Source organism: Halorubrum sp. SD690R (assembly GCF_005435035.1).
GTDB lineage: Archaea > Halobacteriota > Halobacteria > Halobacteriales > Haloferacaceae > Halorubrum > Halorubrum ezzemoulense.
Window position 1 is genome coordinate 1 of the sequence record NZ_SGTV01000018.1, and the last position, 54732, is coordinate 54732.

General features: G+C 70.1%; 58 protein-coding genes, 1 tRNA gene and 1 pseudogene (1 of these 60 only partly in view). 27 read left to right on the forward strand and 33 right to left on the reverse strand.

Annotated elements, in window-relative coordinates; genetic code table 11:
• Positions 1 to 150 precede the first annotated feature (150 nt).
• The 12 genes from mtnP to EXE41_RS11870 form a co-directional block, all read right to left on the reverse strand.
• On the reverse strand, positions 151 to 1029 hold the full coding sequence (gene mtnP, locus EXE41_RS11820; protein ID WP_049931495.1) for an S-methyl-5'-thioadenosine phosphorylase: 879 nt from the start codon (positions 1027 to 1029) through the stop codon (positions 151 to 153).
• 100 nt (positions 1030 to 1129) lie between these two features.
• The gene (locus tag EXE41_RS11825; protein WP_049931496.1) at positions 1130 to 2128 is read right to left on the reverse strand and encodes a YeiH family protein; all 999 of its coding nucleotides are present in this window, start codon (positions 2126 to 2128) and stop codon (positions 1130 to 1132) included.
• Entirely contained in the window at positions 2125 to 2277 is a 153-nt protein-coding gene (locus EXE41_RS19310) for a hypothetical protein (RefSeq protein ID WP_167373068.1), read from the reverse strand. The genes EXE41_RS11825 and EXE41_RS19310 overlap by 4 nt, the downstream gene beginning before the upstream one ends.
• A gap of 128 nt (positions 2278 to 2405) precedes the next feature.
• Positions 2406 to 3074 carry an HD family hydrolase gene (locus EXE41_RS11830; protein WP_137691118.1) on the reverse strand — a complete coding sequence of 223 codons (669 nt, stop codon included), beginning with the start codon at positions 3072 to 3074 and terminating at the stop codon, positions 2406 to 2408.
• Between the two features lie 12 nt (positions 3075 to 3086).
• The gene (locus EXE41_RS11835) at positions 3087 to 3782 is read right to left on the reverse strand and encodes a phosphoribosyltransferase (RefSeq protein ID WP_049931497.1); all 696 of its coding nucleotides are present in this window, start codon (positions 3780 to 3782) and stop codon (positions 3087 to 3089) included.
• 66 nt (positions 3783 to 3848) lie between these two features.
• Positions 3849 to 4814, reverse strand: coding sequence for a bifunctional 2-dehydro-3-deoxygluconokinase/2-dehydro-3-deoxygalactonokinase (gene kdgK1 / locus EXE41_RS11840; protein ID WP_199240879.1), 966 nt, complete (start codon positions 4812 to 4814; stop codon positions 3849 to 3851).
• A gap of 97 nt (positions 4815 to 4911) precedes the next feature.
• On the reverse strand, positions 4912 to 5556 hold the full coding sequence (locus EXE41_RS11845) for a hypothetical protein (protein WP_049931498.1): 645 nt from the start codon (positions 5554 to 5556) through the stop codon (positions 4912 to 4914).
• Positions 5496 to 6926, reverse strand: a complete 1431-nt coding sequence (locus tag EXE41_RS11850) for a DUF58 domain-containing protein (RefSeq protein ID WP_137691120.1) — start codon at positions 6924 to 6926, stop codon at positions 5496 to 5498. Before EXE41_RS11850 ends, EXE41_RS11845 begins: the two co-directional genes overlap by 61 nt.
• Positions 6923 to 7474: a hypothetical protein gene (locus tag EXE41_RS11855; protein WP_086216739.1), complete on the reverse strand. Its 552-nt coding sequence runs from the start codon at positions 7472 to 7474 to the stop codon at positions 6923 to 6925. Before EXE41_RS11855 ends, EXE41_RS11850 begins: the two co-directional genes overlap by 4 nt.
• Positions 7475 to 7532: 58 nt before the next feature.
• Positions 7533 to 8474, reverse strand: a complete 942-nt coding sequence (locus tag EXE41_RS11860) for a DUF4129 domain-containing protein (RefSeq protein WP_086216740.1) — start codon at positions 8472 to 8474, stop codon at positions 7533 to 7535.
• Positions 8475 to 8559: 85 nt separating this feature from the next.
• The gene (locus EXE41_RS11865) at positions 8560 to 9609 is read right to left on the reverse strand and encodes an MBL fold metallo-hydrolase (protein ID WP_137691121.1); all 1050 of its coding nucleotides are present in this window, start codon (positions 9607 to 9609) and stop codon (positions 8560 to 8562) included.
• 64 nt (positions 9610 to 9673) lie between these two features.
• Complete coding sequence (locus tag EXE41_RS11870) at positions 9674 to 10234, reverse strand: HAMP domain-containing sensor histidine kinase (protein ID WP_241987240.1); 561 nt, start codon at positions 10232 to 10234, stop codon at positions 9674 to 9676.
• Between the two features lie 95 nt (positions 10235 to 10329).
• On the opposite strand from EXE41_RS11870, the gene EXE41_RS11875 reads away from it, so the two are divergent.
• Together EXE41_RS11875 and purL are read left to right on the forward strand one after the other, a co-directional pair.
• Positions 10330 to 10707 (forward strand): hypothetical protein, encoded by a 378-nt coding sequence (locus tag EXE41_RS11875; RefSeq protein ID WP_049931502.1) that lies wholly within the window; start codon positions 10330 to 10332, stop codon positions 10705 to 10707.
• Between the two features lie 455 nt (positions 10708 to 11162).
• Entirely contained in the window at positions 11163 to 13451 is a 2289-nt protein-coding gene (gene purL / locus EXE41_RS11880) for a phosphoribosylformylglycinamidine synthase subunit PurL (protein WP_137691123.1), read from the forward strand.
• 11 nt (positions 13452 to 13462) lie between these two features.
• Here the strand turns inward: purL and EXE41_RS11885 are convergent, their stop codons facing one another.
• Positions 13463 to 14746 (reverse strand): RNA-guided endonuclease TnpB family protein, encoded by a 1284-nt coding sequence (locus tag EXE41_RS11885; RefSeq protein ID WP_137691124.1) that lies wholly within the window; start codon positions 14744 to 14746, stop codon positions 13463 to 13465.
• A gap of 325 nt (positions 14747 to 15071) precedes the next feature.
• Here EXE41_RS11885 and EXE41_RS11890 point away from each other — a divergent pair, with 325 nt between their 5' ends.
• The gene (locus EXE41_RS11890; RefSeq protein WP_137691125.1) at positions 15072 to 16259 is read left to right on the forward strand and encodes an ABC transporter ATP-binding protein; all 1188 of its coding nucleotides are present in this window, start codon (positions 15072 to 15074) and stop codon (positions 16257 to 16259) included.
• 55 nt (positions 16260 to 16314) lie between these two features.
• Here EXE41_RS11890 and EXE41_RS19315 read toward each other — a convergent pair whose 3' ends face one another.
• The 3 genes from EXE41_RS19315 to EXE41_RS11900 form a co-directional block, all read right to left on the reverse strand.
• On the reverse strand, positions 16315 to 16464 hold the full coding sequence (locus tag EXE41_RS19315; protein WP_167373067.1) for a hypothetical protein: 150 nt from the start codon (positions 16462 to 16464) through the stop codon (positions 16315 to 16317).
• 85 nt (positions 16465 to 16549) lie between these two features.
• Positions 16550 to 18745: an LUD domain-containing protein gene (locus EXE41_RS11895; protein WP_137691126.1), complete on the reverse strand. Its 2196-nt coding sequence runs from the start codon at positions 18743 to 18745 to the stop codon at positions 16550 to 16552.
• Entirely contained in the window at positions 18746 to 19252 is a 507-nt protein-coding gene (locus EXE41_RS11900) for a lactate utilization protein C (RefSeq protein WP_094553580.1), read from the reverse strand. It abuts the gene before it with no gap.
• A 185-nt stretch (positions 19253 to 19437) separates the two neighbouring features.
• On the opposite strand from EXE41_RS11900, the gene EXE41_RS11905 reads away from it, so the two are divergent.
• Positions 19438 to 21150: an L-lactate permease gene (locus tag EXE41_RS11905; RefSeq protein ID WP_137691127.1), complete on the forward strand. Its 1713-nt coding sequence runs from the start codon at positions 19438 to 19440 to the stop codon at positions 21148 to 21150.
• Between the two features lie 146 nt (positions 21151 to 21296).
• On the forward strand, positions 21297 to 21497 hold the full coding sequence (locus EXE41_RS11910) for a hypothetical protein (protein WP_137691128.1): 201 nt from the start codon (positions 21297 to 21299) through the stop codon (positions 21495 to 21497).
• Positions 21498 to 21657: 160 nt separating this feature from the next.
• Here the strand turns inward: EXE41_RS11910 and EXE41_RS11915 are convergent, their stop codons facing one another.
• Together EXE41_RS11915 and EXE41_RS11920 are read right to left on the reverse strand one after the other, a co-directional pair.
• Positions 21658 to 22176: a DUF3368 domain-containing protein gene (locus EXE41_RS11915; protein ID WP_137691129.1), complete on the reverse strand. Its 519-nt coding sequence runs from the start codon at positions 22174 to 22176 to the stop codon at positions 21658 to 21660.
• A complete protein-coding gene (locus EXE41_RS11920) occupies positions 22173 to 22463 on the reverse strand; it encodes a UPF0175 family protein (RefSeq protein WP_137691130.1) in 291 nt (96 codons plus the stop codon). The genes EXE41_RS11915 and EXE41_RS11920 overlap by 4 nt, the downstream gene beginning before the upstream one ends.
• A 145-nt stretch (positions 22464 to 22608) precedes the next feature.
• Between EXE41_RS11920 and EXE41_RS11925 the strand changes: the two genes are divergently transcribed.
• Positions 22609 to 22845: a ribbon-helix-helix domain-containing protein gene (locus EXE41_RS11925; RefSeq protein ID WP_241987241.1), complete on the forward strand. Its 237-nt coding sequence runs from the start codon at positions 22609 to 22611 to the stop codon at positions 22843 to 22845.
• Positions 22846 to 23426: 581 nt separating this feature from the next.
• Here EXE41_RS11925 and EXE41_RS11930 read toward each other — a convergent pair.
• The 3 genes from EXE41_RS11930 to EXE41_RS11940 form a co-directional block, all read right to left on the reverse strand.
• Complete coding sequence (locus EXE41_RS11930) at positions 23427 to 24080, reverse strand: hypothetical protein (protein ID WP_137691131.1); 654 nt, start codon at positions 24078 to 24080, stop codon at positions 23427 to 23429.
• 360 nt (positions 24081 to 24440) lie between these two features.
• On the reverse strand, positions 24441 to 25259 hold the full coding sequence (locus EXE41_RS11935) for a hypothetical protein (RefSeq protein ID WP_137691132.1): 819 nt from the start codon (positions 25257 to 25259) through the stop codon (positions 24441 to 24443).
• A 102-nt stretch (positions 25260 to 25361) separates the two neighbouring features.
• Positions 25362 to 25943: a hypothetical protein gene (locus EXE41_RS11940; protein WP_137691133.1), complete on the reverse strand. Its 582-nt coding sequence runs from the start codon at positions 25941 to 25943 to the stop codon at positions 25362 to 25364.
• 456 nt (positions 25944 to 26399) lie between these two features.
• On the opposite strand from EXE41_RS11940, the gene EXE41_RS19320 reads away from it, so the two are divergent.
• The 6 genes from EXE41_RS19320 (at position 26400) to EXE41_RS11970 (ending at position 33754) form a co-directional block, all read left to right on the forward strand.
• On the forward strand, positions 26400 to 27140 hold the full coding sequence (locus EXE41_RS19320) for a hypothetical protein (protein WP_199240880.1): 741 nt from the start codon (positions 26400 to 26402) through the stop codon (positions 27138 to 27140).
• Between the two features lie 225 nt (positions 27141 to 27365).
• A complete protein-coding gene (locus EXE41_RS11950) occupies positions 27366 to 28442 on the forward strand; it encodes a LamG-like jellyroll fold domain-containing protein (RefSeq protein WP_158294415.1) in 1077 nt (358 codons plus the stop codon).
• A 133-nt stretch (positions 28443 to 28575) separates the two neighbouring features.
• Positions 28576 to 30162 (forward strand): CARDB domain-containing protein, encoded by a 1587-nt coding sequence (locus EXE41_RS11955; protein ID WP_137691135.1) that lies wholly within the window; start codon positions 28576 to 28578, stop codon positions 30160 to 30162.
• A gap of 64 nt (positions 30163 to 30226) precedes the next feature.
• A complete protein-coding gene (locus EXE41_RS11960) occupies positions 30227 to 31147 on the forward strand; it encodes a hypothetical protein (protein ID WP_241987242.1) in 921 nt (306 codons plus the stop codon).
• A gap of 156 nt (positions 31148 to 31303) precedes the next feature.
• Complete coding sequence (locus EXE41_RS11965; RefSeq protein WP_049932334.1) at positions 31304 to 32467, forward strand: signal peptidase I; 1164 nt, start codon at positions 31304 to 31306, stop codon at positions 32465 to 32467.
• A 3-nt stretch (positions 32468 to 32470) separates the two neighbouring features.
• Complete coding sequence (locus EXE41_RS11970; RefSeq protein ID WP_137691136.1) at positions 32471 to 33754, forward strand: DUF5305 domain-containing protein; 1284 nt, start codon at positions 32471 to 32473, stop codon at positions 33752 to 33754.
• Between the two features lie 93 nt (positions 33755 to 33847).
• Here EXE41_RS11970 and EXE41_RS11975 read toward each other — a convergent pair whose 3' ends face one another.
• Entirely contained in the window at positions 33848 to 34744 is an 897-nt protein-coding gene (locus EXE41_RS11975) for an NAD(P)-dependent oxidoreductase (protein WP_137691137.1), read from the reverse strand.
• A 75-nt stretch (positions 34745 to 34819) separates the two neighbouring features.
• On the reverse strand, positions 34820 to 35014 hold the full coding sequence (locus EXE41_RS11980; RefSeq protein WP_007344879.1) for a heavy-metal-associated domain-containing protein: 195 nt from the start codon (positions 35012 to 35014) through the stop codon (positions 34820 to 34822).
• 156 nt (positions 35015 to 35170) lie between these two features.
• On the opposite strand from EXE41_RS11980, the gene EXE41_RS11985 reads away from it, so the two are divergent.
• Positions 35171 to 35761, forward strand: a complete 591-nt coding sequence (locus EXE41_RS11985; protein ID WP_137691138.1) for an AsnC family transcriptional regulator — start codon at positions 35171 to 35173, stop codon at positions 35759 to 35761.
• A gap of 64 nt (positions 35762 to 35825) precedes the next feature.
• A tRNA-Gln gene (locus tag EXE41_RS11990) sits at positions 35826 to 35976 on the forward strand.
• A 150-nt stretch (positions 35977 to 36126) separates the two neighbouring features.
• Here the strand turns inward: EXE41_RS11990 and EXE41_RS11995 are convergent.
• A complete protein-coding gene (locus EXE41_RS11995) occupies positions 36127 to 36552 on the reverse strand; it encodes a low molecular weight phosphatase family protein (protein WP_094521395.1) in 426 nt (141 codons plus the stop codon).
• Between the two features lie 148 nt (positions 36553 to 36700).
• Here EXE41_RS11995 and EXE41_RS12000 point away from each other — a divergent pair, with 148 nt between their 5' ends.
• Complete coding sequence (locus EXE41_RS12000; RefSeq protein ID WP_137691139.1) at positions 36701 to 37189, forward strand: hypothetical protein; 489 nt, start codon at positions 36701 to 36703, stop codon at positions 37187 to 37189.
• 52 nt (positions 37190 to 37241) lie between these two features.
• Here EXE41_RS12000 and EXE41_RS12005 read toward each other — a convergent pair whose 3' ends face one another.
• The gene (locus EXE41_RS12005) at positions 37242 to 37700 is read right to left on the reverse strand and encodes a hypothetical protein (RefSeq protein WP_049932345.1); all 459 of its coding nucleotides are present in this window, start codon (positions 37698 to 37700) and stop codon (positions 37242 to 37244) included.
• Between the two features lie 98 nt (positions 37701 to 37798).
• On the opposite strand from EXE41_RS12005, the gene EXE41_RS12010 reads away from it, so the two are divergent.
• From EXE41_RS12010 to EXE41_RS12030, 5 genes are read left to right on the forward strand one after another with little or no spacing between them, the layout of a single operon-like run.
• The gene (locus EXE41_RS12010) at positions 37799 to 38353 is read left to right on the forward strand and encodes a helix-hairpin-helix domain-containing protein (RefSeq protein ID WP_137691140.1); all 555 of its coding nucleotides are present in this window, start codon (positions 37799 to 37801) and stop codon (positions 38351 to 38353) included.
• 59 nt (positions 38354 to 38412) lie between these two features.
• Positions 38413 to 40074 (forward strand): anthranilate synthase component I family protein, encoded by a 1662-nt coding sequence (locus EXE41_RS12015; RefSeq protein ID WP_137691141.1) that lies wholly within the window; start codon positions 38413 to 38415, stop codon positions 40072 to 40074.
• Positions 40071 to 40742 carry an aminodeoxychorismate/anthranilate synthase component II gene (locus EXE41_RS12020; RefSeq protein WP_241987243.1) on the forward strand — a complete coding sequence of 224 codons (672 nt, stop codon included), beginning with the start codon at positions 40071 to 40073 and terminating at the stop codon, positions 40740 to 40742. The genes EXE41_RS12015 and EXE41_RS12020 overlap by 4 nt, the downstream gene beginning before the upstream one ends.
• Positions 40735 to 41673 carry an aminotransferase class IV gene (locus EXE41_RS12025; RefSeq protein ID WP_137691142.1) on the forward strand — a complete coding sequence of 313 codons (939 nt, stop codon included), beginning with the start codon at positions 40735 to 40737 and terminating at the stop codon, positions 41671 to 41673. The genes EXE41_RS12020 and EXE41_RS12025 overlap by 8 nt, the downstream gene beginning before the upstream one ends.
• Positions 41674 to 41729: 56 nt before the next feature.
• The gene (locus EXE41_RS12030; RefSeq protein WP_049932353.1) at positions 41730 to 42200 is read left to right on the forward strand and encodes a Rieske 2Fe-2S domain-containing protein; all 471 of its coding nucleotides are present in this window, start codon (positions 41730 to 41732) and stop codon (positions 42198 to 42200) included.
• Between the two features lie 38 nt (positions 42201 to 42238).
• Here the strand turns inward: EXE41_RS12030 and EXE41_RS12035 are convergent, their stop codons facing one another.
• The gene (locus tag EXE41_RS12035) at positions 42239 to 42682 is read right to left on the reverse strand and encodes a DUF5788 family protein (protein ID WP_049932494.1); all 444 of its coding nucleotides are present in this window, start codon (positions 42680 to 42682) and stop codon (positions 42239 to 42241) included.
• Positions 42683 to 42799: 117 nt separating this feature from the next.
• Between EXE41_RS12035 and EXE41_RS12040 the strand changes: the two genes are divergently transcribed.
• On the forward strand, positions 42800 to 43594 hold the full coding sequence (locus tag EXE41_RS12040; RefSeq protein WP_137691143.1) for a YkgJ family cysteine cluster protein: 795 nt from the start codon (positions 42800 to 42802) through the stop codon (positions 43592 to 43594).
• A gap of 54 nt (positions 43595 to 43648) precedes the next feature.
• On the opposite strand, the gene EXE41_RS12045 is transcribed toward EXE41_RS12040, so the two are convergent.
• From EXE41_RS12045 to EXE41_RS19910, 4 genes and pseudogenes are all read right to left on the reverse strand, one after another.
• Positions 43649 to 44554, reverse strand: a complete 906-nt coding sequence (locus tag EXE41_RS12045; protein ID WP_137691144.1) for a dihydrodipicolinate synthase family protein — start codon at positions 44552 to 44554, stop codon at positions 43649 to 43651.
• Positions 44555 to 44639: 85 nt separating this feature from the next.
• A complete protein-coding gene (locus EXE41_RS12050) occupies positions 44640 to 45743 on the reverse strand; it encodes a polymer-forming cytoskeletal protein (protein ID WP_137691145.1) in 1104 nt (367 codons plus the stop codon).
• 38 nt (positions 45744 to 45781) lie between these two features.
• Positions 45782 to 46660 carry a cytochrome P450 gene (locus tag EXE41_RS19905; protein ID WP_256370420.1) on the reverse strand — a complete coding sequence of 293 codons (879 nt, stop codon included), beginning with the start codon at positions 46658 to 46660 and terminating at the stop codon, positions 45782 to 45784.
• Positions 46661 to 46776: 116 nt separating this feature from the next.
• Positions 46777 to 47511 (reverse strand): annotated as a pseudogene (locus tag EXE41_RS19910) (cytochrome P450); the annotation flags it as partial.
• On the opposite strand from EXE41_RS19910, the gene EXE41_RS12060 reads away from it, so the two are divergent.
• Both EXE41_RS12060 and EXE41_RS12065 read left to right on the forward strand, forming a co-directional pair.
• Positions 47510 to 48166 carry a helix-turn-helix domain-containing protein gene (locus EXE41_RS12060; protein ID WP_137691146.1) on the forward strand — a complete coding sequence of 219 codons (657 nt, stop codon included), beginning with the start codon at positions 47510 to 47512 and terminating at the stop codon, positions 48164 to 48166. The pseudogene EXE41_RS19910 and the gene EXE41_RS12060 overlap by 2 nt on opposite strands.
• Before the next feature lie 115 nt (positions 48167 to 48281).
• Positions 48282 to 48692, forward strand: a complete 411-nt coding sequence (locus EXE41_RS12065; RefSeq protein WP_049932362.1) for a TRAM domain-containing protein — start codon at positions 48282 to 48284, stop codon at positions 48690 to 48692.
• Between the two features lie 85 nt (positions 48693 to 48777).
• Here the strand turns inward: EXE41_RS12065 and EXE41_RS12070 are convergent, their stop codons facing one another.
• Positions 48778 to 49497, reverse strand: a complete 720-nt coding sequence (locus tag EXE41_RS12070; RefSeq protein WP_049932363.1) for a class I SAM-dependent methyltransferase — start codon at positions 49495 to 49497, stop codon at positions 48778 to 48780.
• A 133-nt stretch (positions 49498 to 49630) separates the two neighbouring features.
• Entirely contained in the window at positions 49631 to 50023 is a 393-nt protein-coding gene (locus EXE41_RS12075; RefSeq protein ID WP_049932365.1) for a PPOX class F420-dependent oxidoreductase, read from the reverse strand.
• 151 nt (positions 50024 to 50174) lie between these two features.
• On the opposite strand from EXE41_RS12075, the gene EXE41_RS12080 reads away from it, so the two are divergent.
• The 4 genes from EXE41_RS12080 to EXE41_RS12095 all read left to right on the forward strand — a co-directional run bounded on the left by EXE41_RS12080 (position 50175) and on the right by EXE41_RS12095 (position 52787).
• Positions 50175 to 50447 (forward strand): helix-turn-helix domain-containing protein, encoded by a 273-nt coding sequence (locus EXE41_RS12080; RefSeq protein WP_008004753.1) that lies wholly within the window; start codon positions 50175 to 50177, stop codon positions 50445 to 50447.
• A 103-nt stretch (positions 50448 to 50550) separates the two neighbouring features.
• Positions 50551 to 51639, forward strand: coding sequence for a glycosyltransferase (locus EXE41_RS12085; protein WP_137691147.1), 1089 nt, complete (start codon positions 50551 to 50553; stop codon positions 51637 to 51639).
• 46 nt (positions 51640 to 51685) lie between these two features.
• Positions 51686 to 52504: an imidazole glycerol phosphate synthase subunit HisF gene (gene hisF / locus EXE41_RS12090; protein WP_086216534.1), complete on the forward strand. Its 819-nt coding sequence runs from the start codon at positions 51686 to 51688 to the stop codon at positions 52502 to 52504.
• Between the two features lie 94 nt (positions 52505 to 52598).
• Entirely contained in the window at positions 52599 to 52787 is a 189-nt protein-coding gene (locus EXE41_RS12095; protein WP_049932369.1) for a hypothetical protein, read from the forward strand.
• Between the two features lie 298 nt (positions 52788 to 53085).
• On the opposite strand, the gene EXE41_RS12100 is transcribed toward EXE41_RS12095, so the two are convergent.
• Positions 53086 to 54732 carry the 3' portion of a glucan 1,4-alpha-glucosidase gene (locus EXE41_RS12100; RefSeq protein WP_137691148.1) on the reverse strand. The gene runs 522 nt beyond the window's last position, so the window shows 1647 of its 2169 coding nt (coding positions 523-2169); its start codon lies beyond the right edge, outside the window; its stop codon occupies positions 53086 to 53088.

The following is a 54732-nucleotide window of genomic DNA, read 5'->3' on the forward strand; positions in this document are numbered from 1 at the left end:
CCTCACACCGCCCCCGCACCTCACACCTCCCCAGCCTCGTCGGTCGCCCTCCGCGCTGCTCCGGGCGACCGACTCCCTCGCGCGTGCTCCTCGTGGCCGCCGCTTCGCTCCGGCCGCTCACAGGCACGCGCCACCGCACGGCGCGTCTATTTACAAGTAGTCGCCGAGCAGGGGCTCAACGCGCTCCTTCGTCTCCTCGGGGATCGCCTCCGTCGGCGTGTTGACGGTGCCTTCGAGCGACGTGTGCGCGTCACACTCCAAGTCCTCTGGCAGGGTCCGCACGGCCTCCTCGACGGCGGCCTTGATCGCCGCCTGGTTCTGCTCGGCGTTCTCGAGCACCTCTTCGAGCGTCACCTCGCTGTCCGCCTTCCACACGTCGTAGTCGGTGACGCCGGCGATCGTCGCGTACGCGATCTCGGCCTCGCGGGCCAGCTTCGCCTCCGGGATCGCGGTCATGCCGACGAGATCCCAGCCTTGGCTCTTGTAGAACTCCGACTCCGCGCGCGTCGAGTACTGCGGCCCCTCGATACAGACGTAGGTGCCGCCCTTCACGACGTCCGTGCCGTCGTCCTCCTCGCCGCCAACGGCGGACTCGGCCGCCTCGGTGAGGTGGTCGACGAGCTCGGGGCTGTACGGGTCCGCGAACGGCTGGTGGACGACGACCCCGTCGCCGTAGAAGGAGAGGTCGCGGTGTTTCGTCCGGTCGTAGATCTGGTCGGGAACGACGAGCGTGCCGGGCGCTAACTCCTCCTTCAGGCTCCCCACCGCGTTCGACGCGAACACGTGGGTGACCCCCGCCTGCTTCAGGGCGTACATGTTGGCGCGGTACGGGAGGTCGGTCGGCGAGACGCCGTGGTTCGAGCCGTGGCGCGGGAGGAAGGCTACCTCGCGGCCCGTGTCGCCGAACTCGCCGATCGTCACCGCGTCGCTCGGCTCGCCGTACGGCGTGTCGAACGCGACCTCTCGCACGTCGTTGAGGGGGAGCGCCTCGTAGATGCCGCTGCCGCCGATGAATCCGATGGTTCCCATACCCCGAGTGCGCCCGCTCGCTACTTATAAGGAGTGAACGCGGTCGGCGGCCGCGGTCGACGGCCCGGCGCGTCGTCGACGGCTCCGCGGAGAACCCGTCTCACAGCAGCCAGCGCACCGCCGCGAGCGCCACCGCGCTCACGGCGAGGAGGTGGACGAGCACCGCGCCCACGGGCGCGGCGCCCACCGCACGCATGTCGTCGACCCGGATCGAGAGCCCGAGGCCGACGAACGCCAGCGCGAACAGCGCGTCCGACACGCGCCCGATCGACGCCAGCGCGGCCGGCGAGAGCAGCCCGCTGTTGGCGACCGCCGCCACGGCGAGGAAGCCGAGCAGGAACTTCGGGAACTCCGCCCACAGCCGCCGGACGCCGGGGTCGGCGGCCGACCGCGCCGCGTACGCCAGCGAGTACGCGACCGCGACGCCGCCAAGGAGCGAGTTGCGCGCCAGTTTCGTCACGGTCGCCCACTGCCCCGCCTCGGGCGAGTAGGCGAACCCGGCGGCCGCGACGGGGCCGGTCGAGAACATGCTCACGCCCGCCCAGACGCCGAACTGTCGACCGGTGAGGCCGAGCCACTCGCCCGCGAGCGGGAACGCGACGAGCGTCGCGGCGTCGAACAGCAGGATCGTCGCGGCCGCGAAGGTGATCGCGGTCCCGCGCGCGTCTAGCACCCGGCCGATTGCGACGACCGCGGAGACCCCGCAGATGCTCGCGCCGGCCGCCAACAGGGAGGACGTGGGCGACCCGATCCGGAAGAGCCCGCGCGCGACGACCTCCGCGAACAGGAGCCCGCCGGCGACGACCGCCACCACGAGCCCGAGGACGGTCGGTCCCGCGGCGAGGAACTCCTCGACCGCCACCGCCGCGCCGAGCAGCACGATGCCGGTCTCTAAGAACAGCTTGTCGGCGCTCACGCCCGGCTCCGCGATCTCGGGGATCCCGACGGTGTTGCCGAGCCCGACGCCGATCCCGACGGCGACGACGAGCGGCTGGAGGCCGGGGACCGCGTCCGCGACGAGCGTCGCGGCGACCGCGCCGCCCGCGAGCAGCGCGAGGCCGGGCAGGTACGCGCGGACCGCCTCGCCGATCCCCGTCACAGCGCCTGCCCGACGAGGTGCGCGGCGACGATCCCGAGCCCCAGCGCGAGCGCCTGCCAGCCGCGGTCGAGCGCGGTCCAGCGGTCGACGAGGCCGGCTCCGGTCGCCGGGCCGTCTGACGCGACCCCGTCGTCGCGGTTCGATGCCATGGCCCGAATCGGTCCGGCCGACACTTACTGGTGTCGCTCGCGCCGGTGACGGTCGAGCGCCGTCCCGTCGATGGCCTCGCAACCGCTGAACGGTCGGGGTCGCGGGCGCTACCGGACTGCGAGAGCGCTTACCGGTCGCGCGCCGCCCGGTACCGCTCGCGGATCGACGCGAACAGCTCCTCCCCGGCGTCGGTCCGGAGCCGCGGCTCGCTCGTCGCGAAGAACTCGTCGAGGTCGTCGTACTCGCGGAACGCATCGGGATCGCCGAGTTCCGGGTCGTACCGGTCGCCGCGCTCGTAACGCAGGGCTTGGAGGCAGGTGTCGAGCAGGTCGCACTCCTTGACGAGGACCGCCTCCGGCGAATTGCGGGCCTCGTACGCCTCCCACGCGTCTCGCACGCGCTCCGGGAGCGGGCCGGCGAGGTCGCGCATGGCCTCTCGCTCGGCGGCGACCTTCGCCTCGCGATCGACCGCGTCCCCGGCCGCGTCGTCGTCGGCCGTCACGTCGGCCGCCCGCGTCGCCACGTCGCCCGTCTCCGCCTCGGCGACGTCGTGGACGACCGCCAGCCGGAGGGCGCGGTCGCGGTCGACGCCCGGGAGGTCCTCGCGGAACCGGTCCCCGAGCGTCAACACGAGGTACGCGACGCCCCACGAGTGGGCGGCGACGGACTCGGGCTCGTCGACCCCGCGGAGCTGCCACCCCGTGCGCCGCTCGTCTTTGAGCGCGTAGGCGTCGAGGAGGGCGTCGAGCGCCGCGTCGTCTGCGGGGTCAGCGTCGGCGTCGTCTCCGGGGGCCATCGCTCGGTCCGGCTACTCGGCGAGCGCCCACGTCTCGTCGCCGACGGGCTCGGCCACGTCCCGCCGGACCATCTCGTCGATGACCTCGTCGAGGCGGCCGGGCTGGGCGACCTCCATCTCGATCCGGCCGATGCCGTGGTACTCCTCTAAGTAGTGCCGGAGGTCCTCCCGCGAGAACGTCGAGTCGTCGGCGCGCTCCATGGCGCCCTCCGTGAGGTCGATCATGTCTTCGAGGAAGTTCCACGGGTAGACGACCCACGTCCACTGTTCGAGCCGTTCGCCCACGAAGTCGGGCTGGAACTCGGAGGTGCCCAAGAGCTGGAGGGTCGCGGTGCGGACCTCGCCCGCGCCGCGGTCCTCGACGTACTCCTCGGCGCGGCTGATCGAGCCGCCGGTGTCGGCGATGTCGTCGATGATGAGGACGTTCTTGTCCTCCACGCTCCCCTCGGGCATCGGGTAGCGGATCTGCGGTTCGTCGCTCTTCTCGGCCGCCCCCACGTAGTGTTCCATCTTGAGGCTGGTGAGGTCGTTGAGCCCGAGGAAGTCGCAGATACACCGCCCCGCGAACCAGCCGCCGCGGGCGAGGGCGACGACCACGTCCGGCTCGAAGTCGGCCCGCTTCACCGCGTCGGAGACGTTGCGGCAGAGCCCGTAGATGTACTCCCAGTTGGTGAGCGTGCAGTCGAAGTCGTCCGGGAGGTCGCTCATACGGGCGTATCTGCCACCCGCGCGCTGATAAGGGTTTAGCTCCGGCGCTCGCCCCGCGCCGGTCGACTACCGATCGATGCCGCCGCCGCCGGCCACCACGCCCTCGACCTCCCCGGGCGTGACGACGGCGACGTCGCCCGCGACGGTGCGTTTCAGCGCCGCGACCGCGGCCGCCCACTCCAGCGCGGCCGGGAGGTCGCCGCCGTCGATCCGCTTCGCGAGGTAGCCCGCGACGAACGCGTCTCCGGTGCCGATCGCGTCGATCGTCTCCGCGTCGAAGACGCCCTGCTCGTACACCTCGCCGTCGCGCAGCGCGACCGCGCCCTCCGTCCCGCGGGTGACGACGACCGTCTCGACGCCGAACTCCGCGGCCAGTCCGTGCGCGACCGCGACCGCGTCGCCCTCGCGGTCCAGCACCTCGCGGGCGTCCCGCCGCGGGACGAACAGCGTGTCGACGTGCTCGAACAGGCTCTCGTAGGCCGCTCGCGCGGTCTCCGGGTCCCAGAGCTTCTCCCGGTAGTTCAGGTCGAACGAGCGAGTGAGCCCCGCGTCGCCCGCCTCGCGCAGCAGCGCGGCCGCCGTCTCCGCGGCGCGGTCGGACAGCGCGGGCGTGATCCCGGAGGTGTGGAACCGGCTCGCGTCCGCGAACGACGCCGTCGACAGGTCCCCGGGCGTCACCGTCGTGATCGCGGCGTCCCCGCGGTCGTACACGACGTTCGACCCCCGCGGCGCGTCGCCGCGTTCGAGGTAATACGTCCCGACGCGGCCCTCAGCCGGGTCGGTCCACGCCACCTCGGGCGTCACTCCGTGGCTCCGCAGCTCGTTCGTCACTCGGCGCCCCGGCGGGGAGTCCGGCAGCTTCGAGAGCCAGACGGCGTCGACGCCGAGCCGCGACGCGCCGACCGCCACGTTGCTCTCGGCGCCGCCTGCCTGAACGTCGAGCGAGTCCGTCGTCTCCAGCCGCTCGCCGCGCGGGGGCGACAGGCGGAGCATCGTCTCGCCGAACGTCACGAGGTCGGTCACGCCGACCACCCTTCGGTTCGCATACTCGGCCGTCGCCGGGCCAGCACAAAAGCGTCCGCGATCGCCGCGCAGCGCGCGCGGCCCGGTAAACCTGGCGCTCGCACTGTCACCGCAGCGCGGATATCAGCGCGATACCGCCCGCCAAGAGGAGCGCGAGCGCGGCCACGGGCTGGCCGCCGCCGACCGCGAGCGAGACGCCGTACACGAGGCCGGCCGCGAGCGCGCCGACGAGCAGGCTCGCCCCCGCGTGGACCGCGACGTTCCGCCGGACCCGAGCGCCCCGTCCGACCTGCTCCCCGAGGCCGACCCCGTGGTCGGCGACGTCCCACGCGACCGCCAGCCCGACGGCGGCGACGAGCAGGGCTTCGGGCGGGGCGCCGCGGTACCCTGCGAGCGCGATCCCCGCCACGCCCGCGGTCGCGCCCCACGTCAGGACTCGCGCCGACCCCCGGAGCGAGCCGCCGAGGAACGCGAGCGCGCCGACCCCGACCAGCGCGCCGCCCGTCGGACTCGCTATCAGCGCGGCGGTCGCCGCGACGCCCGCGGCGGCGAGGCTCGCGACGACCGCGACCGTCGGGGGCCGGGCGTCCGCCTCGTGGAAGTCGGCTGGCGCTTCGGACGCCGACTCGTCGCCCCCCGTCGCAATCGCGGATCCGTCGCCAGTCGTTCCGGGCGCCGAGCCGTCGCCGCTCATCGCGACCACCGCCTCGTCGCGGCCGCGACCGCGGCCGGGAAGGAGTCGTCGCCCCACTCCAGCGCGCGGATCCCGCCCGCCCGGAGCGCCCGGAGCCGCTGGCGGCGCTCGAAGGCGGTCAACCGTTCGCCCGCCGTCTCGGCCGTCGTCGGGTCCGGCGAGAGGACCGTCACGAGGTGACCGTGCGCGTCGACGCGCCGCGCGATCGCCGTCGCGCTTTCGTCGACGAGGGGGGTGAAGAAGAGCACCTGCGCGTCGGCCGGGAGCCGCCGCCGGAACCGCCGGAGCCACAGCGACCGGTAGAACCGGTCGTCGCTCGGCGTCGGCGCCAGCGCGGGGTCGGTCGCGAGCGTCTCGCGCCCGCGGGCCGCGTGGACGGTCCCGCTGCCGGGCGGCAGCCAGCAGTCGATCGGCGACAGCGCCGCGATCCCGACCCGGTCGCCCCCGTCGAGGAGCGCGGAGAACGCCTGTCCCGCGGCCGCGACGCTCGCCTCCACCGCCGTCTCGGCGTCCGGGTCGGCGGCGACGTACGCGGACTCGCGGGCGTCGACGACCAGCACGACCGTCGCGGAGCGCTCCTCGCGTAGTTCGACGGTGGACAGCTCCCCCGTCCGCGCCCGCCGGTTCCAGTCGATCCGCTTGAGCGGGTCGCCGCGGCGGTACTCCCGGGTGGCGTGGAACTCGACGCCGGCGCCGCCCACGTCGGTCGGCACCCGACCGTGGTGGACGGTCGTCAGCCCGCGCAGCGGGAGGTCGCCGCCGGCGGACAGCTCCGGCGTACAGGCGATCGCGGTCGGCGCGTCGAGCGCGGTCGTGCGCTCGCGGGCGCCGGCCGCGTCGCGGGTGATCGCCGTCAGCGGCTCCCACTCGTGGTCGCCCCGGGTCGCGCGCACCGTGTACTCGAACGTCACCGCCGTCCCGGGTCGCAGCGCCGTCGCGACCCGAGCGGGGCCGTCGACGACCGCCAACCCCGGCGGGACCCCGTCGACGAGCCGGAGGTCCGGCAGGGCCTCCTCGCCGACGTTCTCCGCCCGGACGGTCACGCTGACCTCGTCGCCCGGCTCCGGGGCCTCGTCGCTCACCGTCCGCGTCACCGCGAGCGCCGGCGCCGACGCGTCGCCCGCCCGCGCGTACACCGCGTACCCGGCGCCCACCGCGCCGGCGAGCACGAGCGACGACTGCCGGACGAGCACGCCGAGGCCGACCAGCGCCAGCGCCGCCCCCGCCATCCCCAGCCAGCGCTCCGTCTCGATCGCTCGGCGGTGTTCCCGGTCGCTCGGAGCGCCGGCGGATTCAGTCTCGGTCGCGTCGGCCGATTCAGTCTCGGTCGCGTCGCGGTCGCGTCCGACCGCGTCGCCGTCTCGTCCGGTCGCCTCACCGTCGGTCGATGCTGGCTCGGACGCGGCGGCGCTTGAGGGGTCGCTCACGCCGCACCCCCCTCTATCCGCTCGATCTCGCCGATCGCGGCGCGGAGCCCGTACCAGTAGTTCGACCGTCCCCGGACCCCGGCGGAGAGCCGGACCCGGACGGGATAGGCGGTCCGGGTGTCGAAGAACGCGGCGGCGGCCGCGTCGTCCGTCCACGTCCCGTCGTCGACGGCCGTCGCCGCCGCCTCCCGCGAGCAGTTGCGGTCGCGGGCGACGGCGTCCACGGCGACCTCCCGGACCCGGTCGCGGAGGGCGCGACGGTTCCGGTAACCCCCCGGCGCCGGACTGGCCACGCGGGCGATCCGCTCGTCGAGGTCGGCACCGGGCACCGCGGCGGGCGCGCGCCGCTCCGGCTCTCCGGTGTCTGTCGGCATCCGCCGGCGGTCCCGACGCGCGTTCGCGTATCGAATCCCCTGAACCACGCCGAGGACGCCGATCAGTGTGACGACCGCCGACGTGGGGGAGAGGACCGACGCCACGCCGCGGTCGAGCGCCGCGAGGATGCCGACGGCGACCGCCAGCACTCCCGCGACGGCGAGCGGCCGCACTACCGATCACCACCGTCGGTTCCCACCGTCTCGCCCGCGCTCTCCGTCAGAGCGCGCGTCACGAGTCGCCTCCGTGCCGCTCCTCGATCCGACGCAGCGCCTCGACGGCGCGGCGCTCCCGGTCGTCGGTCGCGTCCTCGCCGCCGTATCGGACCCGCTCGAACACCTCGGTGAGCGCGGTCACCGGCTCCTCGGCGACGCCCGCGTCGACCGCGGCGGCCGCGAACTCCGCGGGCGTCGAGGAGTCCGGCCGGTCGACGTCGAGGACGTCGGTCATGTCGCGCCACGCGCGGTACACCTCGTTGTCCGCGTCCGAGGACTCGATCCGGTCCGCGACCTCGCCGGCCGTCCGCCCAACCGCGGCGAGGTCCGGCGGCTCCTCGACCGGTTCGTCGGTCCGGTCGCCGCCGCCGTCCGCCTCGTCGTCGCCGCCGGCGAGGAGCAGCGCGGCGACGCTCGCGATCACCGCGGCGACGACGACGACCGCGAACAGGATCTGCGGCGCCGACGCCGCGCCCTCGCCGCTGCCGAGCCCGCCGCCGGCCGCGCCGGTCGACAGTAACTCCGTCCCGTTGCTGCCCATCCCGAGCGAGGTGGAGACGTTCTCCGCGACCGACCGGCACGTCGACAGCACCCAGAACAGGACCGCGATCGGGGCGCCCATCACGCCGGCGACGGCGACGCTCGCGAACGGCGACCCGGTGTCGCGATAGGTGACCCCCGCGAGCAGCGTCAGGCCGACGAGCAGCGCGATCACGGCGGGCGGCTCCCTGAGGAACGGCAGACAGAGCCCCGGCGCGGAGAAGTCGCCCGCCTCCCCCGACGACGTGAGGACGCCGGGGTCGCCCGTGTCAGATCCGACGCTCGGGGCGTCTCCGCCGCTCCCGCCGAACCCGCCGCCGCCGGTGTCGACGGCGGTGTCCAGCGTCGCGGCCGCGACGCCGAGCGCGACGAGGGCGAGGAGGGCGACCGCGACCGCGACGAGGGCGTCCCGCTTCACGTCCCCGACTACGCCGGCCGCCGGGAATAGCTTTCGGCGGCGGTCGGTTTCGGGGTCGCGCCGGAACGCCCCCGGTTCTCTCCGCCTACGCGTCGTCGCTCCCGTCGACGACGTCGTCGAGCGGCGTCGTCGGGAACAGGGCGCTGACGTCGGGGTCGGGGTCGACGAGTCGGTAGGCGGTCCCGTCGGGCTCGACGACGCCGGCGTCGGCGAGGTGGTCGAGGTGCGAGAACGCCTCGCCGGGACCGTGGAGGACGTGGATGTCCTCCAGCGAGCCGAACAGCGCGGCCGACACCTCCCACGCGGTCGCCGGCCCCGAGTTGTCGAGGACCCCGATCACCCGGCGGGTCCGGTGCCGATGGTGGTCGAGGATCGTCGCCGCGCGGCGGCTCGGCTCGTCGATCCGCTGACGGTGCCCCGGATGCGCGGCGTCGAAGTCGCGGTCGACGATCCGCGCGAGGCTCTCGGCGTAGGCCGCGAGCGCACCCTCGACGCGGATGTCGGCGCCGCCGACGTTGGGGGTGTACTTCGGGAGCAGCGCGTCGCCCGTGAACGCCTCCTCGGTCGCGTCTTCGCCAGCGATGGGGTCGTGGTCCGACACAGCCCGCGGGTCGAACGCGAACCCGGAGAGTCCCGCGGTGTGGCCGGGAAGGTGGAGGGCTTCGAGTTCGACGCCGCCGGCCTCGATCGCGTCGCCGTCCGCGAAGGTCGTCACGTCGGCCGGTCGCCCCGAGAGGTCCACGCTGACGGCGTCGAAGAACTCGATCAGCCGCTCCTGGTCGGCGGCGGGCATCCCCCACCGCTCGAACGTCTCGCGCTGGAGGTCGCGGTCGGCGAACAGCGGCGTCTCCGTCCCGTCGACGAGGCCGGCGTCGGCCTCGTGGACGTACACGTCGGCGCCGCCCTCGGCCTGGACCTCGCCGGCGAGTCCCGCGTGGTCCGGGTGCCAGTGGGTGAGGACGACCGCGTCCACGTCGCCGAACGCGTGCCCGTACTCGGCGAGGCCGTCGGCCAACTCCTCGCGGACCTCGGGGAGCGCGACCCCGGTGTCGACGAGCGCCGTCGTCTCCCCGTCCAGTAGGTACACGTCGTTTTCGCCCTCGAAGACGGTGTTGCCGAGCTGAATCCGTTTCACACAGCCACGTCGGCTGCCGGGCATTTCACCGTTTCCACCGCCGGCTCCCGCCCCGGCGGCGCCGTCACTCGATACCGACGCCGGTGAACTCGGAGCGCGCCCCGCCGTCCGGACCGTCGGTGACGCGTACTGCCCAGCCGTGCGCCTCGCCGACCCGCTCGACGATGGCGAGGCCGAAGCCGGTCCCGTCCGGGTCGGTCGTGTGGCCGGCCTCGAGGACCTCGCCGCGCTCGTCCTCGGGGAGTCCGGGGCCGGCGTCCGCGACGTAGAACCCGCCGTCGAGGTCGCCGACGGTGACCGTCACGTCCGCGCCGCCGTGCGAGACGGCGTTCCGCAGGGGGTTCTCCAGCACCTGTTTGAGCCGACTACGGTCCGCGCGGACCGTCGCCGTCGCCTCCGCGCGCACTGTCGCGTCCGCGGTCTCGACGCTCCGCCAGCACTCCTCCGCAATCGCTCCGAGGTCGACCGGTTCGAGCGACTCCAGTACCGTCTCGCACCGTCTCAGGTCCCGCGCTCGACGGTCCGGGTCTCGGTCGCCCGTCGCGTTCGATCCCCCGTTCCGGGCGGCCGATAATGAACCGTCGCTCGGCGTCGGCGAGTCGAGAGACGAGCGTCGGCCGGTCAAGCGACGGGCGTCGGCGGGCCGGTCGCTCGGGGCTAGCGGTACCGGTCGCCGGAGCGATCCGTTGAGGCTTTGCTTCTGCCGCTCTTTCCGATCCCATGGAGTATCAACCGGGCGTGTGTAACATCGGACCGACACAGCAGCGACGGCGGCTCCTCCTCGGCGTCGGGTCGCTCGCGCTCGCGGCCGCGTTCGTCGCGGCGGCCGTCTCGTTCGCGTGGCCGCGCTGGTCGCTCATCCTCTCCGTCTTCCCGCTGTACGGCGCCGCGATGGGTGCGTTACAGTACCGCGAGCGGTTCTGTATCGGCTTCGCCGGTATCGGCGTCTTCGACGTGGGCGGGGGGACGAGCGAGATCGAAAACGAGGAGGCGCTCGCCGCCGACCGCAGGAAGGCGGTCAAGCTCAACGCGAAGGCGATGGCGCTCGGCGCGGCCGGGACGGTCGTCGTCTTCGCCGCAGTGACCGTTCTGGCATAAATCTCGCTCGGCGTTCCGGCCGTTTAGTTATAACCAGACCACTCTGGCTAAATCGCTGTCGGCAGACCGACGACGAACACTGCTGACGATCCGGCCGGTCATTCGTGACTGATTGCCGGCGGATCGGTCGTGGGAACCTCCTCGAAAGCCCCACCCGCTCGGCTATAGATCGTTGCGGCCGTGAGAGCCTCCTCCAAAGCTCAGCCTCCCGGCTGCCCCTTTGAGTCCCACTCCGCACAGCTCCGCACCTCACACCTCCCCAGCCTCGTCGGTGGTCCTCCGCTTCGCTTCGGCCCACCGACTCCCTCGCGCGTGCTGGCTTCGCGGCCGCCGGTGGCGGCCGCTCGCAGGCACGCGCCTCCGAGACCGCTAACTGTGCGGGATCCCGCTCGGGGTATCACCACGAACGTGCGTATAGAAAAGCATTAGAACCGGCTCGATGACCACGTAAGTGAATGAGTCTGTCCGATGCGGACCACGAGCTCGTGACCGCGGAGCTCGGCCGCGAGCCGACGGCGGCGGAGGCCGCGCTGTTCGAGAACCTCTGGAGCGAGCACTGCGCGTACCGCTCCTCGCGGCCCCTCCTGTCGGCGTTCGACAGCGAGGGCGACCAGGTCGTGGTCGGCCCGGGCGACGACGCCGCGGTCCTCGCGCTGCCCGAGCCGGACGCGGCCGACGACCCCGCGGCCGAGCGCGACGCCGACGACTACGGTGACACGTACGTCACCTTCGGCGTCGAGAGCCACAACCACCCCTCCTTCGTCGACCCGTTCGACGGCGCCGCGACGGGCGTCGGCGGCATCGTCCGCGACACGATGAGCATGGGCGCGTACCCGATCGGCCTCCTCGACTCGCTGTACTTCGGCGGCTTCGACCGCGAGCGCTCTCGGTACCTCTTCGAGGGCGTCGTCGAGGGCATCTCCCACTACGGCAACTGTATCGGCGTCCCGACGGTCGGCGGCAGCGTCGCCTTCCACGGCGGCTACGAGGGGAACCCCCTCGTCAACGTCGCCTGCGTCGGCCTCACGAACGAGGACCGACTCGTCACGGCGACCGCACAGGAGCCCGGGAACAAGTTGGTCCTCGTCGGGAACGGCACCGGCCGCGACGGGCTCGGCGGCGCGTCCTTCGCGAGCGAGGACCTCGCCGAGGACGCCGAGACCGAGGACCGCCCCGCGGTCCAGGTGGGCGACCCCTACGCCGAGAAGCGCCTGATCGAGTGTAACGAGGCGCTGATCGACGAGGACCTCGTCCGCTCGGCCCGCGACCTCGGCGCGGCCGGCCTCGGCGGCGCCTCCTCTGAACTCGTCGCGAAGGGCGGCCTCGGCGCGCGGATCGACCTCGACGCGGTCCACCAGCGCGAGCCGAACATGAACGCCACCGAGATCCTGCTCGCCGAGAGCCAGGAGCGGATGTGCTACGAGGTCGCCCCGGACGACGTCGAGCGCGTCGCCGACCTCGCCGAGCGGTTCGACCTCGGCTGCTCGGTCATCGGCGAGGTGACCGACGGCAACTACGTCTGCGAGTTCGCCGGCGGCGCGGACGGCGAGGGCGGCGCGGACGCCGACGGCGCGACCGACCGGGACCCCGAGACCGTCGTCGACGCGCCCGCCGAGTTCCTCGCGGACGGCGCGCCGATGAACGACCTCGAAAGCGAGCCGCCGAGCGAGCCCGACCGGGACTTGCCCGCCGACGAGCCCTCGCTCGACGAGGCGGTCGCGGCCGTCCTCTCGGCCCCGTCCACCGCGAGCAAGCGCTGGGTGTACCGCCAGTACGACCACGAGGTCGGGACGCGCACGGCCGTGAAGCCCGGCGACGACGCCGCGCTGCTCGCGGTCCGCGAGACGGAGTCGACCGACGAAGCGAGCGAAACGGCCGCCTCCGCCGACGGCGTCGGCCTCGCGCTCGCCTCTGGCGCGAACCCGAAGTGGACCGCGGTCGCGCCGTACGAGGGCGCCCGAGCCGTCGCCCTCGAGAACGCGACGAACCTCGCCGCGACCGGCGCGGTCCCGCTCGCCGCGGTCGACTGCCTCAACGGCGGCAACCCCGAGAAACCCGACGTGTACGGCGCGTTCGAGGAGATCGTCGACGGCCTCGCGGACGCCTGCGCCGCGCTCGACGCGCCCGTCGTCGGCGGCAACGTCTCCCTGTACAACGACAGCGTCGAGGGGCCGATCCCCCCGACGCCGACGCTCGCGGTGCTGGGCACGCGGCGCGGCTACGACGCCCCGCCCGCCGCGCTCGACGCCGACCGCGCGGCCGACTCCGTGCTTCTGCTGGTCGGGTCCGGCGGCGACGCGCTCGGCGGCTCCGAGTACCTCGCGCACGCCGGCGGCGGCGACCGGTTCCCGACCCTACCCGACGAGTCCGGGGCGGCCGACGACCTCGGGGGCCTCGTCGCGTCGCTCGCGGCCGCCGCCCGCCACGAGTCGACGCTCGCGGCCCACGACGTGAGCGAGGGCGGGCTCGCGGTCGCGCTCGCCGAGCTCGTGACCGACGACGCGGGCGTCGACGCGACCCTCCCGGACCGCGTCGCGGCCTTCGACGAGACGCCCGGACGCCTGCTGGTCCAGACGACCGAACCAGAGGCGGTCGCGGCCGCGGTCGGCGACTTTCCCGTCTTCCGGCTCGGCGACGTGACGACCGACGGGGCCCTCTCGCTCGCGGTCGGCGACGAGTCGGTCGCGCTCTCGGTCGACGCGGTCCGCGACCACCGCGACGTGATCGAGCGCGAACTGGCGTAAACTACCCCGCCCTACTTGCTCACGGCTTCGCCGTTCGCTTCGTTGACGGCGGGGCTTTCGCGTGGACTCCCGTTCTGGCCATCGCTGGCAGGCTCGTAATCACCGTTCACGTTCAACGTCCCGCGATTCAAGCGCACGTTTACGGGTGCGCCTCCACCCGACGACGTTTGCGTCGAGCGGAGATGCTTCAGACCGATGTTCTTCGCCGCGTTGTAGTCCGCGTGCGGTGAGTATCCGCACTTCAGGCACTCGAATACGTCCTGTCCGTCCGAGGTCGGGCGGTTGTTCTCGTGAGTGAACCCGCACTTGGAACACCGCTGGGAGGTGTAGGCGGGACTCACCTGTTCAACCGAGATGCCGACGACTTCGGATTTATACTCGACGTACTCGAACAGGCGTCGGAACGCCCACGCGTGGAACTTCTTGGCGTTCGGCATCCGCTCACGAATTCCCGTCAGGTTCTCGAACGCGATCACGTCGCAGTCGTGTTCGACGGCTTCTGCGACGAGTTCTTTCGAGACGGTGTGGAAGAAGTGGTCGTAGCGTCCCGTCTCCGTGCGTCCGACCGATTGGATGGTCTCGTGAGCGGCCCGCGTCCCGCGCTGGTGGAGCGACCCGCGTCGCTTCTCGAACTCGCGGCGCCAATGGTTCAACTCCGACCCGTTCCAGAACGTGCCTGTTGACGTGACGGCGACGTTTTCGATGCCGAGGTCAACGCCGAGGACTGTGCTGTGCTCGTCGTTGCCGTCGTCGACAGTCTCGAACTCCACATCCGCCTTTGTGCGGACGTGAAGGTAGAACTCACCGGCTCGGTAGTGAAGTTCCGCGCCCGTCACCTCGTAGTCGTCGTTGAACAGATACTCCGAGTGGGGCGTCTCGCGGCTCTCGTCGGGAAGGACGTACTCGGCCGTGATGCGGCCTTCGACGGTCGAGAGCGTCGCGTGGTCGTCGTTGAACGTGGCACACCGCTTATCGTAGACGAGTGTGGGAGCGGAAAAAGACGGTTTCCCTGCGTAGTCGCCTTGTTTCCAGCGGGCGACGACGCTTTGGACGGCGTCGGCGGCCTTGTTGCGAGCGTTCTGAACGAGATTCGCTTGTAACCGTGTCTCTGCCCGCACGTCGTCGTAGGTTTCACGTTGAAGTTGGGCTTTGCTCGTCGTTTTATACTCGCCTTGCCAGGCGTGGTCGACGACGTAGTTGGCAGCCCACAGGAACTCGGAGATAGTTTCATGGAGGTGGTCGGCGTCGCTGTCGGCCACATTGAGTTTGACCGGGACGGTGCGACGGACCTCCATCCGTACTTCAGATGTATACTTTTGTTTTTATATTAGTGACGGTTCGGGGAGGAGCCGGCCGACAATCGAACGTGGCTGGTGTAGTGCCGGGTCGGTTTCCTCTCCGACCTACTCGCTCGCTTCGCTCGCTCCGTGAGCTCGGAGGCTCTACCTTGTATTATGCTGAGCCGGCGCGACGCGGTGGATGAGCGGCGAGCCCCGCGCTCCGTACCCTCGCGATCACCGATTTCGACGCCCCGAGAGCGAGCGATACGCTTTTAGGTGCTCCTAAAGTATGTGGCGGCAACCGCGGGACGCCGGCCATTCCGGTGCCCGCCCCTCATCGATGGCATCCACGGAACCAGTCGGCACGACGCGCTCGACCGAGTCGGACGACGCGACGGCCGATCGATCGGACGACTCCGCGACCGACCACCGGGCGAGCGCCGCCGACGACGACGGGGCGACCGCCGCCGCGGACCCCGTCCTGTCACTGTCCGAGGTCACGAAGGCGTTCGGCCCCGAGACCGCTGTCGACGACGTCTCGCTCGACGTGCGGTCCGGGGAACTGCTGACGTTCCTCGGCCCCTCCGGGTGCGGCAAGACGACGACGCTGCGCACCATCGCCGGCCTCGAAGAGCCCACTGAGGGGCAAATCACCCTCGGCGACGAGGTCGTCGCCGGCGACGGGTCGTTCGTCCCGCCGGAGCGGCGCGACGTGGGCATCGTCTTCCAGAACTTCGCGCTGTTCCCCCACCTCACCGTCCGCGAGAACATTGCGTTCGGGCTGACCGACGCCGACGCCGCCGAGAGCGAGGCGCGCGTCGACGAGCTGCTCGAACTGGTCGAGATGACCGACCACGGCGAGAAGACGCCCGACCAGCTCTCCGGCGGGCAGAAGCAGCGCGTCGCGCTCGCGCGTTCGCTCGCCCCCGAGCCCGAGGTACTCCTCCTCGACGAGCCCTTCTCGAACCTCGACGTGCGCCTCCGCGTCGAGATGCGCGAGGAGGTCCGCCGCATCCTGAAGGAGGCGGGCGTCACCGCCGTCTCGGTCACGCACGACCAGGAGGAAGCGCTCTCCATCTCCGACCGCGTCGCGGTGATGAGCGACGGCCGGATCGAGCAGGTCGGCCGCCCCGAGTCCGTCTTCGAGCGCCCCGAGTCGAAGTTCGTCGCCTCCTTCCTCGGGCGGGCGTCGTTCCTCGAAGGAGAGCTCCGCGACGGGAAGGTCGACACCGGCATCGGCCGGTTTGACGCCGTGACGCTGGAGGGATACGACACCGTCTACGACGGCGCGCCGGTCGACGTGCTCGTGCGCCCGGACGACCTCCGCGCGACCCCCGCGACCTCCGAACTCGCCGACGGCGTCGTCACCTCGCGGCAGTACGTCGGGCCCTCCTTCGTCTACCGGGTCGAACTCGACTCCGGCGAGGCGGTCCACTGCCTCCACAACCACGTCGAGGAGTTCGACCTCGACGAGCCCGTCTCCCTCGAACTCACCGCGGACCACCCGCTCGCCTGGTACCCGCGCTAGGCGAGTCGCTGCCGGCGGCCGAACGACTACGGAAAAACGCGACGAGCGACGGCGTTCAGAAGGTCGCGAGGAACGGGACGGCGTACGCGATCAGCAGGCCGACCAGCGTGACGGCCGCGCCGACGCCGACCTCGCGGCTCCCGAATTCCTGCATCGGTGCGGTCACGCGCTTGTCCGGGTCGGGCTCGTGCGAGTGGTCGTCCATAGTCCCGGATCCGACCGGGGAACATATAAGCCCACCTGAACTCGACGGCCCCGACTCGCGGAGCGACGCGCCCGGAGCGGGCGCGTCAGCGACGGTCACGCCGCGCGTCGAGGAGCCGGACCGGATGCGCGGGCCGCCGCGTGAGCAGGGCGTCGAGCTGTTCGAGACAGGACGTGCCGCTGGCGACTACCGTCCGGTCCGCGGTCTCGTCGGTCGTGAACTGGTCCGCGAGCGTCTCGCCGACGTCGACGCTGAGGTCGTAGTACTCGGACTTGTAGCCGAAACTGCCGGCCATTCCGCAACACTCCACGTCGGAGGTCACCACGTCGAACCCCGCGTCGTCGAGGACCGCCGTCGTGTACGGCTCCAGGTCCAGCGTGCGCTGCTGGCAGTGGCTGTGGTAGGCGATCCGTTCGCCGTCGCCGTCGGGGAGCGCGCCGAGGTCGGCGCCGTTCTCCAGCAGGCCGTACACGTACTCCATCACCTCGTAGCTGCGCTCCTTCAGCGCCTCGTGTTCCTCCGTCGGGAGGAGCCGACCGTACTCGCGGTGGAACATCGCGAGGTCGGAGGGCTCGATGACGACGACGTCCCGGCCCGCCGCGACGGCCGGCGCGAGCGCCTCGTACACGGCCTCGGCGTTCGACCGTGCGGTCGCGACCATCCCCTGCGAGAGCGGCGCGCGTCCGCTCTCGCCGGCCGCCGGCACGTCGACGTGGACGCCGAGCGACTCGAGGACCCGGACGGCCGCCTTCCCCCGCTCGGTGCGCACGTAGTTGGTGTACGCGTCGGGGTACAGCGTCACGCGCTCGCGCGCGGCGTCGGGGTCGACCCGCGAGCCCCGGTCCGCGAACCAGTCGACGAGCGACTCGCGCTCGAACCGCGGGAGCTCGCGGCGGCTGTCGACGCCGAGCGTCCGTTCCAGCACCGATCGGGCGGGCCCGGCCTCCGCGACCCAGTTCGACAGCGGCGCGAACGCCGACCCGAGCTTCGCCAGCGTGTCGAAGTTCCCGAACAGGCGCTTCTGGAGGTCGATCCCGCCCGGATCCGCGTCCGGCGTGAGCCCCTCGACGAGGAAGTCGAGGTCGCCGTCCGTCCCGCGGTTGATGCGGTCGCGGACGACGGTGTTGATCCACGGGATGTCGATCTTCACCGGACACTGGTTCACGCACCGGCTACACCCCGTACAGAGGTCGTTGAACTCGGCGGCGCTCTCCTCGCCGTGGACGCCCGCCTCCCAGCCGGTCGCGATTCCGCCGGAGTACGTCTCGCCGCCGAAGGCGTGGCCGCCCACGTGCTGGAAGTTCGCACAGGAGTTCGCGCACGCCGAACACCGGATGCAGTACAGCGTCTCCCGGAGCTGGTCGTCGTCGCGCATCTCCATCCGGCCGTTGTCGATTAACACGAGATGGAAGTCGCGCTCGTCGCCGGAGCCGAGCGCCTCGTCGCCGAACGTCGGGGAGTCGGTCGGCGGGGTGAGAAGCGAGACGTAGGAGGTGATGTCCTGGCCGGTCCCCGACCGACCGATGAGCTCCACGAACGGCTGGAGGTCCTCGACGCTGGGGATCACCTTCTCGACGCCCGCGACCGCGACGTGGGTGTCGGTCGCCTGAACGCACTTCCGGGCGTTGCCCTCGCTCGTCACCAGCGCGAGCGTCCCGGTGTCGGCGGTGACGAAGTTCGCGCCCGTCATCCCGACGTCGGCGTCGCGGATCTTCTCGCCGAGGTGTTCGCGGGCGAACCGGGTCAGCTCCTCGGCGGTCTCCGGGGGGTCCTCGGGCTCGAACACCTCGTCGAACAGCGCGGCGATTTCCTCCCGCGACTTGTGGATGGCCGGGGCGACGATGTGCGACGGGGCCTCGTCGGCGATCTGGAGGACGAACTCGGCGAGGTCGGTCTCCCACACGTCGGCGCCGTCCGCCTCGAGGGCCTCGTTCACCTCGACCTCCTCGCTGGTCATCGACTTCGACTTCACGGCTGTGCGGCCGTCGACGACCTCCGTGATGTAGCGGTTCGCGTCCGCGGCGTCGTCGGCGAGGTACACCGTGCCGCCGTTGGCCTCGACGGCCTCGGTCACCTCGTCGATGAGCTCCGGCAGCCGCTCGATCGCGTCCTCTTTGATCGCCCGCGCCTCGTCTTTCAGCCGCTCGTAGTCGTCGAGGTCGCCGGTCGACTCGTAGCGTCCCTCGTTGAACACGCGCGTGTTCTGCTGGACGCTGTCGCCCTCGGTGTCGAGGATGTGGCGGATGTGTTCGGCCTTCCGCCGTCGGTTCTCGGCGCTCATCTACCTGTCCTCCACCAGCACGACGGTCACGTCCATCGGCCCGTGCGCCCCCTTCACGAGCGCGCCCATGTCCGCGGTGGCGCTCGGTCCGGTCGCGATGATCGACTGCCCCGCGCCGTCGCGGACGTCCGCGCCGAGGCGGTCGAACGCGGCGTCCATGTCCGGCAGGACGTCGTCCGCGGCGACGACCGCGACGTGCTCGTCTGCGTACAGGCTCACCGGCTCCTCGCCGGCGGCCCCGCCCTGAATCACCACGGAGCCGTAGTCGGCGATGCCGTATCCGGCGGCGGTGACGCCCGTCGCCGCGGCTTCGAGCTCGGCGACGGTCGGGTCGGTGTTCACCGCGTCCGGGAGCGAGACCCCGTCGAACGGAAGCGGCGCGCCGACCGCCGGGTCGTCGAGCAGCGGCGCCAGCGCCGACTCGAACCCGTCGGCGGTCGTCCGGACGCACTCGACGCCGACCTCGTCGAGCGACGACTCGAAGGTCGCGATTGACTCGACTGACATACGCCGTGGTTGCTGTAACAGCCTAATGGGTGTTTCCCTATACGCAGTTTCCTAACGGGATACATAACGTATCTTTCTCATCGGACGCCCGGCCAGTACCCAACTCCTCGCCAGTAATATCGTCAAAAAAGAAAGTTACATATGGATCGTTGTGAGACGCCCAAACACGGTCGAAAGACATACTCATGACAAACGTACTCTCACTGGCGTTCGTCGGCGTCATTCCGATCGGCGTCGCGTTCGTCCTGCTCGCCGGACTCAGGTGGTCCGCCGCCCGCGCGATGGGGGTCGGGTGGCTGCTCGCCGGGGGGATCGGACTCACCTACTGGGGCATGGAGATCGACTGGCTGGCCGCGTCGGCCGTCTACGGTGCGTTCCAGGCGGTCGACATCATCCTGATCGTCTTCGGCGCCATCCTCCTGATGAACTACCTCGAGGGGAGCGGCGCCATCGCCACTATCAGGTGGTACTTCGGACAGATCGAAGAGGACAGACGCATCCAAGTCCTGCTCATCGGGCTCGGCTTCATGACGATCATCGAGGGCGCCGCCGGGTTCGGGACGCCCGGGGCGCTCGCCGCGCCGCTCTTTATCGGCCTCGGCTTCCCGCCGCTGGCCGCCGCGGTGTTCGGGCTGTTCTTCAACGCGCCGAACCCGCCGTTCGGCGCCGCCGGGACCCCCGTCATCGGCGGCACCGGCGCCGTCATCGACCCGGCGCTCTCCGGCTCGGTGGGGGTCTCCGAGTTCCTCTCGATGGTCTCCGCGTGGTCCGGCATCGTCACGGGCGTGACGTACGTGTTCTGGGGGCTGCTCGGCGTGTTCTTCCTGACGTACTGGTTCGGCGACGCCGACGGCGGCCGGAGCGTCGGCGGCGCCGTCCGCGACACGCTCCCCATCGCTCCGTTCGCGCTCCTCCTCGGCGTCGTCACCGGCGGGACGCAGCTGGTGGTCGCGTGGTTCGTCGGGCCCGCGCTCCCCGACATCGCGGCCGGGTTCGTCGTCCTCGGCGTGGGGCTCCTGCTCGCGAACAACAATATCCTCATCCCCGACCGCGAGTGGGACTTCCCGACCGACTCGCAGTGGAGCGACACCTGGCTCGGCGGCCTCGAACTCGACGAGATCTCCCGCGACCAGCCACAAAAAGAGATGTCGGTGCTGCTGGCGTGGACGCCGTACCTCCTCGTCGCGCTCGCGCTGCTCGCCACGCGGTGGCCCGACCTCACGGTCGCCGGCACCGCCGTGCTCCCGTGGATCCAGAGCTTCACCGTCGGCATCGACTCGATCCTCGGCACCGAGCTCGGGTACACGCTCCAGTACCTCTACCTCCCGGGCACGATGCCGTTCATCCCGATCGCCGTCCTCACGGGCCTCATCCACAAGATGGACGTCGACGAGATGGGCGCGGCGTGGCGGCGCTCTGCGGAGCAGGTCGCGCCCGCCGCGCTCACGCTGATCATCGCGGTGTCGATGACGCAGGTGATGATCCAGTCGCAGACGAACACCGCGGGCCTCCTCGGCATGATGGAGGCGCTCAGCCGCGCGCTCGCGATCGGCGCGGGCGGCCTGCTCCCGATGATCTCGCCGTGGATCGGCGCCATCGGCTCGTTCATGACCGGGAGCAACACCTCCTCGAACATCCTGTTCAGCGTGCTCCAGTACAACGCCGCCGAGACGGTCGAACTCTCCCGGACGATCGCCGTCAGCCTCCAGAACGTCGGCGGCGGCCTCGGCAACATGGTCTCGGTGCTGAACGTCGCCGCCATCTGCGGCGTCGTCGGCATCACCGGCCGCGAGGGCGACCTGCTCCGGAAGGCGATCGTCCCGATGGCGCTGTTCGCGCTGTTCGCCGGGCTGTTCGGAATGCTCCTGAGCTACGTCCTCGTGCCCGGGCTGTTCTGATCCTCCCGGAAACGCTTTCCCGCGACCGCCTCGAAAGATAGGTCGAACGACTCGACGTCGAAAACCGCTATGAGCGACTCACGAACGCCTGAGGAGGCTCGGCCGGAAGCGATGACGGCCCCCAGCGACCGCCCCGCTACGAGCAGGTGATCCGGTGGGCCGAGTACACCAAGGCACAGCCGCCGGAGGTGTGGGGGCCACAACAGAACGCGGTCGTGAACGGCCAGATCGAGAGCGCGCAGGCGGTCGACGTGAGCGCTGAGGAGAAACAGGCGATTCGGGAGTTCGCGGACGAGACGTTGCGGGCCGAAGGTGAGACCGACGAGAAAAATAACGGCGAGAAGTAGATCGACGCCCGAGCTCAGCCGTAGAGTCTCTCGTCGATGTCTGCCTCGTCGGTCGCGACCCCGGAACTGACTCGGCCGCGCCGCATTCGTTCCTTTTCTTCCTCTGATAACGGGAGCGGCGATGCCATACCGAGGACTCTCTCACGAGCTGTACTGGTCGTTACTCGAACGACTCCAGCTTCCCGACGACCCTCGTGTACACGTCCGGCGCGACGTACCAGCCGTGGTCGATCATCGCGTCGATTGCGTCACGCCCCCCCGCTTTCGACAGCTGCCCGCCTTTCACGGCCGCGAGGACGAGATACGCGGTCCCGCGCGTCTCGACGCCCTCCACTTCGGCCGCGGAGCGCCCGGCGGACTCGTCCATCACGGCCACCGCGTCGCGTGCGTCCGCGCAGGTGAGGACCGCCACGTCCGCGTCGCTCAGTCCGGGATGGCGACCCAATCGAGTCGCGACCGGCGAGTCGTCGGTGTCGACGGCGACGACATCGACGAGGCCGTCTTCTACGGTGCGCTCGATCCGACGCGCGTCGTCGTAGCCCGCTTCGATCCCCTCGGTTACGGCCTCGCGGTACACCCGTTCGGGGACGAGTCGGGGTTCCGAGAGGGTCTCCACGACCCCGAGTCGCTCGGCTTTCGCGAGAGAGGTCAGTGGGGTCGCGTCGAAGACCCAGCTCACAGGTCGTCGAGGTCGGCTTCGAGGTGGTCGTCCGAAACCCACGCGCGGTCGGACTCCTCGACCAGTCGCGCGAACTCCCAGACCGACAGGCCCGCGGGGTCCGCGGCCCTCGTGAGCGAGACCTCGCCGTCCGCGAATCGGTCGACTGCGCGTTCTCGGCGCCACTCGTCGAGCCCCTCAGCGAGGAGTTTCCTGACCGCCGTGCTCTGGTCGAGCCGTTCCGATTCGAGGTATTCCTCGAGTTCAGCTTCGAGGTCCTCGGGGACACGGGTGGAGATGGTGGGCACAGCGTTTGCTATGTGTGCAATGTATTCTTAGGTTTCGGCGGGACTCGTTCGTGCGTTTGTCGAAGTGTAGATTGGCTGTCCCGGCATCGAGGACGGCGGTCTCCACTATAGAGTATTTATATGACCGCGGAAGCAACACACGCGTATGTCTGAAACGAGTACGAACGATCCCGACGTCGATGACCCCGAGACGACGACGATCAACGTGCGCGTCACCGAGCGCCAACTGGCGGAGATCGACGCGGCCTGGAAGGAAGGGGGGTACACGTCTCGGAGCGATTTCCTCCGGCACGCGATCCGGGACGCGACGGAGCACCCCGGGCGCGTCACGCGATATGCTGGCGAGTATCGCCGCCGAGGAGTACGCGATGCGCAAGGATGATACTGAAGCCGTCTCTCGCGATGAGGTCGTGGAGTGATCAACGACGAGGAGGGCGACTGGACGCAGGAATTCCGGGCCTCTGATAGTGATTAGTTCTGCTATGTTGAATAGCGAGCGTTGAGCAACGGTTCATTGGCTCCAATTCTGAGACCATGTGACTCATCAGCTCACGGACTGATTCACATCTACCACGTCCACTCAATCACCGCTATTCAACACAGCAATTAGTTCAATTCTTTACCGGTTTGCTGATCCGTATCCTTGGTGAGAGGTGCCGAACCAACGCTTCTCGGCACCGTCTATGAAACTATTTGCACTAATCACTATCAATCAACATAGACCTGCGTGTTCGACTGGCCAGCACTTTTTGACTTCGATATCACAGACGTGAGCGAGATCCTAACCCACTACCAAGACTGCTGTAACCATCATAACAAGTCGCGCGTTTCTCCAAGCACCCCGATTCTAAATCTAGAATACTGATATAAAGTAAATAGTTGAAAATTATTTCTTTTAATTATAGAAATAAATCGCCCTATCTAATATAAGCTAAATAAAGATTTAACCAAAATACTGAAAAATTAATGCGGCGTCGCGCTAATTGTCAGGCTCCCTGAAATATCTTCGGAAGTATCCGAATTCGAGAAATCGGTATTCACGGCCACTGCCATATTAATGGCTTCACCGGGGCTTAGTCCACTATACTGATCAAGGAAGTCACTTTGCTCGTAAACCCCTGACTGACCACTGACTGCCTCAGGGCTCCCATCAAAGACACGTAGTGGTGAGTAATGGGTGTTTTTGAAATTGTAGAAGGCCAACGCAGACCCGTTTGAATTCAAGCTGGCGGAATTATCTAGTTCGTACGTGAACGTGATATCATAGGTCTCCGCCGGCGCCTGGTTGACTATTTTGAAAGCCGGAGTTCCCGTATATCCCCAGTCCTTTGCTAGGTCTGGCCCCTGAACATTGATATCACCGAGTTCGATCTTAGCCCCGACGCTGACACCATCTCCAGTACCTCTAGCGAAATCAATCCCTAGCTCACCACTAGATTGTTTAATGAAATCTCCGGAACTCACATCTTTTAGTCCAATTGCACCTTGATCGTCGGCGACAACATTAACATCGACATTTCGATTGCTTTGAGTGATACTCATTGCCCCGGTACCCATCGCAGCCGCCGAACCGGCGGCGAGCGATCCCATTCCGACTAGGAATTTGCGTCGTTCCATGGTTGGTCTACCTCTGTTGTCCGCACACGACCCGCGTCCGAGGACACGAGACATCCCGTGTCACCCCGGGTCGCTCTACTTCACCCATGGGACGTATCCCATATTGTTATGAGTTGGCAGAAAATTCGTTGGATGGGACTGAAATGCTTCTGGGCGAATCTGTAGCAGTTCTGGGTCGATATGAAGCCGATCGTAGCCGTGCTGAAAACCTTCAGGTGATCCCTTCCAACCCACTTCCCGGTGACTTTCGCTCTGTTCACCGACCGTCAATTCGACTAGAGACAGAAATGGATCTGTTTGCTTCTACCGTGCTGTCGTACGCCTACCATCAGTGAGAATGATATCGAACCGAGCTACCGATCAGTCCGACTCACAGCTCGGCGGGTTCTCACGCTTCTCTCCCTGCCCTCCGTTGTTGTGCTGATCGAGGCCGCAGTCCTCCGCGCTCCACTGTGGATGAACGTACACGGTGTCGTCGAGTTTGACACCTACGATCGTATTGCCACTCGCACCGCTCAACTGGCCGCGGATTTTGTGCTTCGTTTCGATTTTCTCATCTTCACGGGTCATGACTTCGTCGCTACCGCTATTTCCGGGACTGATCAGATAGATGTCTACCGTTTCCGTCCTGTCTTCTCCGAGAATCTCGGCGTTTCCGCCTCCGGAGAAGTTTACCCCGTTGGAACTACCGCTGACCGCTTCGTTCCCCTCGTCTGTTTCGTCCTCGCGTTCGATCGTAAACCGCCGCGTCTCCGTATCACCAAACAACTGTGCCGTGACACCGCTCCCCTCTACCGTGACCGTTACTTCGATCCCGACTGGCTCGTCAGAGTCGATTCCTGAAACCGGCGCTTTGATGGTCTGCTTTTTGCCGCTTCCGAAATCACCGGAGTCGTACTCGACCTCACCCAGAATATCGTCCCCTTCACCCACTTCGACCTCGGCGATCGAAAGGTCGTGGTTAAACCGGTTCGTCACCGTCACTAGGGTTATGGAGTCCCCCTCACTCACTGTCGAGCCGTCGTTTGGAGTTTTGTATCCAACGAACGCTCGACTGTCTTTCACCACGTCCACTGACACTCCCCGCTCCGCCTCCATACTGCTGAACGCCCCGGTGCCGACGCTCATCGCGCCGGAGCTTGCGCCGCCGAGCAGGAGGATGAGGTTCCGTCGTTTCATTTGCGATGAGTTCGCACAGTTAGTTCACCCGGTACAACGCGTCCCGACCCTAAGGTTATGCGGCACCGGAAACCCGGTAATCGCTCCCTGAACACCGCTGCCTTACGTGAGCTCCGGGGGTTCGTCGGGTTCGCCGACTTTCATCTCCGCGGTGTAGTACTTGTGCGTGATCGCGGAGAACGCGAACGCGACGACGATGGCGACCGTCCACGCCATCTCGGGCAGGAGGGTGAACGGCCACGCGCCGAGCCACACCGCGCCGGCGAGCGCGGCGGCGACGCCCGAGAGCCCGAGATAGTAGTCGCTCCACGGGATCTCCTTCCCCTCGACCACGTCCATGTACAGGTCGACGTTCTGAAGCGCGGGCGTCGGCTCGACGATCCCCCGGTCCTTGTTGAACTCGACGACGCCCGCGTCGTCCATCTTCGGCAGGTGGGACTGCTGGAGGGCGGTGTACACGCGCTTGCGCTCGTCGCCCGTGATCTCCGCCATGTCGGTCCCGTTCTCCCACGCCGCGATCTGCTCGGCCATGTCGCCGATCTCGAGTTTCTCCGCCTCCTCCCGCTTCAGCAGATGGACCGCGAACCGTCGGCGCTGGTTCGCCAACACGTCGAACAGGTCGTCTTCTGACACCTCAGTCGTCGGTTCTGCCCCCCGACCGTCCGGCCGCTGTACCGACGCCATTTCTGTCTGACATATATGAACACGCCAACATAAATCCCGTGGTTATGATAATCTGCTAAACTTTCTCGCCGTTCACTCGCGGGTCAACACGAACGCGTAAGTCGGCTTTTGACGGTCTAAGAAGGAGATACGTGGCGTCATACGGATTCTATTCGCGGGCACTCTCGGCGATATTATCAGGCTTCAGTAACTACCACCCTCGTTACACGGGCGGCGATCGCCGCTTCAGGGCGGGCTTGAACGGGGTCTCAGGACCGGCCTGAACCGATCGAACCGGGGTTCAGGTGGGGTCGGAACGGAACGGGCGGGGCTTCAGTCCCGCCCGGAAGTGTTTCTGGAAATTCATAACGATATGGGATAGGCCCCATGGGTGTAGTAGAGCGACCCCGGGTGACGCGGGATGTCTCGCGTCGGCGGCCCGCGGGTCGTGTGCGGACACAACGAGGTTACACAACTATGGCAAACCGACGCAAGTTCCTCGCCGGACTGGGCGCATTGGCTTCAGGTAGCGCGGCTGCGGTTGGTACTGGGGCGTTCACGACCGTTAGTGCGGACCGGAGCGTCACTGTGTCCGTCGCGGACGATAGTGGTGCGCTGCTTAAGATGGATGCGACCAGCAGCAACGAGAACTCCGCGTACGCGGATGAGAGCGGAAACGAGATTGCGATTGATGTCGCCGGTGCGAGTGGTAGCACCGGAAGCGGTGTGAACGACAACGCTACGACGGAGATTTTCGACATCTTCGACATCGCGAACCAGGGCACGCAGAACGCTATCGTCTACGCCGACCCCGCTAGTCTCGGTGCAGATGCGTTCGACACCAGCGATGACGGAGTCTATATTGACCCGCAGGTCAGCAACATGCCTAATGGGAACCTTCCCAACGATCCGACTACTTCCATCGGCTTCCGGCCAGACGGAACTCCTTTCACCAGCCTGACTAATATCGGCGGGACGATCCTCAAAAAGGGAGAAACATTCAAAACGGCCACCTTAGACACCGACGGTAGCACAATTAATGGAGGGAGTTCGACCGGCCCCAACCCGCCGAAGGTCTACCTGCTTAGACCGGGCGAGTCGTTCGAGTTTGGACTGAACATCCAAACCAGCGATGCGGCGACCGGTGACTTCAGCTACAACGTCGACATCGTGGCGGACGCCGAGTTTGCGGAGGAAGCGGGACTCGATAACGTATAACGGACACCAATAGCGGATCACGACCCACGCCGGTACTCCGGCGGTTCGACTCCGCCGGTGGGTTTCCTGGAGCAAACTGATATGAAACGACGACGACTCATCCTCGGTCTCGGCGGTCTCGCCAGCCTCGGCGGCAGCTTGGTCGGCACCGGCGCGTTCACGAGCGTCTCAGCGGAGCGGGATATCGCGGTTGAGACCGCGGACGACGCGAACGCGTTTCTCGCGATGGTGCCGATCGATTCGCCGAACGGCGACGCTTTCGCGACGACACAGGATGGACTCATTCTCTTGGAGTTCACGAACACCGACGCCGGCGGGAGCGGGCTCGGAACCGACTCAGTCTACGACTTCGATGACGTGTTCCGAGTCACCAACCAGGGGACTCAGCCCGTCTACGTCTGGGCAGTCTTCGCCGACGCCTCCGGAGATTTCAACGTCGGAACCTCCGACACCGACGTGTGGTTCTACGCTCACGGTGATAGCGACAACAAACTCCGCGACAGCGCCGACGACGTGCTGTATCTCACGCCCGGGGCGGACGCCGACATCGGAGTCCACGTTGATACGGACGATCTGAACGAGGGTCAGGATCTGACCGCGACGATCAACGCCGACGCGAGCAAGCCCGCCGACGGTGGCACTGTGGTGGGCCGGGAGGGGACTTCGATCCCCGGCCCGACGGACGGACTTACCGGATACTGGCCGCTGAACACGGTGGGAGATGGTACTGCCGAAGACGCGGTAGGCGGTGCTGACGCGTCGGTTCCCTCTGAGATCTCAAGTACGGCAGGAAAGACGGGGGAAGCCGCCGAATTCCCGGAAGCGGACGTGGCAATTCAGCCGAACCCGAACGCTGAGGCGACTATGTCGTTCTCAGTAGCAGTCTGGTTGAACGCCGCAGGGTTCGACCAAACCTCGTACCCGCTTGCCGTCTCGAAATGGCAGCGGGCACAGAACCGTGACTACCTGATCGGCTACAACGGTCCAGAGGACCAGCTATACGCCCAATTCAACCGAGAGCCGGACGGAAACAAGACGACGCTGTTCGGTCCGACGCCAGAAGTCGATGTGTGGTACCACTGTGTGTTGACATACGATCGCAACGGGGTCGGCCGGTTCTATGTAGACGGAACTGAGGTCGACTCCGCTCGCGGAGCATTTAATTCGACGAGTTCACAGTTCGTAATTGGGACGAAAGATGGCGGCGGTAACTCGTGGCACGGTCGGATCGACGATGTGCGTATTTATTCCCGGGCACTTGATCCAGGAGAAGTGACAGCACTGTACGACTCAACCCGGTGACTACTCATGCTGGCGTACAGCGATTCGATTTGAACGCTTACTTTGATTGCTCCTTCCGAACAAGCACTATCTTCAGCGGATCAAGCACAACAATACAAAGACCCCGTAGCTACAATCGGCACACAATACACTAATGCCGACTGCCTGCCGGACCGCAATACTGATCCTGCTAGCCGTTTCGGCAGCTACTGCGTTAGCCTTCGCCACGGGTGCGGCGGTGGTCGACGGCCCGGCCGACACCGTCGCCGACGGCGATCTCGCGATCCAGCCGGCCGACGGCCCGAACGGGCGGTACGCGTATTTAAATAATGACGACGAGATCGCGATCGACGTGTCGGCGTCGAACCCGAACATCCGAGATCCCTCCTTCGAGGGCGTGAACGTCGGCGCGACCGGACGGATCGACGACGTGTTCGAGATCACGTACACGGCCGACGAGTACGCGCGCGTCTGGATCGGCGACGGAAGCGAGAACGTCACCTTCGTGGTCGACGGCGACTCGGTCGAGGGCGAGGCGAACAACGTCACGCTCGCGCCGAACGAGACCGTCACGGTCGGGCTCGCGCTCGACACGCGCGGGACGGCCGTCGGGGCGCAGCTGGGCGCCGACGAGTTCTCGATCGAGGCGGAGATCGCGGAGCCCGAGGAAGTGGACGCGACCGCGACGGGCGCGTCGACTCAGGGGACCGCCGACGGGGGCCCGACAAAGACGGTCGCCTCGCCGAGCGCGGACCGCCGCGAGTTCGTCGCGAGCGGCGTCGAGTCCGGTGCGGAGGTCCGGTTCCGGGCCGACGGGATGCCAATCGACCGCGACAACGTCACGCTGGAGGGGATCGACCTGGCGGGCGTCCGGAACGAGCGCGTCGAGCTGAACGCAGCGGGGAGCCCGGTCCCCTTCGCGAACGGGAGCGCGCTGACCGCGCCCACGCGTCCCCGTCCGGTCGGGTACCTCTCGCTCGCGCACGAGTTCGCGCCCGACGCGGTCGACGCGATGACGATCCGGCTCAGCGCGGACCGGGACTACCTCAACGCGACCGGGACCGACCCCGGGGACGTGGAGCTCTACCGGCAGACGGACGCGGGCGACTGGGAGGCGGTGTCGGTCGAGGTCGTCGACGAGGCGGTCGTCGATATCCTGGGGCTCCCCGAGGACCGGGTCCACTTCCGCGCGACGACGACCGAGTTCTCGACGTTTGCGGTCGCGGCGCGCGAGCCCCGGTTCGACGTGACTGCGGCGACCGTCTCGCCCGAGGCGATCGACCCCGGCGAGAACGTCACCGTCCGGGCGACCGTCCGAAACGGGGGCGGCGCGGCGGGCGAGCGCGCGGTGACGCTGACCGCCGACGGTAACTCGGTCGCGAGCGAGACGGTCGCGCTCGCGCCCAACGAGACGGCGACGCTCTCGTTCGACGAGACGGTCTCGGCCGCCGGCGCGTACGACCTCGCGGTCGGCGGGACCCCCGCCGGGACCCTGCTCGTCGGCGACCCCGGCGGCGACCCGGCGGGCGGTGAGGGGAGTAACTCCGAGGCGACTGGCGGCGACGGGGAGAGCGCCGAGACGGCGAGCGGCTCCGTTGCGGCGAGCAGCGCCGACGACACCGAGGCCGGGCCGACCGAGGAACCCGGGGGGATCGAGTTCGTCGAACTCGGCGGGCTGCTGGCCGCGCTCGCCCTCGCGGTGGCCGGACTCGCGCTGTTCCGCCGGATGCCGCGGTCGTGAGCCCCGGGCCGCATCCGGGGCGCGCGCCGACAGGTCTTAACCGCTGGTCGACGACCCACGGGCCGTGAGCACGTCTGCGACCGACGAGCGCGATCGCTCCGTCGACGGCGGCCCGTCGGATCGCTCCGTCGACGGTAGTCGGCCGGACCGCACGTTCAGTCAGGAGATGCTCGCCGGCGTCCGCGCGGCCGACCTGCTCGTCCTGCTCGCGGTGCCCGCGGTCCTGCTCGCGGTCTTCGCGCTGCCGGAGGCGACCCGCCGCTCGCTCGCGTTCGCGTACGCGGACCCGACGGTGCCGTCGGCGTTCGCGGCGCACTACGTCCACCTCGGAACCGATCACCTCCTCGGGAACCTCGTCGGATACGGGCTCCTCGCCGGCGTCGGCTACGCGCTCGCCGTCCTTGGCGGGCGACGGCGACTCTTCTTCACGTCGCTCGCGACGTACCTCGGCGCCTTCCCGTTCGCGCTGTCCGCGCTGAACCTCGCCGTCCCGCGGGACGCGATCGGCTTCGGCTTCTCCGGGATCAACATGGCGCTCGCCGGACTGCTCCCGATCCTGTGGTACTGCTACGCCCGCGAACACTTCGCGCCTGCGGCCTCGCTGCGCGCGCTGCCGGCGGTCTTCTTCGCGCTCGTCGGGTGGATCGCGCTCCTCGCGCTGCCGGTCTCGACGACGGGCATCGGGGTCGCGGGGCTGGCGATCGGCGTCGCGAGCGCGCTCCTCGCGGTGCTGTACGCGGCCAGCAGCGAGGTCCGGTTCCCGCCCGCGGTCCGGACGCACGCGGCCGCCGTCGCGTCGCGTCCCGGCTACGGGGAACTGCTGGTCGTCGGCGGGCTGGTGGCCGTCGGCTACCCCGTCGTCGGCTTCCCGTCCGACCCCTCGGGCGGCGGGAGCGTCGTGAACCTGTACGTCCACCTGCTCGGGTTCTGCCTCGGGTTCATCGGCCCGTTCGCGCTGCTCGCCGCCGGCGCCTTCGACGAGTAGGGGCGACGGCGGCCGCCCGATCCGGTTCGCCGCCACCCACGAAGTTATAAGGACACGCCGCCGTTCAGCGATCGACGACTACCTGACGGCCGCGCGACAGGTACCGCCTCGCGGCGGTCGCCGCCCCGAGTCCGTCTCCGAGCCGAGTTCGACACCATGTCACTCAAACGAACGCTGTCCGTCGCGCTCCAAGCGGCCGCGGTGCTGGTCGTCGTCTCGCTGGTCGTCGGACAGCTCCTCGGCCAACCGGTCCTCCTCAGCTACGTCGAGACCGGGAGCATGCAGCCGACGCTCGCTCCCGGCGACGGGTTCGTGGCGGTCCCGGCGCAGCTCGCGGGCGGGATCGGGCCGGGCGACGTGGTGACGTTCGAGGCACAGGAGATCCAGGGCGGCGGGCTGACGACCCACCGGGTCGTCGAGGAGGCCGAGCGGGGCTATATCACTCGGGGAGACAACAACCCGTTCACCGATCAGGACGGCGGCGAGCCGGTCGTTCAGGACGCGGACGTGGTGGCGAAGGCGCTCCAGATCGGCGGCAGCGTCGTCGTGATCCCGCACCTCGGGACCGTCGCTATGGGGTTCCAGTCCGCGTTACAGTCCGTCCAGACGTGGCTCGCGGTGACGTTCGGCGTCCGTTCGTTCCAGGGAACGCAGGGGCTCGCGTACATCATCTTTGGGCTGTCGCTCGTCGCCTACGCGGTCGACTGGTATCTCAACGCCGGCTCGCGCGACCGCGACTCGCGCGACCGGTCGCGCGACGACGGCACCTCCGTGCTGGCGATCCTCGGCGCGCTGGCGCTGGTGCTGATGGCCACCGCGACGGCGGCGATGGTCCTCCCGGCCGGCACGCAGGAGTACGGCGTCGTGAGCGCCGAGTTCGAGTCCGAGAACCCGACCGTCATCGAGCGCGGCACGAGCCAAGAGATCGAGTACGTCGTCCCCAACGCGGGGCTCGTCCCCGTGTACGCGTACGTCACGCCGGCGAGCCCGGGCGTCGACGTCGAGCCGGAGCGGCTCTCGGTCGCCAGTCGCGGCGAGGCCTCGACGACGGTGACGCTGTCCGCGCCCGACGAGACGGGATACTATCGGCTGTTCGTCGTCGAACACCGCTACCTCGCCGTGCTGCCGCCCGGCATCGTCGACGAGCTGTACGGCGTCCACCCCTGGGCGCCGCTCGTCGCGATAAACGGGCTGCTCGGCGGCGGTATCGTCGGCGTCGGCCTCCTGCTCTTACGCGGCGAGCCCGCGCGGATCCGGTCTCGCGACTCCCGCGAGCGCCCCCCGCTCTACAAGCGACTCCTCCGCGAGCTCTACAGGTAACACATGTCTTCAGAACCAAACGAACGTCGACTCAGACTCCGCGCCGTGCTGAACGCACAGTCCGCCGCGATCCTCGCGGTCTGCCTCCTCCTCGCCGCGGCCGGCGCGGGGCTCGTGTACACGACGCACGTCGACCCCGGCACGGAGACGGAGCGCCGGACGGTCTCCTCGCTGACCGTCGAAAGCGAGTACCGCCACAGCGCGACCGTGACGGAGCCGAACACCGTCTTCGAGACCGGCGCGGTGCTGGACGGCCGCGACACGTACTTCACGCGGATCGCGCCCGAGCTCGACGTGAACGTGACGACGAGCTACGCGGCGTCGACCGCGGAGAACGTCACCGTCCAGCTCGACTCCGCGCTCGTCATCCGCAACGTCGGCGATGAGGGGACCGTCTACTGGCGCGAGACGGAACCGATCGCGTCGGAGACGGCCGCCAACGTCGCGCCCGGCGAGACGGTGGACGCCTCCTTCGAACTCAACAGCACCGCGATCGACGGGCGCGTGGCGTCGATCGAAGAGCAGCTCGGCGCCTCGCCGGGGGAGACGGAGACGTTCGTCACGACCGAGGTGGCCGTCGACGGGTCGATCGGCGGGGTTCCGACCGCGTCGACGCAGACGCTCGACATGACGGTCACGCACGGGGGCGACACCTACTCCGTCTCCGAGCCCGGCGTCCGGTCCGACACAACCGGGCGGACCGAGTCGGTGAGCGTCGAGCGGGAGTACGGCGTGCTCCGGTCCCTCGGGGGTCCTCTCCTCCTGCTCGCGGGGCTCGTCGGCGCCGGCGGCACCGCGTACGCGACGCGGGAGTTCGACCTCGCGCTCACGCCCGCGGAGCGCGCGTACCTCTCGTACCGCGACGACCGCTCCGAGTTCGCGGAGTGGATCACGACGTTCCGCCTCCCCGCGTCGGTCCACGAGCGTCCGACCGCCGAGGCGGGGTCGCTCCGCGACCTCGTCGACTTCGCGATCGACAACGACACCGGCGTCGTGGAGGACCCCGAGACCGGCGCGTTCCACGCCGTCGCCGGGGAGTTCGTCTATACCTATCGCCCGCCCGAGCCGACGGTCGAGGACGGTGACACTGCCGACGAGGACACGGTCGGCGGTGAGGGAGCGATCGGCGATGAGGAGACGGTCGACGACGCGGGAGCGGTCGGCGCCGCCGACTCGATGACGGCCATGACCGAGGGTGCGGACTCGACCGCGGCCGGCGCGGCGCCCGCCGAGGACGGCGATTCGCCGGGCGACGCGGCCGACTCGGAAGACCCGGCCGACGACTGAGGCTGACCCGGTCGGCGACACGCCCGGCTCGGCCGACGACTGAGCCTGACGTTCCCCGAACACCCCGGCTCGACCGCGATTCCCCCGCCTCGATCACCCGTCGTCGCGTTCCGCTCCCCGCTCTGCGCCGTCGCGCCACGAGTGGCCCGGTTCCCACCCGAGCAGGCGCTTCGCCTTCGAGCAGTCGAAAATCGACTCGTCGCCGTCGAGGTCGCACTCCGCGGGGAGTTCGCCGCGGACCGCCTCGATCGTCGCCGCGGTGTCGCGACCGAGGAAGTTCTCCGCGGCGACGATCAGCACCGCCTCGTGGCCGTCGACCGCTGTTTCGGGGTCGATCGCGGCCTCGACCGCCGCGACCACGTCGCGCACGTCGACGTACGACCAGCAGTTCCCGCTCGGAGCCGCGGTCGCGGGGTCGAACGTCTCGCGCGCCTCGCGGCGCCGCTCGTCGCCCGGGAACGTGACCCACGAGAGGCGCAGCGAGACGGCGGGGACGCCGTGCCGGCGGGCCGCCGCGGCGGCCACCTCCTCGCCGACGACCTTCGAGAGGCCGTACGGGTCCTCGGGCCGGGTCGGCGTCTCCTCGTCGATCGGGAGCCGGTCGGGCAGCCAGTCGTCCGCCGCGAAGACCGTGCCGTAGCAGCTCTCGCTCGACGCCCAGACGATCCGCGCGCCCGCGGCCCCGGTGGCGTCGAAGACGTTGTACGCGCTCTCGACGTTGTTCGCGAACACGCGCGACCCGGCGTGGTCCTCGGGGTGCGGGATCGCGGCGAGGTGGACGACCGCGTCGGGCGCGGCCGCGTCGACCACCTGTCGCGTCTCGCCGTAGTCGGTGAGGTCCGCCGCCACGTAGTCGACGCCGTCCCGGCGCTCCTCAGTCGGCGGCGCTTCGCGGTCGACGGCGACCACCTCGCGGCCCGCGTCGGCGAGCGCGTCGACCGTCCACGCGCCGACGCCGCCCGCGCCCCCGGTGACGAGTACGCTGTCCATGTCTCGGCGAGCGCGCTCGGGCGAAAAAAGTCGGCGGTTCGGGGTGTGCGGTGCTCCGTCCGCACGTCGGGTCTCCTACGCCGACGCCTCGTAGCCGGCGTCCTCGATGGCGGCCACGACCGCGTCCACGTCCACGTCGCCCTCGACGGTCGCGGTGCCCGCCTCGTGGTCCGCGCTCGCGGACTCGACGCCCGGCAGCTCGCCGAGCGCGTCGGTCACGTTGTCCTCGCAGCCGGTACACGACATCCCGTCGACGTCTATCGTCGTCATGGGCGCCCGTTCGCGTCCCGGGCACAACTGCCTTTCCGTCGCCCCCGACGCCGACCGGTTTCCCCGCCACCGTCCCGTGTTCCCGACGCCGACCGGGTCCCGCGACCGCCCGCCCCTCCCGGACGCCTTTTGCCCGCGCCGGGCGAACGCCCGCCCATGCGAACGCTCGACGAGACGGACCGGCAGATCATCCGGTTGCTGCTGGCCGACGCGCGGCGCCCGTACAGCGATATCGCCGAGCGCGTGGACCTCTCCGCGCCCGCGGTGTCGGACCGGGTCGACCGGCTCCGCGAGGTGGGCGTCATCGAGGGATTCACGCTTCGGATCGACGGTGACGCGCTCTCCGACGGGCTGCGGGTCCTCGCGACGCTCGCTGTCGCGCCCGCGGACGCCGAGCGCGTTCACGCGGCGGTCGCGAGCCACGAGCGCGTCGAGCACGCGTTCCTCACCGCAGACGGCGAGGTGACGGTCGTCGCGCGCGTCGAGGAGGGGACCGCTCGTGACCTCGTCGACGACGCGGTCGGACTGGCGGCCGTGCGCGACCTGTCGGTGCGGCTGCTCGACGCCCACGAGTGGTCGCCCGCGGTCGGCGACGCGGACCTCGCGGTCGAGTGCGTCGAGTGCGGCAACACCGTCACCGCCGAGGGGGAGTCGGCCCGGATCGACGGGACGCTGTACCACTTCTGTTGCGGCTCCTGTCGCGAGAACTTCGAGGAGCGGTTCGACCGGATCGAGGAGGGGGCGTAGGGGCCGTCCCAGTCTCGTCGCGGAGAGTAACGTACTTGAGTGCCCGTCGGTTAGCCGAATACGAAGTCCCGTGGTGTAGTGGCCAATCATAATGGCCTTTGGAGGGAATCCGTCGGCGTCTGCGGCTCACGCGCGGCTGTCGGGTGTTCCATCAAGAACGCCCGTCGGATGCCCGAAGTCAGCCATTGACGGCGGTTCGAATCCGCCCGGGACTATCCTGCGGCGAGCAACTCCGCGAGCCGCAGGTGTCCGAATTGATTCGAGCCCAGAGGACGAGCGAAGCGAGTCCTCGCGGTTCGAATCCGCCCGGGACTATTTCCGTCGAGAGAAACCCCCGAGTCGCACGGATACGCGGCCGGAGCCGCCTACTCCTCGTCAAAGAACTCATCGAAGAGGTCGCGCACGCGCCCCTCGACCTCGTCGCGGATATCCCGGACACGATCGATATCCTGCCCGTGCGGGTCGTCGAGCGCCCAGTCGCGCCCCTCGACGCCGTCCGGGAGCGTCAGCGTCGAACAACCCATCGTCGCGACCACGTCGCACGCGTCGAGCTCCGCGGTCGAGACCTCGCGGGGGACGCGGTCGGAGAGGTCGATGTCCACCTCCGCCATCGCCGCCACGACCTCGGGGTGGACCTCGTCCGCGGGGTGGGTCCCGCCGGTGACGACCTCCACGCGGTCGCCGAGGTCGCGCTCGCGGCGCTCGCGTTCGGCGAACGCGGCCGACATCTGGCTGCGACCGGCGTTCTGTACACAGACGAACCCGAACGTGGCGACGTCGTCTTCGCTCACACCTGCGCGTCCCGTCACGCCCGATTAAGGGTTTCTAAGGGGGATATAGAGTGGTATATACCCGACGCGGAAGACGCCGGGTCTCGCGGACGCCTTCCGCTCCGGAGCTACCTGTGTCATTTTTTACCATGCGGATCGTGGACGACCTATGGACATCCCAACCTACCGGGAGGCGGTCGCCGCGAACCGCCGCCGACACGGCTTCGAGGCGGTCGACGCGGACGTAGACGGACTCGACCACCTGTGGGAGACTCGCGAGACGGACGACACGCTCGGCGACGTGGCGGTGTTCGCGGCGCTCGTCGAGGCGGACGAGACGGACGCGGAGACGCTCGTCGACACCGCGTCGGCGTTCCGCGACGTGCTCGTCAACCGGATCGACGCCCGACCCGAACGCGCTGACGGCGGCGAGTCGGCCACCCCGATCGGCTACGTGACGTTCGCGACGCCGGACCCCGACGCGTCGCTCCTCGGGGCGATGTCCGGGTTCACGGTCGCGAGGGGGCGGACGAACGTCTTCCCGCTCGTGTACGACACGGCGGCGGAGCGGCTCCACCGCCACGAGGTGCCGCGGCTGAAGGGGCGCGGGATCTACCGCCGACAAGCGGACGACGCCGAGCGGCTCTTCGAGGCGTAGCCCGGCCGATGCGGCGCGGACATCCGTCAGCGACCGCCGCCGCTCGCGCTCCTCAGAACAGTCCCGGGCTGGCGAGCAGCCCCGCCGTGACGATGAGCCCGACGGAGACGGCGGACGCGCCGTAGAGGAACGGCTTGGCGTCGCGGGCGGGCTCGCGGAGCTTGTCGACGTCGAGCCCGTCGGCCAGCTTCGAGCCGGCGACCTCGACGAGGCCGGTGCCGACGAACCACAGGCCGAGCATCGTCAACACGAGGTGGCCGCGGGGCGTTCCCGTCAGCCCCTCGAAGGTGTACAGCGTCCCCGCCATGTGACCGCCGGTGAGGACGAACGCGAGGGCGCCGATCCGCGTGATCCAGCGCAGGCGACCGACGACCGAACCGAGCGCGGTCGTGCCGATGTCGCCCCGGAGCGCGGCGGGGAGAATCGCGAGGGTGACGAACAGCACGCTGCCGACCCAGAGGACGGCAAAGCCGACGTGGACCGACCACATCACGGGGTTGAGAACGTCCATACCGCCGGAACGGCCCGATCCCACTTATAAACACGCGAGACGGGACGACCGGATCCCGGCGACGGTTTTTAAATATCTCGCACGTGTAGCCGCGGGCAATGGCCCTACTTCAGAAGCTCAAAGAGAAGCTCGGCTTCGGGAGCGGTTCGAGCGAGCGGGAGTCCGGCGAGACAGAAGTGACCGTCGAGCGGGAGTCGGAACCGGCCGCTGACGCGACGGCTACGGAGCCGGCCGCCGGGAGCGAGTCGGCGGCCGCCGCGGACGAGGGCGACCCCGCGGCGACCGACGCCGACGACGGAGACGCCGAGGCCGACGCGGAAGCGGTCGCCGCCGAGACGGAGGCCGCCGCCTCGACCGGGTCGCTCGTCGACGGCGAGGCGTCCGAGCCCGATGAGGCCGCGACCGACGAGGCGGCCGAACAGGCGGAGGCCGCGGCCGGCGAGGAGGGCGCAGTCGCGGTCGACGGCGACGACCGCGGGCCGAGTGTCGAGGAGATCAAGGGCATCGGCCCGGCGTACGCCGAGCGCCTCGCCGGGATCGGGATCGAGACGATAGACGATCTCGCCGCGGCGGACGCGGCCGCCGTGGCCGAGGGGACGAGCGTCGGCGAGAAGCGCGCCGCGACGTGGATCGACCGCGCGAGCGAGTTCTGACGGCCGGGACGGGTCCGGTCGACCGCAACTGTTTCACCGCCACCGCCGAAGAGAGTCGCATGAACCGAACGGTACGCACCGACCGGGGCCGGTTCCGCGCGGTCGCGGCCGCGGCGCCGGACGGCGCCCGGGCCCCGGTCGAACTTCGGGTCGACGTCGACGACCCCTTCGCGGCCTACCGCCGGGCGCGGCGCGGCCCCGGCGGCGTCTTCTACGAGACGACCGGCGGCCAGTCCGGATGGGGCTACTTCGGTGTCGACCCGGTCGAGCGGCTGACCGTCTCCGACGAGGCGGTCGTCGCGACCGCGAGCGGCGAGGGGAAGGGGTCGGACGGCGACGCGCGGACGGCCTCCACCGGCGACTACCGGCGCCCGTCGCCCTCGCTGACGGCGCTAGAGGGACTCCTCGACGGCAAGATGCTGGCCCGCGGCGACTGCGACGTGCCGTACCCGTGCGGCGCGTTCGGCTGGCTCTCCTACGACGCCGCCCGCGAGCTGGAGGACTTCCCGCCGCCGGCGTCCGACGGTCCCGGAGCGGTCGACGACCGCGGCCTCCCGCGGCTCCAGGCCGCGCTCTTCGACCGGATCGCGGCGTGGGAGTGCCCTGTCGACGCCGACGGCGGTTCCGAGTCCGTCACGCTCCGAGTCACCGCCTGTCCGCGCGTCCCGGCAGGACTCGACGACCCCGACGCCGACCGCGACGCGCTCGACACGGTGTTCGACGGGGGCGTCGAGCGGGCGGCGGCGCTGATAGACCGTATTGAGGGTGGAGACCCGAGCTCGGGGCCAGTGCCCGACCCGGCCGCGGCCGGCGCGACCTTCGAGAGCGACGTGGGCCGCGAGGGGTACGCCGACGCGGTCCGCCGAGTCAAAGCGTACGTCCGCGAGGGCGACACGTTCCAGGCGAACGTCTCCCAGCGGCTGACCGCGCCCGCCGCGGTCCACCCGCTCGACGCGTACGACGCCCTGCGGACGGTGAACCCGGCCCCGTACTCCGGGCTGGTCGAGTTCGGCGAGCGCCCGAGCGGAGTCGACCTCGTGAGCGCGAGCCCGGAGCTCCTCTTGGAGCGCGAGCCGACCGACGACCCCGACCGCGGCGCCCGCCTCGTCACCGAACCGATCGCGGGGACGCGCCCCCGCGGGGAGACGGAGGCGGCGGACGCCAGGCTGGAGACCGAACTGACCGGCGACGAGAAGGAGCGCGCCGAACACGCGATGCTGGTCGACCTGGAACGCAACGACCTCGGCAAGGTGTCGCGGTTCGGTACCGTCGAGGTGAGCGAGTACCGCCGCGTCGACCGCTACAGCGAGGTGATGCACCTCGTGAGCCTGATCGAGGGGGAGGCGCGGCCCGACGTTGGGCTCGCGGACGCGGTCGCGGCCTGCTTCCCCGGCGGGACGATCACGGGCGCGCCCAAGCCCCGGACGATGGAGATCATCGACGAGCTGGAGCCGACCCGACGGGGCCCGTACACCGGGTCGATGTTCGCGGCCGGGTTCGACGGACGCGCGACGCTGAACATCGTCATCCGGACGCTCGTGCGCCGCGCCGCCGAGTACCACCTCCGGGTCGGGGCCGGGATCGTCCACGACTCCGACCCGGACGCCGAGTACGAGGAGACGCTCGCGAAGGCTCGGGCGCTGGTGAGCGCGGTCGACGAGGCGCTCGTCGCCGGCGAGATGGCGGTCGACGAACCCGCTGAGGGGGTGGCGGAGCGATGACGGTGGACGAGGCCGAGACGGGCGCTGGGCCCGATTCGGAGCCCGCGGCGGCGGGAGCCGGCTGGCGTCCCGGCGCTGGCGACGCCGACGCGCGGGTGCTCGTCGTCGACAACTACGACTCGTTCGCGTACAACCTCGTCCAGTACGTCGGCGAGGTCGCCGGCGCGGTGACGGTGCGCCGCAACGACGCGGTCGACCTCGCGGGGATCCGCGCGCTCGACCCGGACGGCGTCGTCGTCTCGCCCGGGCCGGGAACCCCGGCTGAGGCGGGCGTCTCGACGGCCGTCTTCGCGCTCGACCGCCCGGTGTTCGGCGTCTGTCTCGGCCACCAGGCGCTGTGCGCGAGCCGGGGGAGTCGGGTCGGCCACGCGCCGGAGGTCGTCCACGGGAAGCCCTCGACGATAACCCACGACGGCGAGGGCGTCTTCGCCGGCCTCCCCGACCGGCTCCGCGTCGGGCGGTACCACTCACTCTCCGTCGAGCGCGAGGCCCTCCCGGACGAGCTGGTCGAGACCGCGCAAACCGACGAGGAGCGCGAGGTCGTGATGGGCGTGCGCCACCGCGAGAAGCCGCACGTCGGCGTCCAGTTCCACCCCGAGAGCATCCTCACGCCGCGCGGAAAGCGCATGGTCCGGAACTTCGTAGAGGTGTGCGAAGAGCATGAGTGACGACACCGACCGCTCGGCGGCGACCGGCGACGGCGAGCGACTGTACCACGTCGACGGCGACCTCGTCCCGGCCGCGGAGGCGACCGTCTCGGTGGAGGACCGCGGGTTCGCCTACGGGGACGCCGCCTTCGAGACGATGCGCGCGTACGGCGGCGACGTCTTCCGGTGGGACGCGCACGTGGCCCGGCTCGCCGACACCTGCGAGACGCTGAAACTCGACCACGGGATCACCGACGCGGAGCTGAAACGCCGCGTCGACGAGACGCTCGCCGCGAACGACCTCGCGGACGCCTACGTCAGGCTCTCGATCACGCGCGGGACGCAGCCCGGCACGCTCGACCCGCGGCCCGAGGTCGACCCGACCGTGGTCGTCATCGCGAAGCCGCTCCCCCGGGGCGGCGTCGGGAGCGATCCGGTCCACGGCGGGCCCGCCGCGCTCCAGACGACCAAGACGCGCAAGCCCGCGAGCCGCGCGCTCCCGGCCGCGGCGAAGACGCACAACTACCTCAACGGAATCTTGGCCCGGCTCGAACTCCGCGTCACCGGCGCGGACGAGGCGCTCATGCTCGACCCCGACGGCAACGTCGCGGAGGGCGCGACCGCGAACCTCTTCTTCGCCGACGGGACAGCGCTCAAGACGCCCTCGCTGGACGGACCGATCCTGCCCGGCGTCACCCGGACGACGGTGATCGAACTCGCGGAGTCGGAGGGGATCCCGGTCGAGGAGGGGACGTACGCGCCGGACGCGGTCCGCGAAGCCGACGAGGTATTCCTCACGAACTCCACGTGGGAGGTCCGCCCCGTGGCGACCGTCGACGGCATCGCGGTCGACGGCGACGGCGAGGGGGTCGCCGGCCCGCTCACGACGCTCCTCTCGCGGCTGTTCGACCGGCGCGTCGAAGAGCGGTACTACGACGGTGAGCGGCTGTGACGGGCGGCGGCCGGGGAACGCGCAACGTTCAAGCCGGTCGCCGGCCTCCCACGGACATGGACGAGAGCCGCCGGATCGCCGGCGTCGAGGAGGTCCCGGAGGAGAGCACGCTGCTCGCGACGCTGCGCCCTGTCGACTCCGAGGCGGTCGACGAGGGCGAGGGCGACCTCGGCGAAGGCGAGGACGGCGCGCCGGAGGTCGAGGCGGTCCTCACCCGGGCCGCGGGCGAGGTGCGCGCGTTCCGGAACTACTGCCAGCACTGGACGGACGTGCGCCTCGACAAGGACGACGGGGCCTTCGTGCGCAACGGCGAGGTGTTCTGCCAGAAGCACGGGGCCACGTTCGAGGCCGACGGCGGCTACTGTAACTTCGGGCCCTGCGAGGGGGCCGTCCTCGAGTCGGTGGGCGTCGCGGTGGCGGACGACGCGGTGTACCTCGACGACGACGCCTACGAGTTCGTCCGGCTCGGCCCCTCGGCCGGGAAGGGCGACGGTAGCGGCTCGCGGATCGACTTCACCGGGAACTGAGCCCTCGGCCGGCGAGCGCCGCCGCCGCCGCGCCCCGATCAGAAGCGCGTCCGACCGCCGCCGCCGGCGTCGTCGCGGCCGAGCGCCTTCTTCAGGAAGTTCATCCAGCGCTTCCGGTCCGCGGCCTCCTGCCGCTTCGCTTCCGTCTCCGGATCGGGGGCGTCGAGCCCCTCCAGCGCCTCCAGCGCGCGGTCGATCCCGATGATCGACGACGCCAGCGCCTCGCCCTCCTCGTAGCTCACCTCGTTCTCCTCGATCGGTTCGAGCCGGTCGAGGCGCTCGCGACGGAGGTTCCGCTTCGCGCGGTCGACGCGGTCGCGCTCGCCGGGCGGAATCGAGTCGCGGCGCTTGATCTCGAAGACGAACGACCGGAGGTCGATCGCCTCGCCCTGGATCTCGATCGACTCCGGGATTTCGACGCCGACCGTCGAGGACTCCCGGTTGACTCGTTCTAGGAGCTGTTTTCGCTCGTACTCCTTCACGCCCCCTCGGTAGGCAGCGGCCGCACTTCGCTCCTTCGCCCGGAGCGCGCCTGCCACCGAGTCGCCCCGGTGATCGGAAGGGACGAGGTTAACCGCGAGGCGTCGCAACGGGGGCGTATGGAACCGCTCGAAGCCGAACTCGCCGCCGCCCGCGACCTCGACGTCGCCGATCTCGCGGACGCCATCGAGTCCATCGGCTTCGAGTGTACGCGCTGTGGCGGCTGCTGTACCGGCTACGCCCCTGACGAGCCGGGCGGTGCGCCCGCGGGTGAGGGAGTCGACGAGACCGAGTCGGGCTGTCACGACGGTGCCGGTTCCGAGTCGGGCTGTCACGACGACGACGGCGACCGCGAGCCCCACACCGCGACCGTCTTCCCGGACGAGGTCCGCCGGGTCGCCGACGCCGCCGAAGCGGAGTCCGGCGAGGCGTACGACTGGCGCGACGTGGCCCGACCGATGCCGTTCGGGCTGGAACCGGACGCCGACGGCGAGCCGCGCGGCGAGACGTTCGAGTGGGCGCTCGCGACCGACGGCTGCGGCGACTGTACCTTCTACGAGGAGTCGGACGGCGAGGGCGCGTGTACGGTCCACGACGCCCGGCCGCTGATCTGCCGGACCTACCCGTTCAGCGTCGCCCTCAACGGGACGAGCCAGCCGATGGGCGAGGCCGTCGACGAGGCGGGCGTCGTCCGCGCCCACGAGTGCGAGGGGCTCGGCCGCGACATCTCCCGCGATGATGCCGAGGAGCTGGCCGCCGCATTGAAAGAGCGCGCGGTGCGCGAACTGGAGGAGGCGATCGGCGTCCGCGACGGCTACGACCCGACCGCCCGCGAGCGGACCGACGGCGATGTCGTCGTCTTCGACTCCGAGGGCCCGAAGGCGGCCGACGGGACACTGATCGGCGACGGGTAGCGGGCGAGGTGCGGGCGCGGGCGCGGTCGTTCGGAGGGCTCGTCCGCAGCGTTCTCAGACCACGTCCAGCGCCGCGTCCACGTCCGCGCGGATCTGCTCGCGCTCGGCCTCGTCCGGGAGCGTGAGCGGCGGCCGGACGCGGGGTTCGGGGACGAACCCGCGGTGCGCGGCCGCGACCTTCGTCGCCGGCGCGAAGCCGTGGTCGGCGCAGCGGGCGAAAAGCGGCGCGACCGCGCGGCGATGGCACGCAAGCGCGCGGTCGTCGTCCCCGTCGCGGATCGCCTCGGCGAGCGCGACGAACACCTCCGGGATCACCTGCGAGAGGGCGTGTATCCCGCCGTCGACGCCGATGCTCGCGCTCGGGTAGAGCTGCGCGTCGACGCCCTGGAACACGGCGAAGGAGTCCGGCGTCGCGGCGACCTTCGCTTCGAGGTCGGTGAGGTTGCCGGTCGTGTCCTTCATGCCGACGACCGACTCGCGACGCGCCAGGCCGGCGAGGGCGTCGAGGTCGATCGACTCGCCGACCGTCGCCGGGATGTCGTACAGGAGCACCGGGAGCGGGGCGTCGTCGACGACGGCCTCGAGGAACGCCCGCTGGCCCGCCGGTTCGGTCGACGCGTGGTAGTACGGGAGGGTGACGAGCCCCGCGTCGGCCCCGGCCGCCGCGGCGGCCGACAGGTGGTCGCGGACCCGGGAGACCGCGGTGTCGGCCGCGCCGGCGATCACCGGGACCCGGCCGTCGGCCGCGTCGACGACCGCCTCGACCACGGTCCGGCGCTCGCCGTCGGAGAGGCTGGCGAACTCGCCCGTCGTCCCGCAGGGGACCATCCCGTCGAGCCCGGCCTCGACGAGCGCGTCGACGTGGTTCGCGAGGGCATCGGCGTCGACGCCGCCGTCGGCGTCGAACGGCGTGACGATCGGGGGCGACACGGCGGCGCGCGGGAGGTCCATCTCGTCCATGCGCCCCGGTTCGACGGGGTGAGAAAAAGTCCTTGCCGCCGCGGAGGGGAGCGTCGGCGTCGAAAGCGCGACCTGGATCGCGCCGTCAGTCGACGCTCACCGCCCCCGGATCGGGGTCGGTTCCGCGGTCGCGACCGCGGTACCCGTCGTACAGTCCGAGCCCGAGCGAGCCGAGCCCGAGGAGCAGGACGAGCAACTCCGCGATCCCGCCGAGCCACGGAACGAGCCCGATCAGCGCGACCGCGACGACGCCGACGAGCAGGGCGAGCCACCGGCTCGGGCTGCCGAGCCGGCCGAGGATCAACGAGCCGAGGGCGTACTGTCCGTAGACGGACCCGACCCAGATCGCGACGCCGTAGGCCGCGAAGCCGACGAGCGCCAGCGGGAGCCCGACGATCGTGATCGCGAGGAGCAGGAGGGCGACCGGGGCGACGACGAGCGCGAGGAGCCCGACCCCGCCGCTGACGAGCGGGTCGGTGCCGACGCGGTCTCCGACTGCCCGAGAGAATCGAGGGAACGCGAACAGGAGGACCACACCCAGTACGAGGTTGGCGACGGCGCCGTAGACGGTGTCGACCCACGAGGGCAGGAGGTCACCGCCGCCGGCGATCCCGCTCCCGCCGCCGTCGCCGAGGCTCGGGTCCTCCACGACGCCGCCGGCGACCGACGCGTCCGGACTCCGGGTGAACGTCTCGGCGTCGTACCGGAACCCGCCGTCGACGGCCGCGTTCGGACCGAGGACGACCGAGTCGGCGCCCGCACGGACGTCGCCGCCAACCGCCCCGTCGACCGTTATCGAGCCCGCGCCGACGTCGAGCGAGCCGTCGATCCGCCCGGACTCCGTCAACTCGAAGGAGCCGGCCCCGACCTCGGCGTCGCCGCCGACCGTCCCCTCGACGACGACGGTCCCGGCGGCGGCCTGAACGTTCCCGCCGACGCGGCCCGTCTCGGCGATCCGGATCGACCCGGCCGCGCCGGAGACGTCCCCCTCGACGGTGCCGCGCACGACAATCGTCGCGGCCACGGTCTCGACGCCGTCGACCGTCTCGCCCTCGGCGATGACGACTGACCCGGAGGGGCTCTGTACCGACTGGGCCGCCGCGACTCCCGTCGCGAGCGGCGAGAGGAGCGCCACCGCCGCGAGGACGAGGGCGATCCGACGGCGCGTGCTGCTGTCTGAGCGGACCATACGCGAGGAATCTCTGTCGAAGTACATATGTGTATTTGTCAACTGGTATCGGACGGCTCGTTCGCGTCGAGCGGTTCCTCCAGCGTGCGAACGCGGACGCGGACCGGTCCGTCCGGTCGCGTGTTCACGCTCGCCCGCACCGAGAGGTCGGTCGTCACCGGCTCCAGCCGCAGCCGCCGGAGCAGCGTCGCGGTCGCGAGTCGGAGCTCCTGTCTCGCGAAGCGCATCCCGATACAGTGTCGCGGGCCGCCCCCGAACGGGAAGTACGCGTACTCGGGGCGCTCACCGACCGCCGGACCGGGAGCCTCGTCGCCGTGGACGGGCCCTCCCGCCTCGTCGCCGTCGGCGGGTCCCGCCGCTCCGTCGCGCAGCCAGCGCTCGGGGCGGTACGCGGTCGGGTCGTCCCACCACCGCCCGTCGCGGTGGACCGCCCACGGCGAGAGCGTCACGACGACCCCCGCGGGGACGCGGTACCCCCCGAGCCTCACCGCCTCGGTCGGCTCTCGGAAGAAGGTGTGGACGGGCGGATACAGCCGGAGCGCCTCGTCGACGGCCGCGGTCAACGCCGGGCACGCCCCGAGGTCGGCGGGGCGGGGGTCGCCGTCGAGCGCCGCGACCTCGCGCCGGACCCGCTCCTGAAATTCGGGTCTGTCGGCGAGACAGTAGAGCGCGTACGTGAGCCCGAGCGCGCTCGTCTCGTGGCCGGCGAACAGGAACGTCACCGCGTTGTCGACGAGCCGGTCGTCGTCCATCGCCCCGAGCTCCGCGGCCGCGACGAGCGTGCCGAGGAGGTCGTCCGCGGCGCCCGGGTCGGCGGGCGGGCCGGTCGCGCGGCGCTCGGCGACGAGCGTTCGGATCGTCGACCGGAGCGCCCCGATCCGCCGCCGGTACCGACGGTTCGCCGGGTCGGCACCCATTCCGGGAGGAACGAGGTCATCCGCCCGGTGTCGAACCGCTCGGTGACGCTCTCGGCGGCCGCCCGCACGGTCTCGCGCTCCCGTTCGACGTCGCTCCCGAGCAGGCTCTCGGCGAGGACGGCGAACGCGTAGTCTGTCGCCGCGGCGTGGACGTCGACGACTTCGCCGTCGTCCCACTGCGCCGCCGCGCGGCGCGCGTGGTCGACCATCGCGTCGCCGTACTCGGCCACCCGCTCGCGGAAGAACGCGGAGCGTACGGTCGTCCGCTGCTCCCGCCAGTCATCGTCCTCCGCGAGGAACAGGCCGTCGCCGAGGAGCCCGCCGAGCCGGGGTCGGGGCATCTCGCCCTTCTCGTACCGGTCGTGGTCGTCGACGAGCACTCGGCGGACGGCCGCGGGATCGGTGACGAGGTAGCTCTCCGTCCCGAACACGTCGTACCGGACGACGCCGCCGTGGGCCGCGGCGCGGCGCCCGTAGAAGCCGAGCGCGTCGCTCGCCAGTTCGTGGACGTTTCCGAGCAGCGGAAGCCCCCCGGGCGCCGGCGGACGCGGCGCGGCGGGTTCGGCGGCGGCGCCGCGCTCGGCCAACGGACCGGAGCCGTCGGCGCCGCGATCGGTCGCGGGGCTGGAGCCGTCGGCGCCGCGATCGGTCGCGGGGCTGGAGCCGTCGGCGCCGCGATCGGTCGAACGACCAGCGTCGTCGGCGGTGCGTCTCGGCGGCGGTTCGGCGTCGTCGACTCGCGTCGGCTGCTCGCCCATACGGATCGATCCGCGGCGCGGCGGACTGAGTCTTGGCACGCATCTGTCCGTGTGTTTTAATACAAAGCAACCGGCACCGCGTGAGTGACCCATGCGCTACGTCCACGTCGACTTCGAGTTTCCGCCGGGAGTCAGACACCCGATGCACGACTTCCTCGACGGCGGCGACGACCGGCGGAGCGAGCTGGTGACGTGGCGGCGGCTGCCCGACGAGACGCTCGCGACGCTGTTCCGGGTCGCGGCCCCGCGCGAGCGGTACCTCGACCGGCTGCGGGATATCGCCGCGATCGAGCGGTTCGAGACGTCTCCGGGCGAGCCACCCTTCTACCTCAAGGCGTACGAGCGGCTGGGCGGGCCGACGGAGACGTTCCTCGACGCGTTCGTCGACACCGAGTTCCTCTCGGTCCCGCCCGTCGTGTTCCGGCCGGCGGGCCGGCTGTCGTTCGGACTGGTCGGCCCGCCGGAGCAGCTGCGCGACGCGCTCGCGGCCGTGCCAGACCGGATAACCGTCGAGGTCGATCACATCGGGTCGTACGGGGGCGGGCGACGGCTGGCCGGGGTGCGACTCACGGAACGCCAGCGGGAGGCGCTGCGGGCTGCGAACCGCGTCGGCTACTACGAGGTCCCGCGGACCGGGTCTGTGGAGGACGTCGCGGCGGCCATCGACTGCTCGCCGTCGACCGCGGGCGCACACCTCCGGAAGGCCGAGGCGGCGCTGGTCGACGCGTTCGTTGGCCGGAGGGAGTAGCGTCGCGACGCGCGACGGGTATATCCGGTCCCGATCGCGACGCGGGTCGATCCGGCCTGACTGTGTCGGCGGTACAACTATACTGGCCCGCGACTAGCCTCCGATGGAGTCTACTATGGAAATCTCCGAGAAGCTCCTCTGTCTGTTCAGCGCGGAAGTTCGCGAAACGGACGACGGCGAGTACGTCGTCGACGTCCCGAACCGAGAGATCGACGCCGGATCGCTGGAGCCCGGCGAGACGTACCGCGTCGCGCTCGTCGCCCGCGACGGGACCGAGGCGTCGGCTGGCGACGCCGACGAGACCGCCTCGCAAGCGGACGACGGGCCGCAGCCCCCGGTCGAGCCGGGTGAGATGCGGTACGTCGAGATCGAGGACCTCGGCAAGCAGGGCGACGGGATCGCCCGCGTCGAGCGGGGGTACGTGATCATCGTCCCCGACACCGAGGTGGGCGAGCGCGTGAAGATCGAAGTGACGGAAGTGAAGTCCAACTTCGCCGTCGGCGAGGTCGTCGAAGAGGCCGGCTGACCGGCGGCGAAGCGGGGAAGTGCCCCGGTGAAAACGAGACGGCAGGCCGCGGTGTCGTCGACGGGACAGGCCTGGCGCGTCGCGCTCACTCCTCGTCCGTCACCCGAGCGTCCCAGTACGACACCGAGGCGACGTAGTCGCCCGGAATCGTGTCGCCCGCGAGCTCGTCGAGGACCCGGAACGGCCTCGCGACCGGGCCGGGGAGTTCGCGGTAGAAGCCGTACGGCAACACGAAGTCGTGTTCCTCGTTCGCGAGCGTGAGACCTGCCTCGCCGAGCATCGCGGCCACCTGTCGCTCCGAGTAGAGCCGCGAGCCCATCGGGAGCAGCCAGGTGTACAGCGTCCGCAGGCTGCGGCTGTTGAACGTGTCGAAGAACACCTGATCGCGGCTGACCCGGCGCAGTTCCTCCGCGAACGGGACCGGGTCGTCCATCAGGTGGAAGAAGCGCATTGCGACGACCGTGTCGAAGTGGTCGTCCGGGAACGGGAGCCGCGAGGCGTCGCCGCGGAGGAACTCGACTGCGTCGGCGTGGCCGGCGGCGGCGACCTTCTCGCGGGCCTGTTCGAGCATCTCGCGGGAGACGTCGAGGCCGACCACGTCCGCGCCCTGGTCGGCGAGCATCGTCGTGAACCGTCCGGTGCCGCAGGCGACCTCCAGCACGCGGTGGCCCGGATCCATCGGCCCCAACGCGGCGAGGACGGCCTCCTTCTCCCGGCGGTCGATGAGCCGCCCGCCTCCCGAAAAGCGGACGTCGTCGTACTCTTCGGCGACCTCGTCGGCCTGGTACCAGTCCTGTCCCTTCACGTTGTCCGTGATGAACGCCGGACCGACAAAACCGTACTGGATGCGGTCCGGCGCCGACCCCGGTGCGGTCGGTCGGCTTCGACGCGACGGCGGCCGGGGCGAGCGCTCGAACGTTCGCCGAGAGCCCGGACTGTCAGCCGCTCGTGGCGACGTTCTCGGCCGGAATCTTGACGATGACTCGCGCGCCCTCCTCCTCGTCGTGGTGGGGGTACTCGTCGACGCCGAAGTACCGACGCGCGAGCTCGTCGATGTGTTCGCGCGCGCCCTCCTCGGTCAGCTTGGCCTCGCCGCGGACGGAGACGTACCGGTACGGGTCGTCGGGGTCGAGCACGCTGACGCCGACCTTCGGGTTCTCGCGGACGTTCCGCTCCTTCTGCCGCCCGCGGGCGGTGTTCACAAGGACGTACTCGCGGTCCTCGTGGTCGACCCACACCGGCGTCACGTGCGGGAGGCCGTCCGGCCCGACGGTCGCGAAGTGGGCGTACGACTCGGCTTCGAGGATGTCGACGTGAGACTCGGGGATCACGGGGTGAATGACGGGCCGCCCCCGGAAAACTCGCCTGATCGATCGTCTATGATAGCCCGGTGAGACGTGATATTAACACATTATATTATCACAGGCGGATTCCCCTATATGTAGCCAACCTTTACCACTACCCGTGGGATTCGTGTGAGACATGAGTACCAGTCCCGCGGAGACCGCTGACCAAGACCGCCTGTCCGAGTCTGAGTACCGCGACCGCCTGCGCGAGCTCCCCCCGAGCGCGAAGCTCGTGGCGAAGGTGCTGGAAGGGGACGCCCCCCTCTCGCAGGGCGGCCTCGCCGACGAGTCGCTGCTGCCCGACCGCACCGTCCGCTACGCGCTCAACCGCCTCGAGGAGGAGGGTCTCGTCGACTCGCGGTACAGCTTCAAGGACGCGCGCAAGCAGGTGTACTACCTGACCGTCTGAGCGGCTCGCGCGTCGTTGTCCCCGGCCCGCGATCGGTTCGGAGCCGACGCGGATCGGACACACACGCAGTCCTTTTTACCTCCTCGCCCCGATAACGAGACGTATGGACCTCTCGGTCGTCGTCCCGACGCTCAACGGTCGGGACCGGTTGGCCGCCTGCCTCGACGCGCTGGCGGCCGACGCGCCCGACGCCGAGGTGATCGTCGTCAACGGGCCCTCGGCCGACGGCACGACCGGCATGGTTCGCGACCGCGACGACGTCGACGTGTTGGTCGAAATCTCCGACCGAACGGTGAACGTCGCCCGCAACGCCGGCATCGAGGTTGCGACGGGCGACGCGGTCGCGCTGGTCGACTACGACAACCGGATCGAGCCGGGGTGGCGCGACGCGGTCGACGACGGCCTCGACGCGGCGCCCGTGGTCTCCGGGCCGGTGACGCCGATCCCGCCGGGCGGGACGAGCGCCGCGGAGCCGGGAATCGAGGCGGACGCGGTGGAGTCGGGGGGCGGGACCGACGCCGCGAAGACCGGGTCGGCCATTCCGGACGTCCCGGACGCCGGCGACCGGAGCGCGCCTGAGCGTAGCCGGATCGCGGGGCAGAACGTTACCTACTTCGAGAGCGGGAACGTCGCGTTCCGGCGGGACGCCATCGACGAGCTCGACGGCTTCGACGAGTACCTCCGGGTCGGCGGCGCGCGCGACGCCGCGCACCGGCTCGCCCGCATGGACCGCGAGGTGGCATGGCGGCCGGGACTCGCCGCGCGGGAGGAGCTCCCGACCCCGACCGCGGCGGACGGCGGACGCAGCGCGAGCGAGTGGGGCTGGAAGTACCGGGGGCTCGCCTATCGGCTGCTGAAGAACTACGGCGCCCGCCCGACGGCCCTCCTCCGGACCGGGTCGCACGCGCTCGCCGACGCGGTTGCCGCGGCGAAGGACGTGGTCCGCGGCGAGTCGACCCCCACGCGGTGGGCCGCGACCGGGCGCGACGTACTCTTAGGCCTCGCCGGCGGGACCTCCGACGGGCTGGTCGCGCGGCGCCGGGACCGCGGCCCCGCCCGGAACCCGAACGGCATCTCGACGCGGGCCGACCGCGCCGTCGCGAAGTACGACCGGCGGGCGGAGCGGGACCGCGGCGAAACGGAAGGAGCGGAGGACGGCGACGAGCGGGCCGCGATCGACGACGCCGAGTGAGCCCCGCGCATTTTAACCGAGGGCGCGGTCAACGAACCGACAACGAATGGGACTCACGAAGCGTATCATCCCCTGTATCGACGTCGACCTCGACGAGGACGGCGACGCCGCGGTGTACACCGGGGTCAACTTCGAGAACCTGGAGTACACCGGCGACCCCGTCGAACTGGCGAAGAAGTACAACGAGGCGGGCGCCGACGAGTTCGTCTTCCTCGACATCACCGCCAGCGCCGAGGGGCGCGAGACGATGCTCGACGTGGTGAACCGGGTCGCAGACGAGTGTTTCATCCCGCTGACGGTCGGCGGCGGTATCCGCACCAAGGCGGACATCAAGGAGACGCTCCGGGCGGGCGCGGACAAGGTCTCGATCACGACCGGCGCATTGGAGCGCCCGGCGCTCATCGAGGAGGGCGCGGCCGCGTTCGGCAGCCAGTGTATCGTCATCTCCGTCGACGCGCGGCGGCGGTACGACGACGCCGGCGAGCACTTCTACGAGGACGAGGACGGGGAGACGGTGTGGTTCGAGTGTACGAAGAAGGGCGGCCGCGAGGGAACCGGGATCGACGCCGTCTCGTGGGCGAAGGAGGCCGAGGAGCGCGGCGCGGGCGAGCTGTTCGTCAACTCCATCGACAAGGACGGCACGAAGGACGGCTACGACATCCCCCTGATGAAGGCGGTCGGTGAGGCCGTGTCGACGCCGCTCATCGCCTCCTCCGGCTGCGGGAGTCCCGAGGACATGTACGACGTGTTCACCGAGGCGGACGCCGACGCCGGCCTCGCGGCCTCCATCTTCCACTTCGGCGACTACTCGATCGCGGAGACGAAGGCGCTCCTCGACGAGCGCGGCGTGCCGGTCCGGCGCTGAACGCGGCCGGTGCGACGCTAACTACGGTCGTAGTTTCTATTTTTCACCGATTGAAACCAACAGCTATTATCCGACCGCGAACCAAGCGTGACGTATGTCCACGTCCACGTCATCCGCACGTGTTCGCGACGGGTCGCCGGAGCTCGTCTGTAAACGGACCGACGACGGCGACGGCGGCGGCGAGGTGACGTTCTTCGAGCGGGACGTCGACCCTGACGAGCGGACCACCCGGTGGATCACGGTCCGGGAGGAGGACTGCGTGCCGCGTGACGACTGGCGATAAGCGGCTTTCGTCGTCCTTGTGTCTTTAGTTATAACCCGCTGTCAGCGGAGCGACTGCGATCACCCCGGAGCCCCAGCCGATCGCATAGCAGTCGTGAGTTGACGACCGACGGAGGCGACCTCCAAAGCTCCGCCCCGCACAGCGACCACACCTCACGCCTCCCCAGCCTCGTCAGTCGCCTCCGCTTCGCTCCGGCGACTGACTCCTTCGCACGCGCACCTCGCGGCCGCCGGTGGCGGCCGCTCGGCGGCGCGCGCCGCTCCGCAGGTCTGATGTGTAAATAGTCGCCGGGGTTCGGTCAGTCGTCCGCGGTCGCAGCGTCGGCGAACTGCGGCAGTTCGTCGTCGAGCAGCGCCACCGTGGCCAGTCGGATCGCGTGCGGCCAGCCGAGCGGCGTCGCGCTGTCGGGCGTCCCGTCGTCGAAGTACTGCTCGGGGAGGTACGTCGTCGGCTCACAGAGCGACCCACCGGGCGAGACGTGCGCGAGCAGGTCGCGGGCCCGGGCCGTCATCTCCGCGGCGCGCGGGTCGTCGTGCGCCGCGAGCAGCGCGGCGAGCTCCGCGCAGGCGTTCGCGCCCCACGCGGTCGAGACCGTCCACACCTTCTCCGAGAGCTGGTCGGCCCGCCGCCAGCCGTCGCCCTCGTACCGGATCAGGCCGGCGATGTCGTCGGTCTCGTGGGAGAGGCCGTCGACGACCGTCTCGACGTGCGAGACCAGTCGGTCGAGGCGCTCCTCGTCGACCGCGCCGCCGGCTCCGGACCCGTCGCCCGCCGCGCCGAGCGCGTCGAAGGAGCGGTGCGCGGCCGCGAGTCCGAGCGTCGCCGAGTCGAGCCGGTCGTCGATCCCGCCGTCGAGCGTCTCGCGGACGGCGTAGCAGCCGCGCTCGGGGACCCAGAGGTCGTCGAGCGCGTCGTACACCTCGCGGGCCCGGTCGCGGGCGTGCGCGGCGAGGTCGTCCGGGAGCGACGCCGCGCCGGGGACGGCGTCGGGGTCGTCGAGCGCGTCGACCGCGAGCCCCGCGCCGTGGCGGCCGAGCTCGCTGTACGCCTCGAGGAACGTCGCGGCGGTGTGGGCGAACCGGCCCGCAGAGTCCTCCCACGCGTTCTGACAGACGACCGGGCGGCCGTCCGGTTCGAGCGTGCGGTCGAGCCCAGCGAGCGCGGCGACGAGGGTCGAGTCGAGCCCCTCGACGTCGACGCCCGCCTCGCGGGCCCGCGCGAGGTACGCGACGACGCTCCCGGTCTGATCGGCCTGATAGTCCACGTCCGGCCCGTCCTCGATGCGAGCGTTCGCCCACCCGGGGGCGAGCGCGCCGTCGCGGGGCCACACCCGGTGGGGCCACGAGCCGTCGGGCCGTTGGGTGGCGACGTACATTTCGGCGGACCGCGCGTGCCAGTCGTCGAGGTCGAGGTCGACCGCGTCGGCGGCCCCGAGCAGGAAGCCGGATATCTCCGCGTCGTCGCGGAACCACGTGTAGCCGTAGCCGCCGGAGTGCTCGTAGTACGGGTCGAAGTCGGGGCCCGCGATCCGGAGCCCGGACGGCGCGGAGAGCAGCGAGAGGACCCGGAGGTCCGCGACGACCGACTCGCGGGCAGGAGCCGACTCGGGGACGGCTGGGAGCGCGTCCGCGGCCGCGTCCGCGAGCGCGCTGACGTCGTCGTGGTCGGCGAACAGCACGTCGAGGCGCTCGCGGGCTGCCTCGCGGTCGGTCTCCGCGCGGTCCGTCAGTAGCGTGGCGACCGTCGCGACCCCGTCGTCGAACGGCACGTCGGCGATCACCTCGCCGGAGAGGCGCTCCTCCTCGTACCGGTCGCCGTCGCGGTCGCGCGGGAGCTCGGTCGGGTCGTCGTCGAGCAGCTCGGGGAACGTGGTCGGGAGCTGGCCGCGGAGGTCGGCGAAGCCGGTCGCGCTCGCGAGGAAGTCGTGTTCGTCGGCGTGGTACAC

Bases quoted from the DNA above. Each gene is read 5' to 3' on its own strand.
- EXE41_RS12015 (WP_137691141.1), top strand. From the start codon at position 38,413: ATGAACCGAACGGTACGCACCGACCGGGGCCGGTTCCGCGCGGTCGCG.
- EXE41_RS19315 (WP_167373067.1), bottom strand. From the start codon at position 16,464: ATGGACGACCACTCGCACGAGCCCGACCCGGACAAGCGCGTGACCGCA.
- EXE41_RS11975 (WP_137691137.1), bottom strand. From the start codon at position 34,744: ATGGACAGCGTACTCGTCACCGGGGGCGCGGGCGGCGTCGGCGCGTGG.
- EXE41_RS12080 (WP_008004753.1), top strand. From the start codon at position 50,175: ATGAGTACCAGTCCCGCGGAGACCGCTGACCAAGACCGCCTGTCCGAG.
- EXE41_RS11985 (WP_137691138.1), top strand. From the start codon at position 35,171: ATGCGAACGCTCGACGAGACGGACCGGCAGATCATCCGGTTGCTGCTG.
- EXE41_RS11980 (WP_007344879.1), bottom strand. From the start codon at position 35,014: ATGACGACGATAGACGTCGACGGGATGTCGTGTACCGGCTGCGAGGAC.
- EXE41_RS11955 (WP_137691135.1), top strand. From the start codon at position 28,576: ATGCCGACTGCCTGCCGGACCGCAATACTGATCCTGCTAGCCGTTTCG.
- EXE41_RS12000 (WP_137691139.1), top strand. From the start codon at position 36,701: ATGGACATCCCAACCTACCGGGAGGCGGTCGCCGCGAACCGCCGCCGA.
- EXE41_RS19310 (WP_167373068.1), bottom strand. From the start codon at position 2,277: ATGGCATCGAACCGCGACGACGGGGTCGCGTCAGACGGCCCGGCGACC.
- EXE41_RS11830 (WP_137691118.1), bottom strand. From the start codon at position 3,074: ATGGCCCCCGGAGACGACGCCGACGCTGACCCCGCAGACGACGCGGCG.
- EXE41_RS11930 (WP_137691131.1), bottom strand. From the start codon at position 24,080: ATGGAACGACGCAAATTCCTAGTCGGAATGGGATCGCTCGCCGCCGGT.
- EXE41_RS12010 (WP_137691140.1), top strand. From the start codon at position 37,799: ATGGCCCTACTTCAGAAGCTCAAAGAGAAGCTCGGCTTCGGGAGCGGT.
- EXE41_RS11900 (WP_094553580.1), bottom strand. From the start codon at position 19,252: ATGTCAGTCGAGTCAATCGCGACCTTCGAGTCGTCGCTCGACGAGGTC.
- EXE41_RS12005 (WP_049932345.1), bottom strand. From the start codon at position 37,700: ATGGACGTTCTCAACCCCGTGATGTGGTCGGTCCACGTCGGCTTTGCC.
- EXE41_RS11905 (WP_137691127.1), top strand. From the start codon at position 19,438: ATGACAAACGTACTCTCACTGGCGTTCGTCGGCGTCATTCCGATCGGC.
- EXE41_RS12020 (WP_241987243.1), top strand. From the start codon at position 40,071: ATGACGGTGGACGAGGCCGAGACGGGCGCTGGGCCCGATTCGGAGCCC.
- EXE41_RS12095 (WP_049932369.1), top strand. From the start codon at position 52,599: ATGTCCACGTCCACGTCATCCGCACGTGTTCGCGACGGGTCGCCGGAG.
- EXE41_RS12085 (WP_137691147.1), top strand. From the start codon at position 50,551: ATGGACCTCTCGGTCGTCGTCCCGACGCTCAACGGTCGGGACCGGTTG.
- EXE41_RS11890 (WP_137691125.1), top strand. From the start codon at position 15,072: ATGGCATCCACGGAACCAGTCGGCACGACGCGCTCGACCGAGTCGGAC.
- EXE41_RS11925 (WP_241987241.1), top strand. From the start codon at position 22,609: ATGTCTGAAACGAGTACGAACGATCCCGACGTCGATGACCCCGAGACG.
- EXE41_RS19320 (WP_199240880.1), top strand. From the start codon at position 26,400: ATGGCAAACCGACGCAAGTTCCTCGCCGGACTGGGCGCATTGGCTTCA.
- hisF (WP_086216534.1), top strand. From the start codon at position 51,686: ATGGGACTCACGAAGCGTATCATCCCCTGTATCGACGTCGACCTCGAC.
- EXE41_RS12025 (WP_137691142.1), top strand. From the start codon at position 40,735: ATGAGTGACGACACCGACCGCTCGGCGGCGACCGGCGACGGCGAGCGA.
- EXE41_RS11940 (WP_137691133.1), bottom strand. From the start codon at position 25,943: ATGGCGTCGGTACAGCGGCCGGACGGTCGGGGGGCAGAACCGACGACT.
- EXE41_RS11935 (WP_137691132.1), bottom strand. From the start codon at position 25,259: ATGAAACGACGGAACCTCATCCTCCTGCTCGGCGGCGCAAGCTCCGGC.
- mtnP (WP_049931495.1), bottom strand. From the start codon at position 1,029: ATGGGAACCATCGGATTCATCGGCGGCAGCGGCATCTACGAGGCGCTC.
- EXE41_RS11835 (WP_049931497.1), bottom strand. From the start codon at position 3,782: ATGAGCGACCTCCCGGACGACTTCGACTGCACGCTCACCAACTGGGAG.
- EXE41_RS12045 (WP_137691144.1), bottom strand. From the start codon at position 44,554: ATGGACGAGATGGACCTCCCGCGCGCCGCCGTGTCGCCCCCGATCGTC.
- EXE41_RS12065 (WP_049932362.1), top strand. From the start codon at position 48,282: ATGGAAATCTCCGAGAAGCTCCTCTGTCTGTTCAGCGCGGAAGTTCGC.
- EXE41_RS11970 (WP_137691136.1), top strand. From the start codon at position 32,471: ATGTCTTCAGAACCAAACGAACGTCGACTCAGACTCCGCGCCGTGCTG.
- EXE41_RS12030 (WP_049932353.1), top strand. From the start codon at position 41,730: ATGGACGAGAGCCGCCGGATCGCCGGCGTCGAGGAGGTCCCGGAGGAG.
- EXE41_RS11875 (WP_049931502.1), top strand. From the start codon at position 10,330: ATGGAGTATCAACCGGGCGTGTGTAACATCGGACCGACACAGCAGCGA.
- EXE41_RS12060 (WP_137691146.1), top strand. From the start codon at position 47,510: ATGCGCTACGTCCACGTCGACTTCGAGTTTCCGCCGGGAGTCAGACAC.
- EXE41_RS11885 (WP_137691124.1), bottom strand. From the start codon at position 14,746: ATGGAGGTCCGTCGCACCGTCCCGGTCAAACTCAATGTGGCCGACAGC.
- EXE41_RS11965 (WP_049932334.1), top strand. From the start codon at position 31,304: ATGTCACTCAAACGAACGCTGTCCGTCGCGCTCCAAGCGGCCGCGGTG.
- EXE41_RS19905 (WP_256370420.1), bottom strand. From the start codon at position 46,660: ATGGGTGCCGACCCGGCGAACCGTCGGTACCGGCGGCGGATCGGGGCG.
- EXE41_RS12040 (WP_137691143.1), top strand. From the start codon at position 42,800: ATGGAACCGCTCGAAGCCGAACTCGCCGCCGCCCGCGACCTCGACGTC.
- EXE41_RS12050 (WP_137691145.1), bottom strand. From the start codon at position 45,743: ATGGTCCGCTCAGACAGCAGCACGCGCCGTCGGATCGCCCTCGTCCTC.
- EXE41_RS11895 (WP_137691126.1), bottom strand. From the start codon at position 18,745: ATGAGCGCCGAGAACCGACGGCGGAAGGCCGAACACATCCGCCACATC.
- purL (WP_137691123.1), top strand. From the start codon at position 11,163: ATGAGTCTGTCCGATGCGGACCACGAGCTCGTGACCGCGGAGCTCGGC.
- EXE41_RS11950 (WP_158294415.1), top strand. From the start codon at position 27,366: ATGGTGCCGATCGATTCGCCGAACGGCGACGCTTTCGCGACGACACAG.